Here is a 45,766-nt window from a genome sequence, read left to right on the forward strand (position 1 = left end):
CGTGTTTAGGATTTCTCCGCGAGGTTGGTCACGGACGTTGAGCGGTGTTCCCGTCGGGTCGGCCACGATGCAGCTTTCACTACAACTCAAATAGTCGCGAAAAACCCAGCCATCGGCTGCCCCGGTGATGCGGACCCACCATTCTCCCTGATATCGTCGCTTCTCTCGAACTTCCACCGATCTGCCGTTTGGCAACGTGTTTAGGATTTCTCCGCGAGGTTGGTCACGGACGTTGAGCGGTGTTCCCGTCGGGTCGGCCACGATGCAGCTTTGATAAGGGGAGGGCCGAGGGAGAAGAGCAGCTGGCTTCGGCTCTTCGACGACGGGTGGATTGGCCGGCGGCGGATATCCCGCGAGGAGTGCGCGTGTCCCCGCGATCGAGGCCGTGCTGGGCCGCGCCGTGCTAACGGCGCCGTACAGGCGACACCTGCCGTTTGCTTGCGAGTAGTCGAATCCGGCGCAGCCAGAGCGCCCCGCACAGATCTTGCTGCATTCGGCGGAAGGTTTCGAAAACTCTGCGGTCGGCAGCCCCGAAAGGACGGTGCCCGGATAATTGAAGAAGACGTCCGGGGGAGGAGGCTGCTGCGCGAGCGTCATGCCCGGCATCACGGCAGTGAATGCGACCGAGAGCATAAGGAGCAGACCCGCGAAATACGCGATATTACTATCCAAGCTGGAAGGCAGGTCGCGACCACGACCAATCTTGGCTGACAAGAAACGGAATTCAAAATCGTCCCCTCGAGGCCTGCGCATATAGATCGGCCCCTGATCGCTCAGTCGTCGCAGAGGCCCGAGCATATAGGCGCACACCTTACCCTATCACGCAGCGAACATCCCTTTTCATTGACGGCACACTCGTCAAACGAATATTTGTTTCTGCAGCCCGGCGGATAGGGACCGTACCCGTCTCCGGGATCATCGGCACCTTGCGCCAGATTTTGCCAGCCTTCCCTGTCAGCAGCGGTCCATTGCGACCGGACTGGAGTTTCGGATAGGTTGCCGCCATGGAACCATACGTCGGCAGCGCAAGCCGATGCTGTGCTTGCAAATATTGGGGCCGCGATGGCCGCCGCGGCCGCGAGAGTCTTTGCTATCGACGACATTTTCTCAACCTAGACTCAACGATACCTGCATACCTACAATACCAATGCCGAGGACAGCGACATGACCCAAGTGGGCTATGTCGGCAAGATTTGCGTACAATGGGCAGCATTGCTGCTTCCTGCCAGTCAAGCCGTTCGCGAGCACGTTGGATAAACTTGGCGTTCCGGGAATGACGTTCCTGGGCTGAACAGCATATACAGCATTGTTGTCCCGAACCTCAGCCGTTGATCTCAGGGCAGGTGTTGCGGCTGGTCAGTGCTGGCGTGGGGAGTGCTAGTCCGAACCTGTCGGCCATCAATTCGTACGAACGGCGACGCGCGCCGTGGTCGTAGATCATGCTGAGGACCATTAGTTCATCGGCCGTGGTTGCCTCGATCAGTTGGACGAGCTCGCCGTGTACCGTCGCCGGGCTACCGACAAACATTCGTGCGCGGCTTGCCTGTATCCGCTCGCGGTCGCCGGCGGTGTAGGGATACGCAAGCGCCTCCTCCGGGCTCGCGAGCGGCAGGAACTCGCGGCGGCTGCTGCGGACGTAGTTCAGGTCGTAGGTCGCCGTGAGACGTTCAGCCTCCGCGTCGGTCTCGGCGCACACGACATGTACGGAGAGGATCGCGTAGGGCCGTTCGCGCCACCGTGACGGTCTGAACCTTTCGCGGTAGGCGTCCATTGCCGCCCACGCGTCGTATTTGGCGAACTGATGCGCGAAGGAGAACCCCACGCCGACCATCGCGGCAAGATCGGCGCTGTAGCCGCTCGATCCCAGCAGCCAAACCGGCGGCAGAGGCACCCCGTCAGGCACGGCGCGAACACTGCAGAGCGCGTGCCCTTCCGGAAATTCGCGCGTCTCGAGCAGGATCAGTTCCTGGAAGCGGTCCTGGAAATCGTCCTCGGTGACGTCCTGCCGTCGCCGCAGAGCGTTCGACGTGACCGGATCGGTGCCAGTGGCCCGCCCTATCCCGAGGTCGATCCGCCCCGGGAACAGGGCTTCCAGGACCTTGAACCGTTCCGCCACCATAAGCGGGGCGTGGTTTGGCAGCATTACCCCGCCCGAACCGACACGGATATGCCGCGTGGCGGCGGCTACCTGTCCAATCATGATGTCAGGCGACGAACTGGCAATCGACTGCGCGTTGTGGTGTTCGGCGAGCCAGTAGCGCGTGAACCCGAGGCCGTCCGCCAGACGCGCGAGATCGAGCGTGTTGTGCAAGGCCGCCGCCCCGGACGAAGCGGTCGTCACCGGCGACAGGTCGAGTACCGAAAGCGGGATCATTGCCGCACGTCAGCACAACTCAGGGAGTGCAGATTCGTCATCCACTGCCGACGGACCATTGTTCACTCCCAGGTGAGGATGTTGGGAACAGAGGCGTCGACCTGCCGCAGGCAGGCGTACCCCACGCCCGCAAGACCGAGGTATAGGCCGAGATTGAACGCTCTCTGGCTCCCATACCATCGGTAGTCGCCGGCCGAGGACGCGGTTTTCAGAACGTCCAACAGCCGGTCCGATGCGAGTCTTAGGATATCGGCGCGGGTCAGCGCTTGCCCCGCGGTCCGGAAAAATTCTACGTTGCCGAGCGTACCGCAGCACATCGTGTCCGTGCGGCCGGGCCATTCCTTCTCCGCGCCCATTAGGGCGCTGTCAATGTCCCTCCTCAGGACTCCGGAATCGAAAACTTCCAGCTTCATCGTGGCCAGCCGCGCGAGACCGACTCCGGTCGCTCCGTGACACCACTGGGAGCGCCATGGGTGGCTTACCGTTTTCCGCCAGTCGGGCCAGTTCCTTCTTTTCGGGTCGTAAGTGGAATTCTCGAAGGCGATGGCCTCAGACGCCGCGTCAGCGAAGTCCTTGCGTCCTGTCGCGGCGGCGAGGGAAGCCAGCGCGTAGGCGTAGCCCGCTGCACCGTGGGACATGCCGTTGAGCGGTCGGTCTCCGCCCAGGCCTTGCCCGATCCAGCTGCGGGAGCCGTCGGGTTCAAGCCGTGAGTGGGCAAGCAGATGTTCACCGCACCTGACGGCACGCCCAATGACCTCGTGCGATCCGTTCAGGCGATACAGGCTCAGCAGTCCAAGCACGGCCCCTGCGCTCCCATGCATGACGTCCAGCCTCTTGTCCGCCGCTATCAGGTCGTCGGTGAACAACTCTGCAGCCACGCAGGCGTCAGCGAGCAGACCGTCGTTCCTGAGGCACCTGCCCATGGCTGTGAGTGCGTAGACTATCGAACCCATCCCCGCGGTTCCGCCGATGCCGAGAAGCCGGACCATGCGGGACGCATTCCTGCTTCGCAGGTTCTTGCGAAGGTGCCCGACCGCCGCCAGCGCCAGTTCCTCGGAGGAACTCCGTCCGGAGACGGCGGCATGGGTGGCCAGAAAGAGCGCTATTCCGCAGTGGCCGTTATACAGGTCGGGACCTAGGGCGACAAACCTGCCGAAGTCGGAATGACGCTGGTCGAGGCCTAGCCAGGCAGCGGAAGGTCCCCGCCGGATGGCGTACCCGGCCAGCTCTTCGGCTACGCTGTCCGCTTCGGCGAGAAAGACCGGATTTGCCTCTGCGTCCATTGCACCTGCGGACCCGCCAGACAGCGTGTGTGCTCCGCGGATGCCCGCTAACGGCGACAGCATGTTGGTGTTTTCTTCCACAACGGCGAGCTGCCATTCGACTTCCTGTTTGTCGAGGCCCCGAAGACGCGCCCGGACTCGGTCGATGCCGCAGACCGCTTGGGTGGTGACCAGAACTCCGGTCAAATCCCCGATGTCGCGACCGTCGGCCGTCGTCAGAAAGTAGGGCACGTTCAGCTGCAGCAGAGCCTTCCGTTCGGCGCCTTGCAGCGGCCAGGAAGGATCGTCGTCCTGATCCCAGTTGGTGAACCTTGTAACGAAATCCGCCTGCGCGGACCACATTATCCCGTCATCCATCGGCCCGGAATTCTGGAGGCGGTGGATCAGCCCGTAGTAGAAGCTGGTCGCGCGAAGGACCCGGCGCACGGGGAGTCCAGCGAAGGCGTTCAAAGGTTCGTTGAGCGTCCCGTCCCGGCTTCTGGCCATCAGGAACTGCGCATACTCCCGGAAGCCTTTGACGAACTCCCGCCGATAGTCTTCCAGCTTGGCGTAGTGGCCCCGGAAATGCGGCAGGTTGGGGGAATCCGTCCTGTCCTCGGCCGCCCTCGCGGGGTGCATTTCATCTGTGTTCGCTTTCTCCCAGGCAATTCGTTTTATCGAATTCCTGTACGGGACCATTCCTCCAACCGCGAGCATCTCGTCACTGGGCAACTTGATGAACCCGGGGAGCAGGCCGACTGTGCAGACGGAATTTGAGATGATCTCGATTGCGGCCTCGTAGGCCTGGGCTTCCGGATCTTCTGACTTTTGTCGATGGGTGGTGGGCTGAAGTATCGTTTCCAGGTCGATCGGGACAGGATGCTCGCCATCCGCAATGATGTTTTCCTGATGGAAGTCAGTTCCGCAGAAACAATGGAACAAGGCCAGCCATGCGCCGGCGCTCTCGAAAAAGCGCCCGCAGCCATCCTCGTCTTGGCAGCCGTCGTGCTCGATGAACTCAGTCCAGCCGTATCCGTCACGGGCAAGCGTCTTCACCGTCTTGAGCAGCAATGGCGGCCTGGCCTGGTTCAGCTTCGAGACCAGATCGTGCCAAGCGACGTCGAGGCGCAGGTCCTTGGGCTTGTACACGATCTGCTGTCCGTTCTCGAACCTGACGAGCTGGACGGAATGGCCGCCATTGTGAGAATCCGACAGACCTCCCATGACGTGCTCGACCCGACAGCGCGCATTTGAACCGAGAATGCTCCGGCGAATCATTTCAATATCTGACTGGAGTCGCACGACGAACTCGCGCCAGGTTTCGATCCACTGGCGCGTGGCCACCGCGATCAGCCGCAGCAGGACAGGCCTCTCCTGGAAGAGCCGGTACAGGCCGCCACCTCCCGTCATGTCCTCCACGAAGGCCGTGTAAACTGAGGTCGGTGCCTCGCGGGCGGCTGCAGGCTTGTTCTTACGGGTCTTTTCGAACTGCTCGAAGATCGCAGGCGCCGCGAGGGTGCTGAGTGAATGCAGCAGCGCCCTGCGCAGGCAGGCGCGCGCGGGGGCCGTCAGGTTCTCGACGGTGGCAGCTTCCATGCCCTGCCAGAGCCGGGTTTCGGCCTGGAGCACGAGCTCCACAAACAGGTGCTCGAAAGCTATCGGATCAGCTTGGGGCACGAACGAGACGTGGTGCCGCTTGCCCAGCGCGCCGTCGATCCAGACGGCATCCTCTGCCCAGGCGGGCGGCGGAACCCGTGGATTACGCCGGACCGTGGCGAACCTCGCTAGTACGTCGGCAAATTGGAATCCGTCTCGCTTCAGCCGTCTGGAGAACAGGGACCAGTCGCCGTTAGCGCAGGACCGGCACCAAGCAGCGAGCCGCCGCCCGGCCACCTCGGCATCATCCTTCCGGCCCGGTATCGGCTCAAAATCGTCCGAGAGGATATCGTCAATGGTCGCGGCCCGGATGATCAGGCGCTCAAAGGACGTATCTAGGCGCTCAGTCAAAGGCTGGACAGCTTCTGGCGAATGAAGGCGAGGGAGCGCGGGCGGCGAGCGCGTAGAACCGGAAATCCGCAATACGTTGTTGGTAGGAACATCCGGAGCGCCCGCCGCCTAGCTCGCGTCGCCTTCGTCAGCCTCAGCTAGCAGCACGTCGTGTTGCTGTCGCAGGTGGAAGCGCAGCTGGCATCCCACATGAGCCCAAGCTGGGGCTCGTCGCCTGCTGCGGCTTCCAGCGCCTCGTCGGAGACGTCGTAGTTCAGCAAATCTTCTTTCTTCAGCAGACTTTCATTTGCGCGGTCGCCCATAGAAATCTCCTCCTGATCCGCTTTCCGTTCTTGTGGCCCTCAGCGGGCATGCAAGCCGAGGGCTGGAGCGCTTAGCTCAAGGACAATCTATCACGCGGCAAAAAAAAAGCGCATGGCCCAAATGGGTCATGCGTGGATTGACCCAATTGAGCCATGCGCTTTTTGCGTCTTCTTGATATGGGCGATGTCATTGTTCACGAGGTCTAGCCTTAGCTAGGGCCATCATGATCCTCGCTTGAAGGGGTCGAGCCGAAGTGCCAGCGCAGGATAGCAATATTTCCACCGGTCCAGTCCAGGGGGACCGATTCCGGGATTTTCAAGAAGCTCCTGAAATGACCGTCGTTCCCGCGGGAACTTTCCTGATGGGATCGGCTCCCGACCAGGGTAAGCCGAACGAACGACCCCGGCACCAAGTGACGATCCCGCGGCCGTTCGCGGTTGGCGTTGCTCCGGTCACACACGGAGAGTTTGCAGCCTTCATTCGAGCCATGGATTATCACGTCGAGCCGGGCGCAACGGTGTTGGATGGCTTGAAATGGAAATTCGACGCTGCCAAGTCCTGGCGAGATCCAGGGTTTGCGCAGACGGATGACCACCCCGTTGTCTGTGTAAGTTGGCATGACGCACATGCCTATGTTGCCTGGCTAAAGGAACGGTCCGGCAACGCCTATCGGCTGCTTTCGGATGCGGAATGGGAGTACTGCTGCCGAGCCGGAACAACGACCGCCTACAGCACGGGGGACGACATCGCGCCAGAGCAGGCCAATTTTTCCCGCCATGCCGAGGGCACGACTACGGTTGCCATGTTCCCGCCAAATCCCTGGGGGCTTCGGGACATGCACGGCAACGTCTGGGAGTGGTGCGAAGATGACTGGCATGAGGATTATGCAGGTGATCCACCGTTGGACGGATCAGTTTGGCTAGGCAGCGATTCTGCACGGCGCGTCGTCCGCGGCGGCTCCTGGGTCGGCTATCCTCACTATCTCCGCTCGGCGTACCGCCACCGCGACTCTGCTGGATCCCGTGACAAGGACGTCGGCTTTCGCGTTGCCAGAGTGCTCTAGCTAACCCGCTGCGCGGCGGAAAGTCATTAACGGCCCAGCAGGGATGTCCTGATGCGTAGTGCCGCCGGATTGCGCGTCCCCTTCCACAAAGAGAAAGCTCCAATCGCTCCATTCGCAGTGGAGCTATTACAAAGGCAAGCCGGACGGAAAGTTCGGAAAAGCGTCCAGGGCGGCGGCCGTCGCTTCTTCAAGGACCGAGGCGAGGAGGTTCGGAAGATCGCGACCGCTTTTGGCCCAATCTCGCGGTTCGAGAATCCCGACGGAAAACCCGGAGACATCAAGCTTATTGGATGACCGGTTCATCGTTGACGTTGTCCCATATCTCGAACCAGAAGCTCGGATTCGGCATGGCTTCGAAACGGTTCTTCAAGGCGATCGATCGTTTCTAAAACAAGTCAAGTCGCCAGCCGGACTCGGATGCGATCTGGCTGCAGGCATTGTCCCTCTGCTGCCTGCCGAAGTTCAGCAAAGAAGCGCCAATCTCGTTTTCAGTGCGACTGTCGAGGTCGGCCCACTGGCCGGCGCCGCATTTGGATTGCTGGTCCGGCAAAGAAGCAGTGTCCGACACGCGGGTTTCGTCCTCGGCAACCTGCAGCCGGAGCTGCCTCATCGGATGTTCCCGGCCACCGCTTGCGGACTGGAAGTCATGTTTTTCTTCGAACGGTGGCGCTGCAATGCTTGATTTCTATGGATAAACTTTACGGAATCGTGTGGCGATGACACGGCAAGCCGATGCAATCTGTCCAATGACCGGTACGGCGACAGTTCCCGTCACGGCTCCGAAGAAGCAGACTCCAAATGCGAGCCCAGCGATGCTCGCAGCATCTGCGACGGCAGGGAACGCATCCGCTCCCGTGATTGCGAACCAGCCCACCAACGTGGCCGCAGAATGCAAACCATAACTCATGAACCCGATCTGCAGGAAGATTCCACCGACGCAAAGCATCGCGGTTGGCAGGGTCGCCCAAAGGCATTTCAGAAGAAATGCCATGCCTTTCAGGCCGATTTCGTTTCCCTTCACTATGAGGGCCAGAGGACCGTATATCCCCGCGGTGGCGCCTATTCCGAGAATAAGGGCAAGCATCAAGGGATTCGAGGGCGAATCGACCCAGTCAAGAACCGGAATCCATGCGAGCGACATGAGCAGGGCCGAAAAAACGAAATCCGTACGGATGGCCCTGCTCGCCCTTGCCTTTTCGAATTCTTCGGCGCTGCCGGCTTTGCCCTGAACCAGGGTTTCGTGTTTGTAGGCACCGCGAGGCGAGAAAATGCCATAGAGCTTCTCGGCCACCTCGTAGCAGAGATAGATACCGCCGCCAAAGCCAACTGTTGCCATCGCCAGTTCCGCATTGTAGCTCCCGAGCAGGAGTATCATCGGCAGCGCCACCAGCAGCTTGTTCAATAGGGTCACGGCGGCGATGCGCGCGATGATTTTCAGTTTCTGGTCCGCGGAAATGCCGACAGCGGTGACGGTCCTGTCATTGATAACCTCGTTCCGCCCCTTGACGACCGGCGTCGTGACGTCGGGTATGGCTGCGGATTTAGCCGTCGCCGTGACCTCATCCAGTAGCGCCATTAGTCCAGTGCTCATGTAAGTCCCCTGCGTAGTATCGGCACTGTTTGCGACAGCAGGCCAGCGGACCATGGCCCGAATCGTCGTAAGAGCGACATCAGTCGCAGCTGCATCCGGGGTCGTCGTAGTGGATCGTGTTGCAGCACCACGGGAAAGGGTCTCAGTAGCGGGCGGCGAGCTTCTGCGAAGTGCTCATTGGTACTGGCCGGCAAGGCACGATGGAAGGAACTTCCTAGGATTCCGATGCCGTCGTTAATGGACCAGGTTCCTGCAGTCCGAGGACTGAAGTAGGTAGCAAGGAAAGGCTGGCGGCGATGACCAATTTTCAAGTGGCTCCTCCTCGGTTTTGTCCCCACCCGTACGCGGGAAGGAGAAAATCAATACGATCATTCACGCGCCAGTGCATGACCCATTTGGGTGGACCCTAGCCCACCCTGCATTACTCATCGACTTACTTGAACTTCCACAATACTGATGTCTGATGGCAACCCTGGTGGCCTGATCCTTCCGAATGCGCGGCACCTCCTCCCCTATCACCGTATGGATCGAGCTGCGCTATAGAAATCGGATTCGCTGAAATGCTTGTTGTAACCATTGGTGTGCTTGGCCTGGACGATCGTCGTGCCAACCCAGGGTACGGCCTTGCTTGGGTGAAGTTCGGCGGCGCGGACGAATTTTCCTCACGCCCACCATCGGCGCCTTTGGCGAATCCCTTGACCTGCAAGGCCTAAAATAAGCTGGTGTCGCCCCGATTGGCCGCACACACCATGGACATGACATAGGGCGGGTCGATGAAGCTGTCAGAGATCATCCCCGATGCAGGGGCCCTGATCGCTTTTGAGTCCGATGAGGTTGGCTTGCGGGTTCTTCCGTACTTAGGGAGATGGCCGATGCACGAGTCGTTGCAGCTCAGCACGCCAATCAATCTCATGTGTGGCCATCCGCAAGCGCCCGCACAGACACCAGTTGGCGAGGGCATTTACCCAGGGAGTTCAAGGCCAGAAGGATATGGCCGTTAATTCGGGCGAACGAGTTGCCAGGATGGAGTTGTTCGCCGGCGCGATTGGCTCATACAAAAAATCCTCGGTCGACCGAAAGCTGGATCTTGATGATCCCGATGAATCAGCCGAGATCATCATGCTTGCGAACCATCTGCTGCGTATCGTCGATGCGATGATGAAGAAAATTTATCCATACGAAAAACCCCGGCCACGTCTCCGCAGCCAGGCCTAATGGGGGGACTTCGATCAGGGCTACCGTTGCACCACCAACACGAACTGCGCCAAGCGATCGATCTGAATTCGCCACCCCCCGCCGTGGATGGCCTGCACCTCAAACTCCTTCCAGACTTTGTGAATGTCAATCGAACCAACGGAACAGCTGGCGCCCGCAATTTATTACCAGAAGGTGAGACAAGCAGCGGAAGAAACATAATGAAACATGGCGCTGTCAGACTGTCCCACTTTGCCGCAAACTGTTGATTTTGTTAGCTTCAGGCACGCCGGCTAGGGGCACCATTTTCCACCCGAGACGCCTTGAAAGCTCGGTTGAATGTTATCCCAGGAACATCCTGGGATAACCATAATTCAGGCCCAGGCCGGTGCTTCCTGATTAGATCAGACTCCGTACCTCAGGTCGCCATCACATCGGCCCCGGCACCATCTTGGTCGGCTGCTCCGGCATCGGAAACGCGTAATTGTCGCATTTCACGTCGGGGTTCGTCGGGCTGAACATTCCAAGCGGGTTGTCCTTGAACAGCCAGACGTGAAGATCGTAATGGTAGAACTCCACCGGAATAAGCGGATAATGCCCCTCCATCGGCCCCTGGAACGTCTGTCCAAAGAGTTTCGGCGGCTCCTTGGTGTCGGGCGTCAGCGGAACAAGCCATTCCACGGCCACCAGGCGCAAGCCGCCGTCGACCGGCTCATAGATAAGGACATTGGGGCGCGCTGGATCTGGTGTCGGGCTGACGCTCGCGACGTTGACGAAATGAATGCCCATCGCGCCCTTCGGGTAATCCATAGCTCCAGCCACTTTTTCGCCGCTGTAATAAACGCATCCGACCGTCGACAGATAGAGGTCGCGAATGGCGGCCTTATAGTCTTCGTACTTTGATAGCGATTGTTTCAGGGCATCGATCTCGACCTTGCCGGGCTCGGCGGCCTGACCTGCGGCCGCAGTCAGGCAGGCGCCGATGAGGCCGGTCAAAGCGAGAATACTGCGACGCCTGAGGTAAGTGGTTTTCGTCATGCATTCCTCCCAGTTTTTTGTTCTGCCGTTCTGCCGTGCAGGACCGAGGCGGCAATGATGCTGGTTGCGCGGCCGATCGCCGATGCTAATCCTTTCCGCTGCTTGTGAGAATTAATCCTCACGACCTAGGCTCTGGTCTTCGACTGAGCCTGAAGGGGGCTGTCGACGGTCGCTGCCGACCGGCCTCCATCTGCCAATCTCCAACGTCTGGTGATTAGCTAAGTCCCACCGCGCCTTCGTCATCCCAGGGTCTGCGCTCCGCTTCGCTGCGCTCCTTGCTCCGCCCTGGGATGACGAAGTGGAGGGATGCTTCGGCTATTGGCCCGACCTGTCAAACCAGGTCCTAGCAGGACCGCCAACGCTACCGCCGTCCCAGCAAGCTCTTCATCCGGTTGCGCAGCAGGCGCGCCATGTTGCGGGTTTCGCGGTAGAGGTGAAGCTGCGACGCCGCCTGGCGGGCGAGGCGGTCGGCGTCCGGCGTCAGGCCGATGACCAGCGTGCCGATCGGCCTGCGCTCCGTCCATAGCCGGCTCATCACCGGATGGTCGGGCACGGCGCAGGAATCGGTGATCATGATGTTGGGATCGTCGAGATGCTGCCCGGTCACCTCGATCATCAACAGCGTGCCCGGCGAATAGGCGGCGAGCGTCTCGTCATAGGCCGTCTTCCAGGTGTAGGCGACGCCGGCCTCGACGAAGACGACCAGGCTGGCGATGGTGCGGTCGTCGAGCGTCAGCGAATGGATGCGGCACAGATCCTGTTCGGCCAGCCGGTGCACGGCCTCGCGAGCGAAGGCGGCGCGGTAGCGGTCGATAGCCATGGCGGTGCGCTCGCGACCTTTCCAGCCTGCTGCTTCCAGCGTCAGGAAGCGTTCGATGGCATAGCGGATATTTTCCGGTCCGCGCGCCACCAGATGCTCCAGCCTGCCGAGGTCGGCAAGGCGGCGCTTCAGGCGGCGGAACTCACGATAGTGGTGCGAGCGCAGCGAGGCCTTCAGATAGTCATCGCCGTCGATCTCGCTTTCGAGCATCGGGCGTTCGGCCTTGCCGGTGGTGACCAGCGTCAGGCCACGCGTCTCGGCGACGGTGGCCAGCAGGCTGGCCACCGGGCCGTCGAGCCGGATGTCGGGAAGCATGAAGACTTTAGGCAGCTTGAGATGCGGCCGCGACAGCATCGAGAAGAAATCCTCGATGACGCCGACGGGATCGTCACGGTCGACCAGCGGCGTGCCGATCGGGCCGAACGGGCTCGACCATGTGCGCATGACCCGTACCCCGAGCGGCATCGCCGGCCGCTCCACCGAGAACGGCACCAGCAGGCGCAGCCGGTTGCGGTATTCGTCGCCGTCGCGGATGACCGCCAGCCGCACCTCGCGGTCTTCCAGCCGCGGCATGGCGGGCGCCAGGAAGCGCGGGTTGAAGAAGACGTTGGGCTCGATCGTGCGGGTGCAGAGATAGTCGAGTTCCTCGACCAGGTCGAAGCCGGCGGAAGCCGGGTAGATCGCCAGCTTGCGCTCGGGCCGGTCGTTGGCCAAGAGTTCGATATGGGCGGGATCGGCTTCGCGGGCCAGCCCTGCGAGGCCGGACACCATGGCGCCGGCCGGGCCGCCGCTGGTTTCCTCGAGCAACGGGATGGCGGCCATCACGCGGCTCCTTCGGCGGCTGCGAAAATCGCCATGACGATGCCGAGCCTGCGCCAGACCGTGAAGGACAGCGCGCCGGCCTCGAAGATCATGGCGAAAGCGGTCGCCATCGCCGCGCCCCACAAGCCGAAAAGCGGGATCAGCACCAAATTGAGGCCGATATTGAAGACCAGCGTCATGGCGTAAACGGCGGCGCAGATGTTCTGGTTGCCGCTCATGGTGAGCAGGCTTTCGCAAGGGCCGACGGCGGCGCGGGCGACGACGCCGAAGACCAGCAGGAACAGCAGGGGATAGCCGGCAACGAATTCGGCGCCGAACAGGCTCAGCATCGGCTCGCCCAGCACCAGCACCAGCAGCGCCATCAACAGCGACGGCCAGAACGTCCACGACACCGTTTCGCGGGCGAAGGCTGCGAGCTTTTCCGGCTCGCCATGGGTGAATTGCGCGTACCGCTGGGCGACGCCCGCCTTGACCGCGAAATAGACGAAATGCACCAGCGCCAGCGTTTTCACCGTGGCGAAATAGACGGCGACGTCGTTGGGATTCATATAGGCGCCGACCATCAGCACGTCGGCATTGGTGAGCAGGAAGAAGAAGCCTTCGACCAGGAAGATCGGCAGCGACACCAGGAACCACTGCGCGAAATGCACCTTCATCGGCCCGGCCGGGATTTTTTTGTCGATGCGCGTGGTGATGCCGATGAGTTGGCCGAGCGTGGTGGCATAGGCGGCGGCGATCGAGGCGAAGATCGCGGTCCTGGCGTCGGGCGCAAAGCCGACCACAAGCATCAGCGCCATGAGCGCCAGGATCAGCATCGGCCGCACCAGATAGGTCGGCGCCAGCGCAAACAGCGCCCATGAGTTGGCCCGCGCCAGCCCCTGCAGCAGGTCCGACATGGCGATCATCGGCATGCAGATGAGGCCGAGAATGAACGGCACGACATAGTAGTTTTCGATAAACGGCGAGAGCAGCCAGACGCCGAGCGCGCCCAGCCCGGCAATCGCGGTCGAGGCAACCAGCACGAACAGGCGGCTGGTCAGCACGATGCCGCGCAATTCGGCCAGCATGTTGCGCTCGCGGTATTCGGGAATGAAGCGGATGACCGAAGTGTGGAAGCCGAGGCAGGCGAGATTGCCGACGATGACCATCGTCACCCAGACGAGGACGAAGATGCCGTATTCGAACGAGCCCATCCAGCGCGCCATCAGCACCTGGCTGACGAAGGCGATGACGGCGCTGACGATGCGGATGGAAAAGGCGATGAGCGACATGCGGCCAGCTTCGCCGCGCTCGCCGGCGGTGAACAGCACGGCGTCGATACGGCCAAGCAGCGGCTTTACGCGCAGCGCAAGGCGCTGCGGCAGGAACCGCCCGGCTGTCGTCGCCGCGGAAAAGCGCACCCAATACTCTCCGTTTTCCGCCTCTTTTTCGGGTCTGGGTCTAGCGAGAACAAATTAAGAAACGGTTGGGTGAGCTCTCCTTCGCCCCGGGGAGAAGGTGCCGGCAGGCGGATGAGGGGCGGCGCCATGGCTTTGTGCCATGTTCACCGTTCGCGGCAGAACGCGACGAAACGACAGGCCAGCTGATGGAAAGAAATAAGAGCTGAAGGCCCATTTCCGGTGTCGGCGGGACAGCACCCCCCTCTGGCCTGCCTGATATCTCCCCTCAGGTGGGGAGATTGGCTAATCGCCAACTCCGGCGCTGCCCCTCATCCGCCCTTCGGGCACCTTCTCCCCGTGAACGGGGCGAAGGAAAGCTTACGCAAACGCCCCATGGCAGTGCTTGTACTTCTTGCCCGAGCCACATGGGCAGGCCTCGTTGCGGCCGACCTTGCCCCAGGTGGCGGGGTTGTTGGGGTCGCGGTTTTCGGGGGCGACGATGGCGTGGGTCTCCTGGCGGACCAGAAGTCCGGTCTCGCCGCCGTTAAAATCGTCCTCGCCGGTGGTGCCGTCGAGATGGCTGCCGAACATGTCGGGCGTCTCGGGCGGCGGCGCTTCGGCGGCCTGGCGGACCAGCTCGACGCGCATCAGTTGTGCGGTGACGGCCTGGCGCAGATTGCCCAGCATCGCCTGGAACAGCTCGAACGCCTCGCCCTTGTATTCCTGCAGCGGGTCACGCTGGGCGTAGCCGCGGAAGCCGACGACCGAGCGCAGGTGATCGAGGTTGACGATGTGCTCGCGCCACAGATGGTCGAGCGTCTGCAGCACCACCGAGCGCTCGACATAAGTCATCACGTCGGGGCCGAAGCGCTCGGCACGCTCCTTGGCGGCGGTTTCGGCCGCCTGGCTGATGCGTTCGCGGATGTCGTCCTCGGCAATGCCCTCTTCCTTGACCCAGTCCTCGATCGGCAGGTCGAGATTGAGGAATTCGGCGACCTCGGCCTTGAGGCCGGCGACGTTCCACTGCTCGGCATAGGCGTTTTCGGGAATGGCCTTGGCGACGATCTCGTCGATGACTCCCTCGCGCATCTCGGCGATGGTCTCGGACAGGCCTTCACCGTCCATCAGCTCGAGGCGCTGCTCGAACACCACCTTGCGCTGGTCGTTCGAGACGTCGTCATATTTCAGCAGGTTCTTGCGGATGTCGAAGTTGCGCGCCTCGACCTTCTTCTGCGCTTTTTCCAGCGCTTTGTTGATCCAGGGGTGGATGATCGCCTCGTCTTCCTTGAGGCCGAGCTTCTGCAGCATGCCGTCCATGCGCTCGGAGCCGAAGATGCGCATCAGATCGTCCTGCAGCGACAGGAAGAATTTTGAGCGGCCGGGATCGCCCTGGCGGCCTGAGCGGCCGCGCAACTGATTGTCGATACGGCGGCTTTCATGGCGTTCGGTGGCGAGCACGTAGAGGCCGCCGGCGGCCAGCGCCTTTTCCTTCAGCCGGGCGACGTCGTCGCGGATTGCCTTTTCCCTGGCTTCGCGCTCGGGACCAGCCGGCATGTCGCCAAGCTCCTCGGCGATGCGCATGTCGGCATTGCCGCCGAGTTGGATGTCGGTGCCGCGGCCGGCCATGTTGGTGGCAATGGTGATGGCGCCCGGCTTGCCGGCCTGGGCGACGATCGCCGCCTCACGCTCGTGGTGGCGGGCGTTCAGCACCTCGAATTCCCTAAAACCTTCCTTGCGCAGACGCGCGGCCAGCAGCTCGGATTTCTCGATCGAGGTGGTGCCGACCAAGGTAGGCTGGCCCTTGGTGCGGGCTTCCTTGATCTCCTTGACGATCGCTTTGTATTTCTCCTCGACGGTCCGGTAGACCTCGTCGTCTTCGTCAATACGGATCACCGGCAGGTTGGTCGGGATCTCGGTGACGTCGAGATTATAGATGTTGCCGAATTCCTCGGCCTCGGTCAGCGCCGTGCCGGTCATGCCGGCAAGCTTCTTGTAGAGGCGGAAATAGTTCTGGAAGGTGACGGAGGCGAGCGTCTGGTTCTCCGGCTGGATCGCCACATGCTCCTTGGCCTCGAGCGCCTGGTGCAGGCCTTCCGAATAGCGGCGGCCCGGCATCATGCGGCCGGTGAATTCGTCGATGATGACGATCTCGCCGTTGCGCACGATATAGTCTTTGTCCTTCTGGAACAGCTGGTGCGCCTTCAGCGCATTGTTGACGTGGTGGACGATGGCGACGTTCTCGACGTCGTAGAGCGACTCGCCCTTGAGCAGGTCGGCGTCGCGCAAAAGGTTTTCCAGCTTCTCGGTGCCCTCCTCGGTGAAGATCGAGGTCTTCTGCTTCTCGTCGATCTCGTAGTCGGCCGGCTCGAGCTTCAGCATGAAGGCATCGATGGTGTTGTACATTTCCGAGCGGTCCTCGAGCGGACCGGAAATGATCAGCGGCGTGCGCGCCTCGTCGACCAGGATAGAATCGACCTCGTCGACGATCGCGTAGCTGTGGCCGCGCTGCACCATCTGACTGCGCTCGTATTTCATGTTGTCGCGCAGATAGTCGAAGCCGAGCTCGTTGTTGGTGGCGTAGGTTACGTCGGCGGCGTAGGCGGCGTGGCGTTCCTCGTCGGACAGGCCATGGACGATGACACCGACGGTAAGGCCGAGGAATTTGTAGACGCGGCCCATCCATTCGGAGTCGCGCGTGGCAAGATAGTCGTTGACGGTGACGACGTGGACGCCTTTGCCGGCGAGCGCGTTGAGATAGACGGGCAGCGTGGCGACCAGCGTCTTGCCCTCGCCGGTGCGCATCTCGGCGATACCGCCATTGTGCAGCACCATGCCGCCGATCAGCTGCACGTCGAACGGGCGCATGCCGAGCACGCGGCGCGCCGCTTCGCGCACGGTGGCGAAGGCCGGCACCAGGAGATCATCGAGGCTGGCGCCGTTGGCGACGTCCTGGCGGAATTTTTCCGTGCGGGCTGTTAGCTCGGCGTCGGAGAGCGCCCGCATCTCGTTTTCCATGGCGTTGATCGCTTCGACGCGCGGCCGGGTCGACTTGACCCGGCGATCGTTGGAGGAGCCGAAAACCTTACGGGCGAGACCGCCAAAACTGACCATTCAATGGTCCTTTCGATAGCATTCCAAGTCGTTGCGACGGGTGCCGGCGGCCCCATCAAATCCACGTGAAACGCGGACAAACGCAAAAAGCGCCCGGAAAACGGTTCTGGACGCAAAGTCGTTGGACAGATAAGAGGGGGCTCAATCGATGTCAACGGCGCGCTCGCCCTGACGACCGTGCCAAATTCCGCCACAATCCGGCTGGTCTGGAAGCCATCCCGCTCTAGCTATCCCCTATTGGAGTTAATCGTATGTCCTTATTGTTCCGCCGCGCGTCGCTCGCCAGCCTCGGCCTGGCATTCGGGCTGTCGGCTCTGCCGCTGTCGCCACTGATGGCGCAGGACACTGCGCCTGCCCAACCAGCCCCGGCCCAACCGGCCGCCCCCGCCCAACCGGCGCCGGTCGATCCGAACGCCGTGGTCGCTACGATCAACGGCCAGACGCTGACCGAGGCAGACCTTGCGCTTGCCGAAGGCGAGCTGTCGCAGCAGTTCGCGCAGATGCCGCCCGAACAGCGCCGCGCCGCAGCACTTTCGGCGGCGATCGAGATCAAGGTCATGGCCGCCCAGGCGGTCACCACCGGCCTCGACAAGGATCCAGACTTCCAGCGCCGCATGGCGTTCCTGCAGCAGCGCGCGCTGCATGGCGAGATGGTCGAGAAGGATGTCGTCGGCAAGGTTACGGATGCCGAGGTTCGCGCCCGCTACGACCAGGAAATCGCCAACACGCCGCCGAGCAACGAGGTGCATGCCCGTCATATCCTCGTGAAGTCGAAGGAAGAGGCCGATGCGATCATCAAGCAGCTCGACGGCGGCGCCGATTTCCAGAAACTCGCCAACGAGCACACCAGCGATCCGAGCGGCAAGACCAGCGGCGGCGATCTCGGCTGGTTCGGACCCGGCCAGATGGTGCCGGAGTTCGACAAGGCGGTCTTCGCGCTGGCGGTCGGCAAATACACCGAACAGCCGGTGCAGTCGCAGTTCGGCTGGCACGTCATCCAGGTCGAGGACAAGCGCGCCAAGCAGCCGCCAGCCTTCGACCAGGTCAAGGACCAGGCCCGTCAGGCGGTCATCCGCGACAAATACATCGCGCTGGTCAAGTCGCTGCGCGCCGAGGCCAAAGTCGAGATCCCGGACGAGAAGCTGAAGAAGACGGTCGACGCGCTGGAAAACACCAAGTAGGCGAGGGCGAGGCTAGGGCAAGCAGGGGGTCGTCGGTTCTTCCCTTCTCCCCTTGTGGGAGAAGGTGGCCTCGCCCACGGGTCTTGCCTCCGGCAAGCCCGAGGACAGGCTCCGCTCGGTCGGATGAGGGGTGTTCCAGCTTGGCACCGACAGCGCTCCGGCCAGCACCCCTCTTCCGTCTTGGCGCTGCGCGCCGATCCACCTTCTCCCACAAGGGGAGAAGGAAAGAATCGCGGCGCCGAGATCGCCCTATCCTACGATGCGTCGACGCTTTGAACGCTGCCGGATCGCCGGCGGCGAGTTCGCCGGTGGAGCGATGCCTCGTACCACATAGCGGACCGCCCTGCGCAGCGTCGCTTCGTCTTCGTCGAGGCGATTGGTCAAAAGATGCGTCCAGGCAAAGGAGGCGACCAGGTCGGCGACGAGCGTGGCATCGACGTCGGCCGCCACTTCGCCTCTTGCCTTGGCGCGTTCGATCATCTGGCCGGTATGGGCATGGCGTCCTTTGGTGTATTCGACAAGCACGGTGGCCACGGTCGCATCCGACTGCGCCTCGGCGATCAGCGATCTGAAGACGCTGCCTGACGACGTGTCATGCCAGTGCGAGAACAGGTTCTTGAGGAAGCCGACGAGATCATCCTCGAGGTTTCCGGTATCGGGATTTTCGACGCGCTTTAGCCGCTGATAGACGTCGAACAGCAAAGCGGCCTTGCTCGGCCACCAGCGATAGATCGTCGGCTTTCCAGCACGCGCCCGCCGCGCCACCGCTTCGATCGAGAAGCCGGAATAACCGGCCTCGACCAGCACTGCCTCGGCGGCGTCGAGAATGGCGTCGGCGCTGTCGGGATTGCGCCGCGCGCCAGTTGATTTGCGGACCCGATCTGCGTCCTCAGCCATCTGCTTTTTTCCTTATCGGCAGTTCCTCAACATGCATATACGACCTCTTGACGAAACGGAACGGCTCGTTTTATATAACGGAACGTTTCGTAACGATAAGGAGAAAGCCAATGACCTCGACCGCCGTCCGCTTCTCGCGCCTCCGCTTTGCCCTGCTGGTGCTTGCCGGCGTCTATCCGCTGATCACCGCCATCCTCTATGTGGTGTTCCCGCTGACCGAAGGGTGGGAGATCTGGCAGCGCATGCTGGTCATCGCGCCGCTGATGGTCGCGATCATGATCTGGGGGCTCATTCCGGGCGTGCAGAAGATGTTCCGACGGTTCCTCAATCCTGCCCAGTGAGGTAAGCGTGGTGCGGCAGTTCGGTGTCGTCCGCAACGGTCGGGAAAACGCCCTTGCGCCGGCGCCCGCTATCGGGCAAACCGGCGTTCCCTTGCGATTTTCCCGCCCGAGGTCTTCATGTCAGCCACGATTTCGCCGCTCGCGCCGAAGAAATATCCTGAGATGCCTGACATCGAGGGCGTCCGCATCGCCACTGCCGAGGCCGGGATAAAGTACAAGAACCGCACCGACCTGCTGACCATGGTCTTCGATGCCGGCACCACGGTCGCCGGCGTGTTCACCAGGTCGAAATGCCCGTCGGCGCCGGTCGATTTCTGCCGGCAGAATCTTAGCGCCGGCAAGGCGCGCGTCCTGGTCGTCAATTCCGGCAACGCCAATGCCTTCACCGGCAACAAGGGCCGAGCCTCCACGGCAATGACCGGCGAGGCTGCAGCCAAGGCTGCGGGCTGCACGCCGGACGAGGTGTTTCTGGCCTCGACCGGCGTCATCGGCGAGCCGCTGGATGCCGGCAGGTTCAGCCACCTGCTCGCCGGACTGGTCAAGGAGGGCAGGCCGGATCTGTGGACCGAAGCCGCCAAGGCGATCATGACCACGGACACCTATCCGAAACTGGCGACCGCGACGGTAAAACTCGGCGACGCCGACGTCACCATCAACGGCATTGCCAAGGGCGCCGGCATGATCGCGCCCGACATGGCGACGATGCTCTCCTTCATCGCCACCGATGCGCCGATCGCAGCCCCAGTGCTGCAGGATCTTTTGTCGCGCGGCACGGCCAAGACCTTCAATGCGGTCACCGTCGACAGCGACACCTCGACCAGCGACACGCTGCTGATGTTCGCCACCGGCACGGCATCCAGGCGCGGCGCGCCTGACGTCACCGATGCCGGGGATGCGCGCCTCGGCGCCTTCCGCCGCGGGCTCGGCAAGGTGCTGAAATCGCTGGCGCTGCAAGTGGTGCGCGACGGCGAGGGCGCGCGAAAACAGGTCGAGGTCACCGTCACCGGCGCGAAATCGGCCCGCTCGGCCAAGCGCATCGCGCTGTCGATCGCCAATTCGCCGCTGGTCAAGACGGCGGTCGCCGGCGAGGACGCCAATTGGGGTCGCGTCGTCATGGCCATCGGCAAGGCCGGTGAACCGGCCGACCGCGACCTTCTGTCGATCTGGTTCGGCGATATCAGGCTGGCGCATGAGGGCGAGCGCGACGCCGCCTACTCCGAGGAGGCGACAGCGGCCTACATGAAGCGCGACGAGATCCGCATCCATGCCGATATCGGCATCGGCCGCGGCAAGGCGACGGTGTGGACTTGCGACCTCACCAAGGAGTATGTCGCCATTAACGGCGATTATCGGAGCTGATGGCGTTGGTTTCCAGACATCCGGCAAGCGTGCTTGCCATCGTGCGCCGCTATGAGGCGGCCGGCTTTCGCGCCTGGCCGGCGGCGGCCGTCCATTATGACGGCACCTGGGTGGTGCGGCTGACGGCGGGTCATCCGGCCAAGCGGCTGAATTCGGTCAATCCACTCGATCCGGGCGACATCCAGCACATTGCCGAGCGCATCGGCCGCGCCAGCCGCCGTTTCGACGCCTATGGCCGGCCGCTGACCTTCCGCATATCGCCGCTGTCGGGGCCGGTTCTTTCCAAACATCTCGACAGCGAAGGCTGGAGCACATTCGACGAATCGCTGGTCATGCGGCTGCCGCTGGCAGACGCCCAGCTCGATGCCGCCATGGACCAGATCCCGCTGAAGGACATCAGCCGCTTCATCGGCGCGTCGCTCAAGGTAAGCGGCTCGGATGTGTCGCTGCGGCCGGGCCTGTCGGAGATCATCGGCGCCATCCAGCCGGAAGCCGGGCTGTTCGCGCTCGAAAAGGGCACCGAACCGCTGGCGACGCTGATCTGCGTCCACGATGGCGATCTTGCCGGGCTGTTCGAGATCGCCACCGACAGATCGGTACGCAACCAGGGCCACGGCCGTCACCTCATCCTGTCGGCGCTGAAATGGGCACGGCTGCGCGGCGCCCGCGAAGCCTGGCTGCAGGTCGAGGCCGACAATGCGCCGGCGCTGGCGCTTTATCGTTCGCTCGGGTTCGACGAAGTCTATCGTTATCATTATCGCCGGCCGCCCGGCGCATGACCGGCCCGAACCCTGTCGGCAAGCGCCTGCTCCTGGTCGCAGCCTGCGCGCTGGTCGATACCGACGGCCGCGTGCTGCTGGCGCAGCGGCCCGAAGGCAAGCAACTCGCCGGCCTGTGGGAGTTTCCGGGCGGCAAGGTCGAGCCCGGCGAGACGCCGGAAGAATGCCTCATCCGTGAGTTGTACGAGGAGATCGGCATCGAGACCGATATTCCCTGTCTGGCGCCGTTCACGTTCGCCAGCCATTCCTACGATGATTTTCACCTGCTGATGCCGCTGTTCGTCTGCCGTCGCTTCCGCGGCATCGCGCGGCCGAAGGAAGGGCAGGTGCTGAAATGGGTGCGGCCGCGCCAGATGCGCGATTTTCCGATGCCGCCGGCCGACGCGCCGCTGATCCAGTTCCTCATCGATCTTCTGTGATTGTGCCGTCACTGCCCGATTTAGACAGCGTTAATGGAAGATTTATCTCGCTGTGAGAAATTGACGGCATAGAAAATCGAAGGGAAGGCCGTGTTCAGGCCTTCGCCGGAAGGCGGTTGCATGAGCCTCGACAGGGACTGGGAATCGATCCGACCCGACCGCAGCTTTAGCGCTGTCCATGCCGGCATGGGCATATTGCGGATCACGCTGCTGTTCGGCTCGGCCGCGGTGGCGCTGGCCTTGATCGCGACGCCCCTGCTCGACAGCCGGACGCGATCCGCCCGCGACCATTTTGCCGGCGGCCTCGACGGAATGAGCACAGGATCGGTCGGGAGCACAGCCTCGATTGGAAGCACAGGCTCGATCGGCCGTCGTGTTACCTACACGCTGCGCAGGAGCGTGCTGCAGCCGCTGCCCAGTTCGATCTGCGTGATACGCGACAATGGCAAGCGCAGCGGCGACTGCTGAGATGGTTTAAAGCGGTCGTTTCATCGCCTGTTAAGCCTGTGCCGTTAACCTTTCTTAACAGGTCGACGCTAGGGTTCCGGCAAGCGGGATCGACGGTCATGAAAACAGTGCTGCAACGATTTTTGGAAGACAAGACCGGCGCGACGGCCATCGAATATGGGCTGATCGTGACCGTGCTGTCGCTTGCCATCATAGGCGGCATCGGCCAGGCCGCAGACGCAATGGCGTGGCTGTTCAGCGACAATTCCAGCAAGCTTGTGAACGCTTTCGCGCAGTGATCACGGCCGGCCAGCCGCATCCGTAGAATCCGGTCAACGCCCGCCGGGATCTTCCAGTATCGTCTTCAGCGATATTTTCGCCGAGCCGGGCTTCAGCGGTTTTTGCTGCGAGGCGTCGGGCGCCCAGCCTGACATCCATACGATCGGAAAACTCGCCCTGACGCGACCATCGGCATCCGAAAACCGCTCGGCGTAGATTTCGGCGACGCGGGCAAACAGCCTTCGTGTGCCCGGTCGCCTGCTGCGGTCGATGAGCGCGCTGGTCTCGCCCATCGCCCGCAGGTCCGCCATCAGGCCGAAGAGGGAATCGTAGCGCACCGTCACCGTCTCGACATCGGCGACAGGCAAGGCCAGGCCGGCGCGTTGCAAAAGCGCGCCGGCGTCGCGCACGTCGGTGAACGGGATGACGCGCGGGCTGGCGCCGCCGTAAAGCTCGGTCTCGGCGGCGAGCAGGCTTTCGCGCAGCTCGGAAAGCGTACCGGCGCCGGCAAAAGCGCCGAGGAAAAGACCGTCCGGCTTCAGCGCGCGGCGGATCTGAACCAGCATGCCGGGAATGTCGTTCATTGCCTGAAGGGACAAAAGAGACACCGCGAGGTCGAGGCTTTCCGGCTCGAATGGCACGGTCTCCAGCGGCGCCACCAGTCCGGCGGCATCGCCCAGGAACATAGCGTCCGCCTCCACGCGTATGATGTCCGTCACCTTGCCGCTTGTCGCGAGCACGTCGACCGCCGCCGGCGTCTGGCAAAACAGCACGGCCGCTCTGTCGAATTTGCGTTCGACGGCGCCCAGCCGCTCGGCAAGCTCCTCGGCCGCCCGCCGCATCAGGAAATCCGCGCCGGCAGTCGGTCGGGCGAGCGCCCGGCGCTTGTGCGCCAGCCAGAGAGAAGTGTCGACTATAGGTTGCAACTGACGGTTCCTGGTTTCCGCTGTCTGATATAGGGTGGCGGAGGAGCAACCACGTGGCCGATCCAATGCCAGATATCAAGAGTACCGCTCGAAAGGCATTGGACTGGCCGGCGCGCATCCTGTTTCCGCCGGTTTGCGCCGGCTGCCGACGGCATGTCTCGCAGCCCGGCGTGCTGTGCGGCGCCTGCTGGCCGAAGCTCAGGCTCCTGGAGCGGCCATGGTGCCCGGTGATGGGCACGCCGTTCATCCATCACATGGGCGAGGGGTTTCTGTCGGCCGAGGCGATCGCCGACCCGCCGCCCTTCGAGCGCGCGCGGGCCGCGGTCGCTTATTCCGGTGTCGCCCGCCAGCTGGTGCAAGGGCTGAAATACCAGGATCGCACCGACCTGGCGCCGTGGATGGCGCGCTGGATGCTGCGCGCCGGTGCCGAACTGATCGCGGAGGCCGATGTGGTGGTGCCGGTGCCGCTGCACTGGCGGCGTTTCTTCAGGCGCCAGTTCAACCAGTCGGCGGAACTGGCAAGGGCGGTATCGCAACTTGGTGGCCTGCCTTTTGCGCCCTCGGCGGTCAGGCGCGTCAAACTCACCCGCCAGCAGGTCGGGCTGGAGCGGCGGGAACGCGAGGAGAATGTGCGTGCCGCCTTCAGAGTGCCGGAGCAGGCCGAGATCGAGATCGCCGGCCGCCGGGTGCTCTTGATCGACGATGTCTATACCACCGGCGCCACTGTCCGCGCGGTCGCCAAGGCGCTGAAGAAGGGCGGTGCCGGGACCGTCGACGTGCTGACCTTTGCGCGCGTGCTGCCGGGGGACTTTCGGGCCGACGAGTCCGCGACTATATAGATTGAAGAAAGGCAGGACTGCTGACCGATGGTCGACGTGACGATCTATACCCGGATGATGTGCGGCTATTGCATGGCGGCCAAGCGGCTGCTCGAGCGCAAGGGTGTCGCCTATACCGAGCATGATGCCTCCTTCTCGCCGGAACTGCGCCGGGAAATGATTTCCCGTGCGAATGGCCGCTCGACCTTTCCGCAGATATTCATCGGCGATACCCATGTCGGCGGCTCCGACGATCTCCACGAACTGGAGGCGGAGGGCCGGCTGGACCGTCTGCTCGCCAATGGCTCGACGAATTGAGGATATGACGATGGGTACTTTCACGGCGGCGGCGATCCAGATGCGTTCGGGCACCAGCCCCGAGCGCAACGCGGTCGATCTGGAGCGGCTGGTGCGCGAGGCCGCGGGCCAGGGTGCGACCTATATCCAGTCACCGGAAATGACCGGTGCGCTGATCCGCGACAGCCAGGCGCGGGCCGCCTCGTTCACGTCCGAGGACAAGGACATCATCGTCTCGACCTCGCGCAAGCTGGCGAAAGAACTTGGCGTCTTCCTGCATATCGGCTCGACCGCTATCCTGCGCGCCGACGGCAAGCTCGCCAACCGTGCGCTTTTGTTCGGGCCGGATGGCGCGACACTAGCCATCTACGACAAGATCCACATGTTCGACGTCGATCTCGACAATGGCGAAAGCTGGCGCGAATCCGCCGCTTACGAGCCGGGCACCGAGGCCGTCGTCACCGAGATCAGCGGCGCCGGGATCGATGGGGCGAGGCTGGGTTTCGCCGTCTGCTACGATCTGCGCTTTCCGCAGCTCTTCCGCGCCGAGGCGCTGGCCGGCGCCGACCTGCTTTCGGTGCCCGCCGCCTTCACCCGCCAGACCGGCGAGGCGCACTGGCATGTGCTGCTGCGGGCGCGCGCCATCGAGAACGGCGCCTATGTCGTCGCCGCGGCGCAAGGCGGACTGCACGAGGACGGCCGCGAGACCTATGGCCATTCGCTGATCGTCGATCCGTGGGGCCGCATCGTCGCCGAAGCGGCACATGACGTACCGGCGGTGATCATCGCCGAGATCGACCCGGCGCAGTCGGTCGCTGCCCGCAAGAAGATCCCAAATCTGAAAAATTCACGCGACTTCGCCGTGAACGTCACTCCGGTCGAGGTGCAAAGTCTCAGGGGTGCGGCGTCTTGATTCGCTTTTCGCTGATCTGCGACCACGAGCATGAATTCGAAGGCTGGTTTCGCAGCAACGACGATTTCGACACCCAGAAGAAGCGTGGCTTCGTCGATTGCCCGACCTGCGGCTCGCACAAGGTCGAGAAGGCGTTGATGGCGCCGGCCGTCTCGACCGGGCGCAGCCGAGAAAAGATCGCGCTCGCCATGGGCGAGGCCCAGAAGCAGGCGCTGGCGCAATTGAAGGCGATGGCCGAGAAGGTGCGCGAGAACGCCGACTATGTCGGCGACAAGTTTGCCGAGGAAGCGCGCAAGATCCATTTCGGCGAGAGCGATCCGCGCGGCATCTATGGCGAGGCGACGCTGGAGGAGGCCAAGAGCCTGGCCGAGGACGGCGTCGAATTCATGCCGATCCCAAGTTTCCCCGACGACCGCAACTGACTGGCTAGGTTACGCTGCCGATCAATTTCTCAAGCAGGCGAGCAAGCGTCTCTTGTTCGGCGCGCGTCAGACCGGAAAGTATCTCGTGTTCGTTGGCGACGTGGGCGGCGACAGCCTCATCGACCAATGCCAGGCCTTTTTCGGTCAGCTGCACGACAACCCCGCGCCGGTCGTTGGGATGCGGCCCACGCTTGATCAATCCTGACTTTTCGAGCCGGTCGAGCCGGTTGGTCATGGCGCCCGACGTCACCATCGTCGCTTCGTAGAGAGCGGTTGGCGTCAGCGCGTAAGGTGATCCGGAACGGCGCAGCGTCGCCAGCACATCGAATTCCCCGGACTGCAAACCGAAACGCGCAAACAGCGGAGCGAGGCGTTCTCGTGCTATCAGCGACGAGGCTTCGTTCAACCGTCCAAGCACGGCCATCGGAGAGACATCCAAATCCGGCCGCTCTCGTTTCCACTGCTCGATGGCCTTCGCGGCGCGATCCATCTATATCACCGTTAAATATCTTGACGTTAAGAATCTTTGCATTATCTTACCTCAAGACACAGTGCTGGCCAAGAGCCGCAAAGACAATAGGTTCGTTATGAAATTTCTCTGGGATTCAGCGCTCGGCCTTTTGGTCGTCACCGGCGGCCTGCTCGGCCTGACGCTGCCGTTCGGCAAGATCGCAACGGCGGCCGGTGTTTCGGCCATGGTCTGGGCCCTGGTCATCTCGCTCGGCGCCGGCAGCGTGCTTTTGTGCGCCTTGCTGCTGCGCGGACAACGCATCCGGCTCACCCTGCACAGACTGCGTTATTTCTTCGTCACCGCGGCGGTGTCCTATGCCTTCCCCAATCTCTTGATGTTCTCGGCCATTCCGCATCTCGGCGCCGGCTACACCGGTATCATGTTCACGCTGTCGCCGGTGGTTACACTGGTGTTTTCGATCCTGCTCGGCGTCCGGCGTCCCAATTTGCTTGGTATCGTCGGCATTGCCGTCGGCTTCCTCGGTGCTGTCATGGTGGCGGTGACGCGCGGCGAGGCCGGCCAGCCGGCCGAATTTTTCTGGGTGGCGGTGGGCCTGCTCATCCCGGTCAGCCTTGCCGCCGGCAACATCTACCGCACGGTCGACTGGCCCGAAGGGACCGGACCGATCGAGCTTGCCGTCGGCAGCCATCTGGCATCGGCTGCGCTGCTTGTTTGCGGCATCTTCACGCTGCAGGGCGGCGGCTCGCTCGCCCTGCTCGGCGGCGTGCCGCTGGTGGTCGTCGGGCAGGTCGCCTCAGCCGCGGCGATGTTCGCCTTCTTCTTCCGGCTGCAGGCGGTCGGCGGCCCGGTCTATCTCAGCCAGATCGGCTATGTCGCGGCCGCGGTCGGGCTGTTTGCCGGGACGATCTTTCTCGGCGAGCACTATCAATTGCTGACCTGGGCGGGTGCTGCCATCATCATCGCCGGCGTGTTCATCACCACCAAAGCGCAAAGCCAGATCACCACAAAGGCGCAAAGCCAGACAGGTGAGAAGGTGGCGGCGTGAGAAGGTTCAGGCGGGTGCCTTCTCCGCCAGCACCATATAGTTGACGTCCATGTCCTTCGACCGCTGCCAGCGGTCGGCGAGCGGATTGTAGGCGACGCCGGTGCGGTCGATGATGGTCAGGCCAGCGCCGGCAAGCGCCTTTTCCAGCTCGTCTGGCCGCACCAGCTTGCCGAACTGGTGGGTGCCGCGCGGCAACCAGCGCAGCACATATTCGGCGCCGATGATGGCCAGGCCCAGCGCCTTCAGCGTGCGGTTGATGGTGGCGACGAACATGATGCCGCCGGGCTTGAGCATCTCGCCGCATTTGGCCACGAACAGGTCGATGTCGGCAACATGCTCGACCACTTCCATGTTGAGGATGACGTCGAATTTCTCGCCGGCGGCAGCCAGATCCTCCGCTGTCGTGGCACGGTAATCCACCGTCACGCCGACCTCCGCCGCATGCAGCTTGGCCACTTCGATGTTGGTGGCGGATGCGTCGGCGCCGAGCACTTCGGCGCCAAGCCGCGCCATCGGCTCGCACAACAGCCCACCGCCGCAGCCGATGTCGAGGAAGCGCAGGCCCTCGAACGGCCGCGCCGCACGCGGGTCGCGGCCGAAGCGCGCCGCCACCTGGTCGCGTATATAGGCAAGCCGGATCGGATTGAACTTGTGCAGCGGGCGGAATTTGCCGTTCGGATTCCACCATTCGGCGGCAAGGGCGGAAAAGCGCTCCACTTCTCCGGCATCGATCGTCGACCGTCGGGGTTCTGGCATGGCGTGTCTCCCGCAGACTCAAAAGTTCAGAGCGCGATCGGGCGCAAAACCGGATACCACTTTTGCTGATCGCGCTCTGGTGCGTTAGGAAGTCGGTCGCGAGGCAGCGAATGTCAAGGCAGCAATTTCGCCTGTCGACAGAGCAGTGCTGATGATGCCGGGCGGTGCCGACTGCGATCTGTCAGCATGTGGCAGCTCGATACGCCTCACGGCGGAAACAAAATTATTCCGGCGGACGAAGGAGAGGCGTTGCTTTCAACGGGAGGAGACCATGATGCGAAGCATAGCCTCGATCCTTTGGCGCCGACTTGACCTCGAGGGCCATGACGCCTGCCTGCTGTCTGAAATTGGCCTGCTGTCTGAATCTGGCCGGCCTTCGGAGACGAACGGTGGGCGCAGCCTCAGAGGGCAGGCGCTTTTCGTCCAGGACGGCAAGCCGTGCAGCATTGCCTACGAGGTGACCTGCGATGCCGGCTGGTATGCACGATCGGCGCACATCGGGGGCTTTCTCGGCACACAAGATCTGCACTATGCTATTGAACGACTTGCCGACGGCGGATGGACGTTGAACGGCGAACGCCAAGGAGAAGTCGCTGGCCTCATCGATGTCGATCTCGGCTTCACGTCCGCTACCAACCTGCTGGCGATCCGCCGTTTCGACCTGGAGGTCGGCATGTCGACACAAGCTCCGGCTGCGTATCTGACATTTCCCGAACTCAGGCTGGTGCGCCTCGAACAGACCTATCGGCGTCTCGACGAGGCCCGTTACGCCTATGCTGCGCCCATGTTTGGCTACGATGAGATCCTGAAAGTCTCGCCGGCCGGCTTCGTTGTCGACTATCCGGGCCTGTGGCGAGGCGCAGCGCACCTGGCCTGAAGCCACCGCACGTCGTCGACAGGCATGCGGGCACGCGCTGCCGCCCTCGTGTGTCGCCTTCGTCGCCAGCTGCAAGCGGCGGCACGCCTTGCGAAACCCAAAGCATTTGGCTAAGGAGGCCGCGAATTCAGCGGCCGGCCCAGCCGGGCGCTCCCTTTCCGTTTTTTCGGCAGCCGGTCCGGCACCCAGTCAAAGGCATTTCGCTTCCATGGCGCGCATCGTGATGAAATTCGGCGGAACCTCCGTCGCCGACATCGCCCGCATCCGCAATGTGGCGCGCCATGTCAAACGCGAGGTCGATGCCGGCCATGAGGTTGCGGTGGTCGTCTCGGCGATGGCCGGCAAGACCAACGAGCTCGTGCAATGGACGCGCGAAGCCTCGCCTATGCACGATGCACGCGAGTATGACGTCGTCGTCGCCTCCGGCGAGCAGGTGACTGCCGGCCTGCTAGCGATCGCTCTGCAGAACATAGGCGTCCATGCCCGTTCCTGGCAAGGCTGGCAGATCCCGATCAAGACCGACAATGCGCATGGCGCGGCGCGCATTCTCGACATCGACGGCGCGTTCCTGATCAAGCGCTTCGGCGAGGGCCAGGTGGCCGTGGTCGCCGGCTTCCAGGGCATCGGGCCGGACAATCGCATCGCGACGCTCGGCCGCGGCGGCTCCGACACCAGTGCTGTCGCCATCGCGGCGGCGGTCAAGGCCGACCGCTGCGACATCTACACCGATGTCGACGGGGTCTACACCACCGACCCGCGCATCGAGCCGAAAGCGCGGCGGCTGGCCAAGATTTCCTTCGAGGAAATGCTTGAAATGGCCTCTCTCGGCGCCAAGGTCCTGCAGGTACGCTCGGTCGAGCTTGCCATGGTGCACAGGGTGCGTACTTTCGTGCGGTCGTCCTTCGACGATCCTGACGCGCCCGGAATGGGGGATTTGCTCAATCCGCCCGGAACGCTTATTTGCGACGAGGAAGAGATCGTGGAACAGCAGGTCGTCACCGGAATTGCCTATGCCAAGGACGAAGCGCAGATTTCGTTGCGCCGTGTCGGCGACCGGCCGGGCGTCGCCGCCGGCATTTTCGGGCCGCTGGCCGAGGCCAACATCAATGTCGACATGATCGTCCAGAACATTTCCGAGGACGGCAAGTTCACCGACATGACATTCACCGTGCCGTCCGGCGATGTCGACAAGGCGCTTGCCGTGCTCGAGCGGCTGAAGACTACGATCGGCTACGACGTCGTACAGTCGGAAGCCGGCATGTCGAAGGTCTCGGTCATCGGCATCGGCATGAGGAGCCACGCGGGCGTCGCCGCCACCGCCTTCAAGGCGCTGGCCGACAAGGCGATCAACATCCGCGCGATCACGACCTCCGAGATCAAAATTTCGATCCTGATCGACGGTCCCTACACCGAACTTGCGGTTCGCACTTTGCATTCCGTCTACGGTCTGGATAAGCAGTAGCAGACTGCATCGGCCCGAGAATCGGAGTCGATTTTCGGAAAGCACGATGCAGCAGATCGAAAGTCTCAGAGCGTCCTTTGGCGTCCAATTGGACGCACGGCGCTCTAATTGAGTTGTTGCGTGAGCGCCGGCCGCGGGAGAAACTGCGACGGGCAAAATGTCCATTGGAGAACAAGCCGCGATGCGTGATACGGCCAGTGGCCCGCGCGTTTTGCTGAAACGGCTCCGCGAGCTCATGCAGGAGCCGCTGGAGCCGCAGGAGCGGCTCGACCGTATCGTGCGCGATATCGCCGCCAACATGGTCGCCGAGGTGTGCTCGCTCTATGTGCTGCGCGCCGATTCGGTGCTCGAACTCTATGCCACCGAGGGTCTGAACCCGAAGGCCGTCCATTTGGCGCAGCTCAGGCTGGGCGAAGGCCTCGTCGGAACGATCGCGGCCTCAGCACGGCCGCTCAATCTCTCCAATGCGCAGGAACATCCAGCCTTCGCCTACCTGCCGGAAACGGGGGAAGAGATCTACAATTCCTTCCTCGGCGTGCCAGTGCTCAGGGCAGGGCGCACGCTTGGTGTTCTGGTCGTCCAGAACAAGACCATGCGCCACTATCGCGACGACGAAGTCGAGGCGCTGGAAACGACGGCGATGGTGATCGCCGAGATGATCGCCACCGGCGACCTTGCACGGCTGACCCGGCCCGGGCTCGAACTCGACCTGCGCCGCCCGGTGAGCTTTACCGGCCTGTCCTTCAACGAGGGTGTCGGGCTCGGTCATGTCGTGCTGCACGAGCCGCGCATCGTCGTCACCAATCTGTTCAACGAGGACAGCGATGAGGAAATCAAGCGGCTCGATGCATCCCTCGGTTCGCTCCGGCTCTCCATCGACGATATGCTGGAACGCCGCGAAGTCGCTTTCGAAGGCGAGCACCGCCAGGTGCTCGAAGCCTATCGCATGTTCGCCAACGACAGCGGCTGGGTGCGTCGGCTGGAAGAGGCGATCCGCAACGGCCTGACGGCGGAAGCGGCGGTGGAAAAAGTGCAGAGCGACATGCGTGCCCGTATGCTGCACATGACCGATCCGTATTTGCGCGAGCGGATGAGCGATTTCGACGATCTCGCCAACCGGTTGCTGCGCCAGTTGATGGGGCGCGGGCCGGACGATGTTGCGGCCTCGCTGCCGAAGGACGCCATAATCGTCGCCCGCTCGATGGGGGCCGCCGAACTGCTCGATTATCCCAGAGACAAGCTGCGCGGGCTGGTGCTCGAGGACGGCGCGGCGACCAGCCATGTCGTTATCGTGGCGCGGGCCATGGGCATACCGGTCGCGGGCCAGATGAGGGGCGCCGTTTCCATGGCGGAAAACGGCGACGCCATCATTGTCGACGGCGAGGAAGGCGCGATCCATCTGCGCCCTCAGCCCGACCTCGAAGCCGCCTATGCCGAAAAGGTCCGCTTCCGGGCGCGGCGGCAGGAGGTCTACCGCGAACTGCGCAAGAAGCCGTCGGTGACCAAGGACGGCGTCCAGGTCGACCTTTTGATGAATGCGGGCCTGGCCGTCGATCTGCCGCAGCTTGCCGAGGCTGGTGCCGCCGGCATCGGCCTGTTCCGCACCGAGCTGCAATTCATGGTCGCCTCGACCTTTCCACGTGCGGAAGCCCAGGAACGGCTCTACCGCGACGTGCTCGACGCGGCGCGCGGCAAGCCGGTCACCTTCCGCACCATCGATATCGGCGGCGACAAGGTGCTGCCCTACTTCAAGGACACGATCCAGGAAGAGAACCCGGCGCTCGGCTGGCGCGCCATCCGCCTGACGCTCGACCGGCCGGGCCTGTTGCGCACCCAGATCCGCGCGCTTCTGAAGGCCTGCGGTGGGCGTGAACTGAAGCTGATGCTGCCGATGGTGACGGAGCTCGGCGAGATCGCACAGGCGCGCGAGATCATCGATCGCGAGGTGCGGCATCTGTCGCGTTTTGCCCATCATCTGCCGACAAGCCTGAAGCTCGGGGCCATGCTGGAAGTACCGTCGCTGCTGTTCCAGCTCGACGAGTTGATGAAGGCCGTCGATTTCGTCTCGGTCGGCTCGAACGATCTGTTCCAGTTCGTCATGGCGGTCGATCGCGGCAACACGCAGCTCTCCGACCGCTTCGATGCGCTGTCGACGCCGTTCCTGCGCGTTCTGAAGCAGATCGCCGACGCCGGGGTGCGCAATCAAACCCCGGTGACCTTGTGCGGCGAACTGGCCGGCAAGCCGATCTCGGCGATGGCGCTGATCGGCCTTGGCTACCGGTCGATCTCGATGTCGCCGGCTTCGATCGGTCCGGTCAAGGCGATGCTGACGGAACTGCCGCTGACCGAACTGGAGACGTTCTTCGACGACAATCTCATGGCGCCGGTCCAGGGATTGCCGATGCGGGCGCTGCTGCAAGCCTTTGCCGACGACCGCTCCATTCCGTTGTAGATTCACGTGAGGGCGGCCTGCAAATGTCGATTTTCTGCGCTTCCGGTGCTCATGTACCTAGAGCGATTCATCGTTTCACGGAAACGCCGAACCGCTCTATCTCTTTGTTTTTGCGCAATTTCGGACGGAAAACCGCTTCACACTTTTCCTGGAATTGCTCTAAATGTACATTCCGCTCCGGCCTTCGCCGGCCGAAGCCCTCATCGATGCCTCCGCCCTATGAAGGCTACGGCCGGCGTAGGCCGGTTCTCGAAACTCGTCATTTTCGGCTCGCCCTGACGTGAATCTTATCGAAGTTCCAGGACTATGATCAACCTGCCCCGCGACCGTATGGATCAAGTCGTCAAGCGTTTCGACATGCTCGAAGCGCAGATGTCGGCCGGGCCGGCGGCGGACGCCTATGTCAAGATGGCGTCGGAATATGCCGACATCCAGGAGATGGTGGCAAGGATCAGGGCGCTGCGAACCGCCGAGGATGAACAGGCCGACTTGCAGGCGATGCTCGCCGACAAAAGCACCGATGCCGAGATGCGGGCATTGGCCGAGGCCGATCTGCCCGAGGTCAGGGAACGCATCGAGGCGCTGCAAAGGGACATCCAGATCCTGCTTCTGCCCAAGGATGCCGCAGACGACAAGAACGCCATCCTCGAAATCCGCGCCGGAACCGGCGGCGACGAGGCGGCTCTCTTTGCAGGCGACCTGTTCCGCATGTACGAACGCTACGCCGCGGCACGCGGCTGGCGTTTCGAGACGGTGTCGGCCAGCGAGGGCGAGGTCGGCGGCTACAAGGAAATCATCGCTACTATTTCGGGCAAGGGGGTCTTTGCCCATCTGAAATTCGAGTCCGGTGTGCATCGTGTGCAGCGCGTGCCGGCGACCGAGGCCGGCGGGCGTATCCACACCTCGGCGGCGACGGTTGCGGTGCTGCCCGAAGCGGAAGAGGTCGACATCGACATCAGGGCCGAAGATATCCGCATCGACACAATGCGCGCCTCGGGTTCGGGCGGCCAGCACGTCAATACCACCGATTCGGCGGTGCGCATCACCCATCTGCCGACCGGCATCATGGTGGTGCAGGCGGAGAAGTCGCAGCACCAGAACCGGGCGAAAGCCATGCAGATCCTGCGCGCCAGGCTTTACGACCTCGAGCGCAGCAAGGCTGACGAGGAACGCTCCGAATCGCGCAAATCGCAGGTCGGTTCCGGCGATCGCTCGGAGCGCATCCGCACCTATAATTTCCCGCAGGGCCGCGTCACCGACCATCGCATCAATTTGACGCTCTACAAGCTCGACCGGGTGATGATGGGCGAACTCGACGAGATCGTCGACGCGCTGATCGCCGATCACCAGTCGAAGCTGCTCGCCGATATCGGCCTCGATGGCTGACAGTCTGCTCGGGCCGCTGCTGAAAGCGGCGCGGGCACGCCTTGCCGCGGCCTCAGTCGCCGATCCGGCGCTGGATGCAAGACTGATCGTCGAACATCTTTCCGGCACGACCCGCACACAAGCCATCGCCGATCCCGAATGCACGGTCGATGCCTGCGCGATTGCCGCGATCGATGCAGCCTTGAAGCGGCGGATTGCCGGTGAGCCGGTGCATCGCATCCTCGGCCATCGCGAATTCTACGGCTTGCGCCTGTCGCTGTCACCGGAAACGCTGGAGCCGCGACCGGATACCGAAACGCTCGTCGAAGCGGTGCTGCCCTTCGTTAGGGCGACAGCGGAACGGCAAGGCCAATGCCGCATCCTCGATCTCGGCACCGGCACCGGCGCGATCGCGCTGGCGCTGCTCAGCGCCGTTCCGGCGGCGGTCGCCACCGGTGTCGATATTTCGCAAGGCGCGCTGGCGACCGCCATGCGCAATGCCGGGGAATTGGGGTTAGCCGACCAGTTCCAGGTGCTCAAATCCGACTGGTTCGAAAAAGTTTTTGGCCGATACCATGTAATTGCCGCTAACCCGCCCTATATAGCGTCCATAGACATTGAAAATCTGCAGGACGAAGTCCGCGATTTCGATCCACGCCAAGCCCTCGATGGCGGCGTGGACGGTCTGAGTCCCTACAGGATCATCGCCGCCGAGGCGGCAGGTTTTTTGGAAGCCGAGGGCAGGATTGCGGTCGAGATCGGCCACACCCAACGCAAAGAGGTCACGGGCATATTCTCCGCAGCCGGCTATATGCCGGCGGGGGTATTCCGGGACTTTGGCGGAAACGAGAGGGTTCTGATCTTTGAACTGACAAAGGAACTGACAAAGCCGTGATGCAGTGCAAAAAAAGCGCTTGGCAATGCCGGGGAATGCGGCTAGGGTCGCCTTAACCGGATGAGACGAAGCAGGCAGTGCTCTTAGCGATTCGGTTTCCTTGGAAATAGCTGCCTTCTTGCGCAAACGACGCCCAAGCTTCGTGCGGGAATCGTCCGACAAGTGATGTAACCGGAACAGGATGAGACGTGGCGCCAACGCAATCGATGCGGGCGAACGCCGGTGAAGAACGAGACGGCTGGCTGCATGAGCGCCTCCGTGCGTGAACAATTTTCGAAAATTTCAAAATGAAGAGAGTCGAATGAGGCCACAACAGCAGAACAGGCGCATGCGCGGTCGCAACAACAATGGCGGCGGCAATAACAACAACAACCGCAAGGGCCCAAATCCCCTGACGCGCAACTACGAGAGCAACGGTCCGGACGTGAAGATCCGCGGATCGGCTCAGCAGATCGCCGAAAAATACGCAACCCTTGCCCGTGACGCGCAAAGCTCCGGCGACCGGGTGATGGCGGAAAACTATCTCCAGCACGCCGAGCACTACAATCGCATCATCGCTGCCGCGCAGGCGCAGCTACCGATCCAGAGCGCTCAGCAGAACCGCGACGATTTCGACGATGACGGCGACGAAGATCGCGACGAGTTCGACAATGCCGGTAACAGCAATGTCGGTGAGACTGCGGCTCCGGTGGTCAACCAAGGTGGCGGCCCGCAGCCGGTCATCGACGGCACGCCGGCCGAGTTGGCATTCAACCAGGAAAGCGGCCGTGATAATCGCGATAACCGTGGGCGCGATAACGACGGACGCGACAACGGTGGGCGCGACAACAATGGCGGCCGCCATCGTGACCGTCGCCCCAATGGCGGCTACGGCCAGAACGGCCAGCGCGGCGAATACGGTGCGCGCGGCGAGCAGGGCGGACAACGAGACGATCAGAACCGGCGCGACGATCAGAACCGGCGCGGCGATCAGAGCCGGCGCAACGAGACACCGGTACAGAACGAGACGCCCGTACAGGCGGAAACTGTGTCTCCGGTCGAGCCGGTTTCTGTAGCCGAACCCGCGCCGCAGTTCGAAAACTTTTCGCCGGCGGCTCTCGCTGCCCAGGCCGAGATGAACGAAGCAGCCGCCGAAAGCGGCGCTGCCCGCCGCCCCAGGCGTCCGCGCCGCCCGCGCGTCAATGCTGATCAGGTGGATGGCGGTAACGACAATGCTGGCGCTGATAACGTGAATGCAGCTCCGGCGGAAGACGCCGGTGGCGAGCCCGCCGTCATCGACGTCAACAACTGATCGAGCAAGGCTTCAGACATTCTTGGACGGCGGAGAGAAATCTCCGCCGTTTTTGTTTTGCGCGCCCGGGCAATATTATGCATTCACCATTATTGGGACGTCTTGAGGGTCCGTGGCTTGCGCCCCATATCTCGCGTGAACAGGACCCGGCTCGAACGGGCGGGTCCGTCACCGCAATCTGATCCGGTGCCGCAAAGCGGGCCGGTGACGGAAGGAGACAACAGAGATGAACCTTGAAAAATATTCTGAGCGCGTGCGCGGCTTCATCCAGTCCGCGCAGACCTTGGCGCTCTCGCGCAACCACCAGCAATTCACCCCCGAACATATATTGAAAGTGCTCGTCGACGACGACGAGGGCTTGGCCGCGTCGTTGATCGAGCGCGCCGGCGGCAGCGTCCGCGACGTCAAGCTTGGCGTCGAGACGGCACTTGAGGCAATGCCCAAGGTGGAAGGCGGCAACGGCCAGCTCTATCTGGCGCAGCCGCTGGCCAAGGTGTTCTCGACCGCCGAGGAACTGGCCAAGAAGGCCGGCGACAGCTTCGTCACGGTCGAGCGGCTGCTGACGGCGCTGGCGGTCGAGAAATCCGCCAAGACCGCCGACATCCTGACCAAGGCCGGCGTGACGCCACAGGCGCTGAACCAGGTGATCAACGACGTCCGCAAGGGTCGTACCGCCGATTCGGCGAGCGCCGAGCAGGGCTATGATGCGCTGAAGAAGTACGCGCGCGACCTGACTTCCGACGGCCGCGCCGGCAAGCTCGACCCGGTCATCGGCCGCGACGACGAGATCCGCCGCACCATCCAGGTGCTGTCGCGCCGCACAAAGAACAATCCGGTGCTGATCGGTGAACCCGGCGTCGGTAAGACGGCGATCGCCGAAGGGCTGGCGTTGCGTATCGTCAACGGCGACGTGCCGGAATCGCTCAAGGACAAGCAGTTGATGGCGCTCGATATGGGGTCGCTGATCGCCGGTGCCAAATATCGCGGCGAATTCGAGGAGCGGCTGAAGGCGGTCCTTTCGGAAGTTACCGCTGCCGCCGGCGGCATCATCCTGTTCATCGATGAGATGCACACGCTGGTCGGCGCCGGCAAGGCGGATGGCGCCATGGATGCGTCGAACCTGCTGAAGCCGGCGCTGGCACGCGGCGAACTCCACTGCGTCGGCGCAACGACGCTCGATGAATACCGCAAGCATGTCGAGAAGGACGCCGCCCTTGCCCGCCGCTTCCAGCCGGTCTTCGTCAATGAGCCGACGGTGGAAGACACCGTCTCCATCCTGCGCGGCCTGAAGGAAAAATACGAGCAGCACCACAAGGTGCGCATCTCGGATTCGGCGCTGGTCGCGGCAGCGTCGCTGTCCAACCGCTATATCGCCGACCGCTTCCTGCCGGACAAGGCCATCGACCTTGTCGACGAGGCCGCGTCGCGGCTCCGGATGCAGGTCGATTCGAAGCCCGAAGCGCTGGACGAGATCGACCGCCGCATCATGCAGCTCAAGATCGAGCGTGAGGCGCTGAAGGTCGAGAAGGACGACGCGTCGAAGGACCGGCTCGCCCGCCTCGAAAAAGATCTTTCCGCTCTGGAAGAAGAATCGACCGAACTGACCTCGAAATGGCAGGCCGAGAAGCAGAAGCTCGGGCTCGCCGCCGACCTGAAGAAACAGCTCGACGAGGCGCGCAACGAGCTCGCCATTGCCCAGCGCAAGGGTGAATTCCAGCGCGCCGGCGAGCTTGCCTATGGCAAGATTCCGGAACTGGAAAAGAAGTTGAAGGCAGCCGAAGCCCAGGACGGCAAGGTCGGCATGGTCGAAGAGGTGGTCACCCCTGATCACGTCGCCCATATCGTGTCGCGCTGGACCGGCATTCCGGTCGACAAGATGCTGCAAGGCGAGCGTGACAAGCTGCTGCGCATGGAAGACGAGATCGGCGAGCGCGTCGTCGGCCAGGGCGAGGCGGTGCAGGCCGTGTCGAAAGCCGTTCGCCGCGCACGCGCCGGCCTGCAGGATCCGAACCGGCCGATCGGCTCATTCATGTTCCTCGGACCGACGGGCGTCGGCAAGACCGAACTGACCAAGGCGCTCGCCAGCTTCCTGTTCGACGACGAGAGCGCCATGGTGCGCATCGACATGTCGGAATTCATGGAGAAGCACTCGGTCGCCCGGCTTATCGGCGCGCCTCCCGGCTATGTCGGCTATGAGGAAGGCGGCGCGCTGACCGAAACGGTGCGGCGCCGGCCCTATCAGGTCGTGCTGTTCGACGAGATCGAGAAGGCGCATCCGGACGTGTTCAACGTGCTGCTGCAGGTGCTCGACGACGGCCGCCTGACCGACGGGCAGGGCCGCACGGTCGATTTCCGCAACACGCTGATCATCATGACGTCGAACCTCGGCGCCGAATATCTGGTCAATCTCGGCGAGAACCAGGACGTCGATGTCGTCCGCGACGAGGTGATGAGCGTCGTCAGGGCGTCGTTCCGGCCGGAGTTCCTCAACCGCGTCGACGAGGTGATCCTGTTCCACCGGCTGCGCCGGCAGGATATGGGTCGCATCGTCGAGATCCAGCTCAAGCGGCTGGAAAGCCTGCTCGTCGATCGCAAGATCACGCTTTCGCTGGACCAGGAGGCGATCGACTGGCTGGCGGCCAAGGGCTACGATCCGGCCTATGGCGCGCGGCCACTGAAGCGGGTGATGCAGAAGGACCTGCAGGATCCGCTGGCGGAGAAGATCCTGCTCGGCGACATCCTCGACAGTTCGACCGTCAAGGTCACCGCCGGTTCCGACCGGTTGAACTTCCGCTCGAAGCCGACAGTCGTGGCGACCGAGGCGGCGGCCTGATTTCGAGGCCGCCACGTGATTAAACACTAAACGGTGGGGCGCAGATGACGCTGGATGACTACAACAGCTTCTGCGCCTCGCTGCCTGCGGCGAGCCACGTCGTCCAGTGGGGCGGCGCGCATGTCTGGAAGATCGGAGCCAAGGTCTTTGCGATCGGCGGTTGGAGCGAGGGCAAGGAGCCGTTTGTCACCTTCAAATGCTCCGACATCGCTTATGACGTCTTGAAGGAACAGCCGGGGCTTCGGCCCGCGCCCTATCTTGCCTCACGCGGCATGAAATGGATCCAGCGCCAGACAAGCCAAAGCATGGACGATGACGCGCTGAAGGACTATCTGCGCGAAAGCCACCGCCTTGTCGTGCTCAAGCTGACGAAGCAGGCGCGCAAGGAATTGGGACTCGCCGTTAGCTAGCTATGTTGCTCCAGACCGCCAGAAATCCGCCATCTTCATGCCCGGTTCATGTTGGAACCTTATGGTTGGCAACTGATTTGCTGGCGGAGGGGTTCGCTGCCGCATAGGCCCTAAAATCGAATTCGATTTTCGGAATGCATGATGCGGAGATTTTAAGTGTTAGAGCGTCCTTGCGCGTCCGAAGGGACGCGCGGCGCTCCAAAGTGACAACGCCGGGCGGCGGCAATTATGGACTGGAGAATTTGCCCAACATGTTCCGCACGATCTTCACCCTTTCGGCGCTTGCCGCCGGGCTGCTTTCTTCGAGCGCAATGGCCGCGCCGACGGAAGACATCGCGCCGCGACCTGCCCGTGCGGCCGATGCCGGTGGCGTGCTGGTCGCCCAGAACGGCGATTTCGACGTCTATTACGACGCCAGGGGAAACCGCGTCATCGTCGATGCGGAAACCGGCAAGGTCCTCGCCATCCAACCACCGCAGACCAGGTTCGACCGCCGCGCGCTCCGCCGCGAGCGCTTGCGCAATCTCGGACCGGTCGAGGACGACCGCTATTATCTCGACGACCCGGAAGACGCGGCGCGCTTGCGCCGCAGGCAATTGGAAGAGGAAGGCCTGATCGTCGTACCGCCGGTCGACGAATACGATCCCTACAGCGACAATTCGGTGGAAGCTTTTCCCGAAGCACCGCGCGATGACGGCAGCTATGGCAACGATTATCCGGAAGCGCCGCAGCTGATAGAGCCGCGCACCGTCAAGCGCCAGCCGCTCGACGAGGCTTCGATCGAACCGGTCGAGCCGACGGCGCCGGGTGACCAGGCGGCACTGCCGCCAAAGATCGGCGGCGAGACCGTTATTGATCCGTCGCTTTCACTCGGTGCACGCCAGGATGTTGCTGCGTTGCAAGTGCTGCTCGACCGCGCCGGCGCTTCGCCCGGCGTCGTCGACGGGCGCTTCGGCTCGAATGTCGACAAGGCGCTCGCCGCCTACAACGAGATCACCGGCGGCAATCTCCGGTCGACCGATGTGGTCGGCATCCAGGCAGCCCTTGAGCAGTCCGGCGGCGATGCCTTCGCCTCCTACAACATCACGCCCGAGGATGCGGCCGGCCCCTATGTCGCCTCGGTGCCGGAAGATTACAGCCAGAAGGCGCAGCTCGACCGGCTGAGCTACACCTCCGTCACCGAAGCGCTGGCCGAGCGGTTCCATATGGACGAGAACTATCTGAAGGCGCTCAATCCCGAAGCGAACTTCAACCGTCCCGGCACGATCATCAAGGTCGCCAATTTCGGCAGGCTTGTGGCGAATCCGGTGGCAAGCATCATCGCCGACAAGGGCAAGAAGCAGGTCCGCGCCTATGACGCGTCGGGCAAGCTAATCGCGGCCTATCCAGCCACCATCGGCTCGGCGGACACGCCTTCACCCACCGGCACGCATGCGGTGTCGCGGGTCGCTCTCGACCCGAACTACACCTACAACCCGAACATCAATTTCAAGCAGGGCGAAAACAACAAGATCCTGACCATCCCGCCGGGCCCGAACGGCCCCGTCGGCTCGGTCTGGGTCGCACTGGACAAGCCGACCTACGGCATTCACGGCACACCCGACCCCTCCAAGATCGGCAAGACCGAAAGTCATGGCTGCGTGCGGCTGACCAATTGGGACGCGCGCGAACTGGCAAAAATCGTGTCGCCGGGCGTCACGGTGGAATTCATCGACTGAGCGCCATATCCCAAATCATCGCGCACCCTGGGTCAACCCGGGAGCAGGCTTTTTGGGCGGCGTATTAATCAGCCGATGATCCTTGGCAAGCGAAGGAGCCGCGGTCCGGCGGCATAGAAGTCCCGATCCTGTTCTGGTTTCAACGACAGCAACCCTCTGGCCGGTTGTTGCCGGCGCATAGGAGGTCTAAGCAGGCTTCATGCGTTCTCCAAGCGAAGTCGGCGCCGAAGCGGTCCCACTGATCAGGCCGCTTCCGGCCGATACGTTTTGCCCGCAATCGCGGCGCAGGTTCGTGCTGATCGCGGCGATCCTGGCTTCCGCGCTCGGCTTCATCGACGGTTCGATCCTGGCCATCGCCACCCCGGCGATCCGCGTCGATCTTGGCGCTAGCCTCGCCGAGGCCCAGTGGATTTCAAACGCCTATGCGCTGACGCTTTCGGCGCTCATCCTTGTCGGGGGTGCCGCCGGCGATCGTTTTGGCTTGCGATATGCCTTCGTGGCAGGCATCGCGCTGTTCATTGCCGCCTCGCTTGCCTGCGCGGTGGCGCCGAACCCGCCAGTGCTCATGGCGTTTCGCGCCATTCAGGGCATCGGCGCCGCCATCATGGTGCCGGGCAGCCTCGCCATTATCGCCAAAGCCTATCCGAAGAAGGAGCGCGGCAGGGCGATCGGCATCTGGGCGGCGGCCTCGGCGCTGACGACGGCGCTTGGCCCGGTGCTGGGCGGCGTTGTCTTGTCGGCCTTCGGCGACGGCATCTGGCGGGCGATCTTCGCGATCAATCTGCCGCTTGGTCTTGTCTCGATCTACCTCCTGCTCGCCAAGGTCCCGGCCGACGCACCGACGGAAAAGCGCAGCCTCGATCTCGGTGGCGCTGCCCTCGCCACCTTGGCGTTCGGCGCGCTTGCCTACGGCTTGACTTCGATGAGCAGCGAAGGCGAGGGGCAAATGTCCGGCCCGAGCATCGCCGCCGGCGCGGTGCTGCTCATCGTGTTCATCGTCTTCGAGCGCCGGCAGCGCGAACCGATGATCGATCTCTCGCTGTTTCGGGTCGGCGCCTTCGCCGGCGCCAATGTGGCGACCTTCTTCCTCTATTTCGCGCTGTCGGCCAATCTGTTCTATCTGCCGATGCTGCTGATCGCCGGATGGGGACTGAGCGCGGCCGAGGTCGGCTTCATCTTCCTGCCGCTGTCGGTCTTGATCGCGCTGTTGTCGGGGCCGGTCGGCCAGTGGTCCGACCGGATCGGTCCGCGTTTTCCGATCGCTAGCGGCAGTCTCGTCGTCGCTGTCGCCTTTACCGGGCTTGCCTTGCTGGCCTATGCCGGCATCCACAGTTTCTGGTGGGGAGTGTTTCCGCTGATGGCGCTGATGGGGCTCGGCATGGCGCTGGTCGTGTCGCCGCTGTCGACGGCGGTGATGACGGCGGTCGAGGACAAGGATACGGGTGCTGCTTCGGGAATCAACAATGCCGTCTCGCGCATTGGCGGCCTGATCGCGGTGGCGGCGATGGGGTCACTGGCGGCCTGGATCTATGCGGCAGCGCTGAATAGCGGTGCCGCATCCGGCATTCCGGGTTTCGGCGAACCGGCGCCGGCGGGCCTGGCACCGGAACCCGATGCAGCAAGGCTTGCCGCCAGCGACGCAGCTTTCGCAGCCGTCGCCTTGGCGACCGCGCTGCTTTGCCTGCTCTCGGCAATCGTGGCGTGGACGACTGTTTCCGGCGAACGACTGCCATGGCCGCGTGGATCTGAGACTTCGCAGAGCTGAGGAGTCCGGAAAGGCTCCGGCTCAGCCTTCGATCTTGGCGCTCGCGACCTTCAGCGAATCGCTGTCTTCCTGCTTGAGCAGATCATCGATGCGCCCGCGCTCGCGCTTGAAGGCGACGAGATCGTCGCCCTTCAGCACCTTGCCGACCGGCAGGCGAACGCGCATCGGGTCGACCTTGGTGCCGTTGACGATCAACTCGTAGTGGAGATGCGGACCGGTGGCGAGACCGGTCTGGCCGAGAAAGCCGATGGTCTGGCCTTGGCGGACGCGCACGCCCGGCGCGATGCCTTTGGCAAAAGCGCTCTGGTGATTGTAGGAGGTCTCGTAGCCATTGGCGTGGCGGATGATGATCTGTTTGCCATAGCCACCGGCCCAGCCGGCCTTCTCGACGACACCGTTGCCGGAGGCGATGATCGGCGTGCCGATGGAGGCTGACCAATCGACGCCGGTGTGCATGCGCACATAGCCGAGGATCGGATGCCTGCGGGCACCGAAGCCGGAGCGAAATTTTCCCGCGGGCAGGGGATTGCGCAGTAGGAACTGCTGGGCGCTGCGGCCGTCCTCGTCGAAATAGTCGGTGCTGCCGTCCTGCATCTGGAACCGGTAGAAATTGCGCGTCGTACCGCCGAAGCTCGCCGAGACATAGAGCAATTCGGATTCGTCGGATGCCCGGTCGTCGCCGTCGGGCTGCGAGAACAGCACCTCGATGCGGTCCGACGGATTGAGCCGCGACTGGAAATCGACACCGGACGCCAGGAGCTTGATCAGCCGCTTGGTCATCGCCTTGGACATGCCGTAGGAGTAGGCGGCGCGGTAGATGCCGTCATAGACGTTCGGCAGATTGCCGCGCACCACCACCGGCGGCGAATCATCGAAGGCGGTCAGCAATTCGGGATTGGGCTCCGGCTCCTGCGCCGGCACATATTGGCCGTGATCGTCGAGCGCGATGGTGACGATATGCTGGGCCCTGTCGTAGATGCCGGTGCGAACGACCTTGGCGGCGTCGCCATGGATCTCGAGGCCGACGCGCAGCACGCTTCCCGCCTTGAGCGCTGTCGCATTCAGCAATTTGGCGATCGCCTCGGCCATGCCGGTGGCGTCCTCGCCCGTATAGCCCGAATCGGCGAAGGCCTCGACTATGTCGCGGTCCCTGGTGAAGGGGATGATCTCCTCGGCGAAGGCCGGCGCTTGATCGTCGGGGGCAGCACGCGGCGACACCGAGACGTTTTCCGGGACGATCCTGACGTCGTAGGACCCGGCCATGCTCTCGGCGAATGCATCGCCGAATCGCTGCGGGTCGACATAATGCAGCGATGCGACCTGCACGGCGCCGTCGCTCAGGCCCGTCCCGGCCTGGCGCACCACCATTTCCACCTCGTCGGCGGACAAGTCACTCTTTTCGTCGAAGGCCGCCGTCTCGATCGGGAAATCGACCGTCTTCAGGCTCATCTCGCTTTCGACCTTGGCGCCATAGATCTGGCCGGCGGCGGCGGTCGCCGGCTGACCGGCATTGCCGTCGCGGTCGTCGCCAAACACCTGCATGGGGTTGAAAGGCGGATAGGCGCGGCTGGTCGTGTGCCCGGCGGCAAGCGCCATCTTGATCTGCACGAAAGGCATGGTGTGGATGACGTCGCGGTCGCCGACCTTGGTCACCATCGACACTTCCATACGCCGGCGGTCCTTGGCCCTGGCGATCTGGCGCGGCGCCACCAGCCTGGTGGTCTTGGCGATCTCGCCGGAATCGTCGCCTCTTGCAAGGCTGATCAGTTCGGCGATCTCGGGCGGCGTTGCCAATTGCTGACGGCCGTCAAGGGCCGCGAACAGCGCCACGCCCATCAGCACGCTCGACGTCACGCCCGTAAGAAAAGTGCCCGACAGCCAGCGCGCCGAAACCTCGCGCCGGTCGGGCGGGCCACTGCGACCGTCCGCAATCAGCGGCGGCTCGTTGCCGAGTTCGGCTATGACATTTTCCGTATCTGGCATCCAGAAAGGCTGCTTCTTCCCCGGGCGGGACGGCTTGTCGCTTTTGTTGTGGCCATGACATTTGCCTGTCACGGCGGGCGAAGTCAACGAAGCGGCTGGCTTCGGCCGAGATCCCTAGTCATACTTCTCTCTTAGTGGCTCTCTTACAGTCTCTTACAAGGCGCCGCGCCGGTGGTGCATGCGCCGGCTTCGTTGGCGTTGGTGTCAAACCGCAATGCGGCGGCAATAGGGCTCCGTGGCGGTGGTCGGCTTTGTTATCCCCATGCCGCCGCGGAAGTCGGCTACCGAAAATCGGCGCCACAATCTTTCGTCGCAAAAAATTCAAAAAAGACGGAAATCGTTGTTGACACTTTGGACGGGTGCCGACTATATACGCCTCACCAACGAGGGCGGCGCGCCG

General features: G+C 63.0%; 39 protein-coding genes. 25 read left to right on the forward strand and 14 right to left on the reverse strand.

Going from position 1 to position 45,766, the window contains the following annotated elements; all coding sequences use genetic code 11:
• The 4 genes from AC0L3N_RS23685 to AC0L3N_RS23700 all read right to left on the reverse strand — a co-directional run.
• A partial coding sequence (locus AC0L3N_RS23685; protein ID WP_473549760.1) for an SH3 domain-containing protein occupies positions 1 to 714 on the reverse strand: 714 nt, incomplete at its 3' end.
• 607 nt (positions 715 to 1,321) lie between these two features.
• Positions 1,322 to 2,374: an LLM class flavin-dependent oxidoreductase gene (locus AC0L3N_RS23690; RefSeq protein WP_473549761.1), complete on the reverse strand. Its 1,053-nt coding sequence runs from the start codon at positions 2,372 to 2,374 to the stop codon at positions 1,322 to 1,324.
• A 62-nt stretch (positions 2,375 to 2,436) separates the two neighbouring features.
• Entirely contained in the window at positions 2,437 to 5,643 is a 3,207-nt protein-coding gene (locus AC0L3N_RS23695) for a type 2 lanthipeptide synthetase LanM family protein (protein ID WP_473549763.1), read from the reverse strand.
• Positions 5,644 to 5,780: 137 nt separating this feature from the next.
• The gene (locus AC0L3N_RS23700; RefSeq protein WP_473549764.1) at positions 5,781 to 5,945 is read right to left on the reverse strand and encodes a hypothetical protein; all 165 of its coding nucleotides are present in this window, start codon (positions 5,943 to 5,945) and stop codon (positions 5,781 to 5,783) included.
• Between the two features lie 332 nt (positions 5,946 to 6,277).
• Here AC0L3N_RS23700 and AC0L3N_RS23705 point away from each other — a divergent pair, with 332 nt between their 5' ends.
• On the forward strand, positions 6,278 to 7,009 hold the full coding sequence (locus tag AC0L3N_RS23705) for a formylglycine-generating enzyme family protein (RefSeq protein ID WP_473549766.1): 732 nt from the start codon (positions 6,278 to 6,280) through the stop codon (positions 7,007 to 7,009).
• A 286-nt stretch (positions 7,010 to 7,295) separates the two neighbouring features.
• Positions 7,296 to 7,691: a hypothetical protein gene (locus AC0L3N_RS23710; protein ID WP_473549767.1), complete on the forward strand. Its 396-nt coding sequence runs from the start codon at positions 7,296 to 7,298 to the stop codon at positions 7,689 to 7,691.
• 3 nt (positions 7,692 to 7,694) lie between these two features.
• On the opposite strand, the gene AC0L3N_RS23715 is transcribed toward AC0L3N_RS23710, so the two are convergent.
• Positions 7,695 to 8,600, reverse strand: a complete 906-nt coding sequence (locus AC0L3N_RS23715; protein ID WP_473549768.1) for a DUF808 family protein — start codon at positions 8,598 to 8,600, stop codon at positions 7,695 to 7,697.
• Between the two features lie 915 nt (positions 8,601 to 9,515).
• Between AC0L3N_RS23715 and AC0L3N_RS23720 the strand changes: the two genes are divergently transcribed.
• A complete protein-coding gene (locus AC0L3N_RS23720; RefSeq protein ID WP_473549769.1) occupies positions 9,516 to 9,815 on the forward strand; it encodes a hypothetical protein in 300 nt (99 codons plus the stop codon).
• Positions 9,816 to 10,223: 408 nt separating this feature from the next.
• On the opposite strand, the gene AC0L3N_RS23725 is transcribed toward AC0L3N_RS23720, so the two are convergent.
• The 4 genes from AC0L3N_RS23725 to secA form a co-directional block, all read right to left on the reverse strand.
• The gene (locus tag AC0L3N_RS23725; protein ID WP_123149178.1) at positions 10,224 to 10,832 is read right to left on the reverse strand and encodes a hypothetical protein; all 609 of its coding nucleotides are present in this window, start codon (positions 10,830 to 10,832) and stop codon (positions 10,224 to 10,226) included.
• Positions 10,833 to 11,193: 361 nt separating this feature from the next.
• The gene (locus AC0L3N_RS23730) at positions 11,194 to 12,474 is read right to left on the reverse strand and encodes a GNAT family N-acetyltransferase (RefSeq protein WP_123149177.1); all 1,281 of its coding nucleotides are present in this window, start codon (positions 12,472 to 12,474) and stop codon (positions 11,194 to 11,196) included.
• A complete protein-coding gene (locus tag AC0L3N_RS23735; RefSeq protein ID WP_473549772.1) occupies positions 12,474 to 13,874 on the reverse strand; it encodes a lipopolysaccharide biosynthesis protein in 1,401 nt (466 codons plus the stop codon). Before AC0L3N_RS23735 ends, AC0L3N_RS23730 begins: the two co-directional genes overlap by 1 nt.
• 357 nt (positions 13,875 to 14,231) lie before the next feature.
• The gene (gene secA, locus AC0L3N_RS23740; protein WP_473549773.1) at positions 14,232 to 16,964 is read right to left on the reverse strand and encodes a preprotein translocase subunit SecA; all 2,733 of its coding nucleotides are present in this window, start codon (positions 16,962 to 16,964) and stop codon (positions 14,232 to 14,234) included.
• Positions 16,965 to 17,215: 251 nt separating this feature from the next.
• Here secA and AC0L3N_RS23745 point away from each other — a divergent pair, with 251 nt between their 5' ends.
• Entirely contained in the window at positions 17,216 to 18,145 is a 930-nt protein-coding gene (locus tag AC0L3N_RS23745) for a peptidylprolyl isomerase (RefSeq protein WP_473549774.1), read from the forward strand.
• A 249-nt stretch (positions 18,146 to 18,394) separates the two neighbouring features.
• Here AC0L3N_RS23745 and AC0L3N_RS23750 read toward each other — a convergent pair whose 3' ends face one another.
• A complete protein-coding gene (locus AC0L3N_RS23750; protein WP_473549776.1) occupies positions 18,395 to 19,042 on the reverse strand; it encodes a TetR/AcrR family transcriptional regulator in 648 nt (215 codons plus the stop codon).
• Between the two features lie 110 nt (positions 19,043 to 19,152).
• Between AC0L3N_RS23750 and AC0L3N_RS23755 the strand changes: the two genes are divergently transcribed.
• The 6 genes from AC0L3N_RS23755 (at position 19,153) to AC0L3N_RS23780 (ending at position 22,686) form a co-directional block, all read left to right on the forward strand.
• On the forward strand, positions 19,153 to 19,383 hold the full coding sequence (locus AC0L3N_RS23755; RefSeq protein WP_473549777.1) for a hypothetical protein: 231 nt from the start codon (positions 19,153 to 19,155) through the stop codon (positions 19,381 to 19,383).
• Positions 19,384 to 19,500: 117 nt separating this feature from the next.
• On the forward strand, positions 19,501 to 20,742 hold the full coding sequence (gene argJ / locus AC0L3N_RS23760) for a bifunctional glutamate N-acetyltransferase/amino-acid acetyltransferase ArgJ (protein ID WP_473549778.1): 1,242 nt from the start codon (positions 19,501 to 19,503) through the stop codon (positions 20,740 to 20,742).
• Entirely contained in the window at positions 20,742 to 21,521 is a 780-nt protein-coding gene (locus tag AC0L3N_RS23765) for a GNAT family N-acetyltransferase (protein ID WP_455850058.1), read from the forward strand. The genes argJ and AC0L3N_RS23765 overlap by 1 nt, the downstream gene beginning before the upstream one ends.
• Positions 21,518 to 21,940, forward strand: a complete 423-nt coding sequence (locus tag AC0L3N_RS23770; protein ID WP_123149167.1) for a (deoxy)nucleoside triphosphate pyrophosphohydrolase — start codon at positions 21,518 to 21,520, stop codon at positions 21,938 to 21,940. Before AC0L3N_RS23765 ends, AC0L3N_RS23770 begins: the two co-directional genes overlap by 4 nt.
• Before the next feature lie 120 nt (positions 21,941 to 22,060).
• Positions 22,061 to 22,408: a hypothetical protein gene (locus AC0L3N_RS23775; RefSeq protein ID WP_473549781.1), complete on the forward strand. Its 348-nt coding sequence runs from the start codon at positions 22,061 to 22,063 to the stop codon at positions 22,406 to 22,408.
• Between the two features lie 98 nt (positions 22,409 to 22,506).
• A complete protein-coding gene (locus tag AC0L3N_RS23780) occupies positions 22,507 to 22,686 on the forward strand; it encodes a Flp family type IVb pilin (RefSeq protein WP_123149166.1) in 180 nt (59 codons plus the stop codon).
• Between the two features lie 33 nt (positions 22,687 to 22,719).
• On the opposite strand, the gene AC0L3N_RS23785 is transcribed toward AC0L3N_RS23780, so the two are convergent.
• On the reverse strand, positions 22,720 to 23,592 hold the full coding sequence (locus AC0L3N_RS23785) for a methyltransferase domain-containing protein (protein ID WP_473549783.1): 873 nt from the start codon (positions 23,590 to 23,592) through the stop codon (positions 22,720 to 22,722).
• Positions 23,593 to 23,645: 53 nt separating this feature from the next.
• Between AC0L3N_RS23785 and AC0L3N_RS23790 the strand changes: the two genes are divergently transcribed.
• The 4 genes from AC0L3N_RS23790 to AC0L3N_RS23805 are packed head-to-tail and all read left to right on the forward strand — an operon-like array spanning position 23,646 to position 26,042.
• The gene (locus AC0L3N_RS23790) at positions 23,646 to 24,431 is read left to right on the forward strand and encodes a ComF family protein (RefSeq protein ID WP_473549784.1); all 786 of its coding nucleotides are present in this window, start codon (positions 23,646 to 23,648) and stop codon (positions 24,429 to 24,431) included.
• Positions 24,432 to 24,458: 27 nt separating this feature from the next.
• Complete coding sequence (grxC, locus tag AC0L3N_RS23795; protein WP_095493379.1) at positions 24,459 to 24,728, forward strand: glutaredoxin 3; 270 nt, start codon at positions 24,459 to 24,461, stop codon at positions 24,726 to 24,728.
• A gap of 10 nt (positions 24,729 to 24,738) precedes the next feature.
• Positions 24,739 to 25,620: a carbon-nitrogen hydrolase family protein gene (locus AC0L3N_RS23800; protein WP_473549787.1), complete on the forward strand. Its 882-nt coding sequence runs from the start codon at positions 24,739 to 24,741 to the stop codon at positions 25,618 to 25,620.
• Positions 25,617 to 26,042, forward strand: coding sequence for a DUF1178 family protein (locus AC0L3N_RS23805; protein ID WP_287223916.1), 426 nt, complete (start codon positions 25,617 to 25,619; stop codon positions 26,040 to 26,042). The genes AC0L3N_RS23800 and AC0L3N_RS23805 overlap by 4 nt, the downstream gene beginning before the upstream one ends.
• Before the next feature lie 4 nt (positions 26,043 to 26,046).
• Here the strand turns inward: AC0L3N_RS23805 and AC0L3N_RS23810 are convergent, their stop codons facing one another.
• On the reverse strand, positions 26,047 to 26,532 hold the full coding sequence (locus AC0L3N_RS23810; protein ID WP_473549788.1) for a MarR family winged helix-turn-helix transcriptional regulator: 486 nt from the start codon (positions 26,530 to 26,532) through the stop codon (positions 26,047 to 26,049).
• A 97-nt stretch (positions 26,533 to 26,629) separates the two neighbouring features.
• Between AC0L3N_RS23810 and AC0L3N_RS23815 the strand changes: the two genes are divergently transcribed.
• Positions 26,630 to 27,559 (forward strand): DMT family transporter, encoded by a 930-nt coding sequence (locus tag AC0L3N_RS23815; protein WP_123149194.1) that lies wholly within the window; start codon positions 26,630 to 26,632, stop codon positions 27,557 to 27,559.
• A 6-nt stretch (positions 27,560 to 27,565) separates the two neighbouring features.
• Here AC0L3N_RS23815 and ubiG read toward each other — a convergent pair whose 3' ends face one another.
• The gene (gene ubiG / locus AC0L3N_RS23820) at positions 27,566 to 28,315 is read right to left on the reverse strand and encodes a bifunctional 2-polyprenyl-6-hydroxyphenol methylase/3-demethylubiquinol 3-O-methyltransferase UbiG (protein WP_473549789.1); all 750 of its coding nucleotides are present in this window, start codon (positions 28,313 to 28,315) and stop codon (positions 27,566 to 27,568) included.
• Between the two features lie 271 nt (positions 28,316 to 28,586).
• Between ubiG and AC0L3N_RS23825 the strand changes: the two genes are divergently transcribed.
• From AC0L3N_RS23825 to AC0L3N_RS23870, 10 genes are all read left to right on the forward strand, one after another.
• Positions 28,587 to 29,192 (forward strand): putative glycolipid-binding domain-containing protein, encoded by a 606-nt coding sequence (locus AC0L3N_RS23825; protein ID WP_473549791.1) that lies wholly within the window; start codon positions 28,587 to 28,589, stop codon positions 29,190 to 29,192.
• A gap of 208 nt (positions 29,193 to 29,400) precedes the next feature.
• On the forward strand, positions 29,401 to 30,654 hold the full coding sequence (locus AC0L3N_RS23830; RefSeq protein WP_473549792.1) for an aspartate kinase: 1,254 nt from the start codon (positions 29,401 to 29,403) through the stop codon (positions 30,652 to 30,654).
• A gap of 181 nt (positions 30,655 to 30,835) precedes the next feature.
• Positions 30,836 to 33,106, forward strand: coding sequence for a phosphoenolpyruvate--protein phosphotransferase (ptsP, locus tag AC0L3N_RS23835; RefSeq protein WP_473489490.1), 2,271 nt, complete (start codon positions 30,836 to 30,838; stop codon positions 33,104 to 33,106).
• A gap of 306 nt (positions 33,107 to 33,412) precedes the next feature.
• Positions 33,413 to 34,492: a peptide chain release factor 1 gene (gene prfA, locus AC0L3N_RS23840; protein ID WP_473489491.1), complete on the forward strand. Its 1,080-nt coding sequence runs from the start codon at positions 33,413 to 33,415 to the stop codon at positions 34,490 to 34,492.
• On the forward strand, positions 34,485 to 35,366 hold the full coding sequence (gene prmC / locus AC0L3N_RS23845) for a peptide chain release factor N(5)-glutamine methyltransferase (RefSeq protein WP_473549793.1): 882 nt from the start codon (positions 34,485 to 34,487) through the stop codon (positions 35,364 to 35,366). The genes prfA and prmC overlap by 8 nt, the downstream gene beginning before the upstream one ends.
• Positions 35,367 to 35,667: 301 nt before the next feature.
• Complete coding sequence (locus AC0L3N_RS23850) at positions 35,668 to 36,657, forward strand: DUF4167 domain-containing protein (protein WP_473549795.1); 990 nt, start codon at positions 35,668 to 35,670, stop codon at positions 36,655 to 36,657.
• A gap of 226 nt (positions 36,658 to 36,883) precedes the next feature.
• Complete coding sequence (clpB, locus tag AC0L3N_RS23855) at positions 36,884 to 39,490, forward strand: ATP-dependent chaperone ClpB (protein WP_473549796.1); 2,607 nt, start codon at positions 36,884 to 36,886, stop codon at positions 39,488 to 39,490.
• 44 nt (positions 39,491 to 39,534) lie between these two features.
• Complete coding sequence (locus AC0L3N_RS23860) at positions 39,535 to 39,900, forward strand: MmcQ/YjbR family DNA-binding protein (RefSeq protein ID WP_473549798.1); 366 nt, start codon at positions 39,535 to 39,537, stop codon at positions 39,898 to 39,900.
• A gap of 251 nt (positions 39,901 to 40,151) precedes the next feature.
• The gene (locus AC0L3N_RS23865; RefSeq protein WP_473549804.1) at positions 40,152 to 41,618 is read left to right on the forward strand and encodes a L,D-transpeptidase family protein; all 1,467 of its coding nucleotides are present in this window, start codon (positions 40,152 to 40,154) and stop codon (positions 41,616 to 41,618) included.
• A gap of 199 nt (positions 41,619 to 41,817) precedes the next feature.
• The gene (locus tag AC0L3N_RS23870) at positions 41,818 to 43,383 is read left to right on the forward strand and encodes an MFS transporter (RefSeq protein WP_473549799.1); all 1,566 of its coding nucleotides are present in this window, start codon (positions 41,818 to 41,820) and stop codon (positions 43,381 to 43,383) included.
• Between the two features lie 21 nt (positions 43,384 to 43,404).
• On the opposite strand, the gene AC0L3N_RS23875 is transcribed toward AC0L3N_RS23870, so the two are convergent.
• The gene (locus AC0L3N_RS23875; protein WP_473549801.1) at positions 43,405 to 45,366 is read right to left on the reverse strand and encodes a M23 family metallopeptidase; all 1,962 of its coding nucleotides are present in this window, start codon (positions 45,364 to 45,366) and stop codon (positions 43,405 to 43,407) included.
• Positions 45,367 to 45,766 lie beyond the last annotated feature (400 nt).

The organism is Mesorhizobium sp. WSM4807 (assembly GCF_055811615.1).

Excerpts from the sequence above, each read along its gene's own strand:
- ptsP (WP_473489490.1), top strand. The coding sequence starts at position 30,836 with ATGCGTGATACGGCCAGTGGCCCGCGCGTTTTGCTGAAACGGCTCCGC.
- AC0L3N_RS23775 (WP_473549781.1), top strand. The coding sequence starts at position 22,061 with ATGAGCCTCGACAGGGACTGGGAATCGATCCGACCCGACCGCAGCTTT.
- prfA (WP_473489491.1), top strand. The coding sequence starts at position 33,413 with ATGATCAACCTGCCCCGCGACCGTATGGATCAAGTCGTCAAGCGTTTC.
- AC0L3N_RS23750 (WP_473549776.1), bottom strand. The coding sequence starts at position 19,042 with ATGGCTGAGGACGCAGATCGGGTCCGCAAATCAACTGGCGCGCGGCGC.
- AC0L3N_RS23850 (WP_473549795.1), top strand. The coding sequence starts at position 35,668 with ATGAGGCCACAACAGCAGAACAGGCGCATGCGCGGTCGCAACAACAAT.
- AC0L3N_RS23705 (WP_473549766.1), top strand. The coding sequence starts at position 6,278 with ATGACCGTCGTTCCCGCGGGAACTTTCCTGATGGGATCGGCTCCCGAC.
- grxC (WP_095493379.1), top strand. The coding sequence starts at position 24,459 with ATGGTCGACGTGACGATCTATACCCGGATGATGTGCGGCTATTGCATG.
- AC0L3N_RS23770 (WP_123149167.1), top strand. The coding sequence starts at position 21,518 with ATGACCGGCCCGAACCCTGTCGGCAAGCGCCTGCTCCTGGTCGCAGCC.
- AC0L3N_RS23865 (WP_473549804.1), top strand. The coding sequence starts at position 40,152 with ATGTTCCGCACGATCTTCACCCTTTCGGCGCTTGCCGCCGGGCTGCTT.
- AC0L3N_RS23690 (WP_473549761.1), bottom strand. The coding sequence starts at position 2,374 with ATGATCCCGCTTTCGGTACTCGACCTGTCGCCGGTGACGACCGCTTCG.
- AC0L3N_RS23875 (WP_473549801.1), bottom strand. The coding sequence starts at position 45,366 with ATGCCAGATACGGAAAATGTCATAGCCGAACTCGGCAACGAGCCGCCG.
- AC0L3N_RS23830 (WP_473549792.1), top strand. The coding sequence starts at position 29,401 with ATGGCGCGCATCGTGATGAAATTCGGCGGAACCTCCGTCGCCGACATC.
- clpB (WP_473549796.1), top strand. The coding sequence starts at position 36,884 with ATGAACCTTGAAAAATATTCTGAGCGCGTGCGCGGCTTCATCCAGTCC.
- AC0L3N_RS23745 (WP_473549774.1), top strand. The coding sequence starts at position 17,216 with ATGTCCTTATTGTTCCGCCGCGCGTCGCTCGCCAGCCTCGGCCTGGCA.
- AC0L3N_RS23715 (WP_473549768.1), bottom strand. The coding sequence starts at position 8,600 with ATGAGCACTGGACTAATGGCGCTACTGGATGAGGTCACGGCGACGGCT.
- AC0L3N_RS23730 (WP_123149177.1), bottom strand. The coding sequence starts at position 12,474 with ATGGCCGCCATCCCGTTGCTCGAGGAAACCAGCGGCGGCCCGGCCGGC.
- AC0L3N_RS23700 (WP_473549764.1), bottom strand. The coding sequence starts at position 5,945 with ATGGGCGACCGCGCAAATGAAAGTCTGCTGAAGAAAGAAGATTTGCTG.
- AC0L3N_RS23725 (WP_123149178.1), bottom strand. The coding sequence starts at position 10,832 with ATGACGAAAACCACTTACCTCAGGCGTCGCAGTATTCTCGCTTTGACC.
- AC0L3N_RS23860 (WP_473549798.1), top strand. The coding sequence starts at position 39,535 with ATGACGCTGGATGACTACAACAGCTTCTGCGCCTCGCTGCCTGCGGCG.
- AC0L3N_RS23815 (WP_123149194.1), top strand. The coding sequence starts at position 26,630 with ATGAAATTTCTCTGGGATTCAGCGCTCGGCCTTTTGGTCGTCACCGGC.
- argJ (WP_473549778.1), top strand. The coding sequence starts at position 19,501 with ATGTCAGCCACGATTTCGCCGCTCGCGCCGAAGAAATATCCTGAGATG.
- AC0L3N_RS23800 (WP_473549787.1), top strand. The coding sequence starts at position 24,739 with ATGGGTACTTTCACGGCGGCGGCGATCCAGATGCGTTCGGGCACCAGC.
- ubiG (WP_473549789.1), bottom strand. The coding sequence starts at position 28,315 with ATGCCAGAACCCCGACGGTCGACGATCGATGCCGGAGAAGTGGAGCGC.
- secA (WP_473549773.1), bottom strand. The coding sequence starts at position 16,964 with ATGGTCAGTTTTGGCGGTCTCGCCCGTAAGGTTTTCGGCTCCTCCAAC.
- AC0L3N_RS23810 (WP_473549788.1), bottom strand. The coding sequence starts at position 26,532 with ATGGATCGCGCCGCGAAGGCCATCGAGCAGTGGAAACGAGAGCGGCCG.
- AC0L3N_RS23870 (WP_473549799.1), top strand. The coding sequence starts at position 41,818 with ATGCGTTCTCCAAGCGAAGTCGGCGCCGAAGCGGTCCCACTGATCAGG.
- AC0L3N_RS23825 (WP_473549791.1), top strand. The coding sequence starts at position 28,587 with ATGATGCGAAGCATAGCCTCGATCCTTTGGCGCCGACTTGACCTCGAG.
- prmC (WP_473549793.1), top strand. The coding sequence starts at position 34,485 with ATGGCTGACAGTCTGCTCGGGCCGCTGCTGAAAGCGGCGCGGGCACGC.
- AC0L3N_RS23780 (WP_123149166.1), top strand. The coding sequence starts at position 22,507 with ATGAAAACAGTGCTGCAACGATTTTTGGAAGACAAGACCGGCGCGACG.
- AC0L3N_RS23765 (WP_455850058.1), top strand. The coding sequence starts at position 20,742 with ATGGCGTTGGTTTCCAGACATCCGGCAAGCGTGCTTGCCATCGTGCGC.
- AC0L3N_RS23755 (WP_473549777.1), top strand. The coding sequence starts at position 19,153 with ATGACCTCGACCGCCGTCCGCTTCTCGCGCCTCCGCTTTGCCCTGCTG.